Origin of the sequence: Tahibacter sp., from assembly GCF_032229445.1 — a bacterium.
Lineage (GTDB): Bacteria > Pseudomonadota > Gammaproteobacteria > Xanthomonadales > Rhodanobacteraceae > Tahibacter.
In genome coordinates this window covers 1-57,671 of record NZ_JAVTWC010000068.1, presented here as the reverse complement: position 1 = coordinate 57,671, position 57,671 = coordinate 1, and the positions used below count along the sequence as shown (strand labels likewise).

At 66.5% G+C, this 57,671-nt stretch carries 25 protein-coding genes (1 of these 25 running past the window's edge); 9 read left to right on the top strand and 16 right to left on the bottom strand.

Features of this window, described 5'->3' with window-relative positions; all coding sequences use genetic code 11:
* The 7 genes from RUU78_RS12955 to RUU78_RS12925 all read right to left on the bottom strand — a co-directional run.
* The coding region annotated (locus RUU78_RS12955; protein ID WP_313917224.1) for a PQQ-binding-like beta-propeller repeat protein crosses the window boundary (this coding region is incomplete at its 3' end): on the bottom strand, positions 1-2,494 show 2,494 of its 3,912 nt. Its footprint begins 1,418 nt before the window's first position.
* Positions 2,495-2,811: 317 nt separating this feature from the next.
* Complete coding sequence (locus tag RUU78_RS12950) at positions 2,812-4,281, bottom strand: hypothetical protein (protein WP_313917223.1); 1,470 nt, start codon at positions 4,279-4,281, stop codon at positions 2,812-2,814.
* Positions 4,282-4,285: 4 nt separating this feature from the next.
* On the bottom strand, positions 4,286-6,571 hold the full coding sequence (locus RUU78_RS12945; RefSeq protein ID WP_313917221.1) for a hypothetical protein: 2,286 nt from the start codon (positions 6,569-6,571) through the stop codon (positions 4,286-4,288).
* Between the two features lie 226 nt (positions 6,572-6,797).
* Positions 6,798-6,995, bottom strand: a complete 198-nt coding sequence (locus tag RUU78_RS12940; protein ID WP_313917219.1) for a hypothetical protein — start codon at positions 6,993-6,995, stop codon at positions 6,798-6,800.
* A gap of 60 nt (positions 6,996-7,055) precedes the next feature.
* The gene (locus RUU78_RS12935) at positions 7,056-7,388 is read right to left on the bottom strand and encodes a hypothetical protein (RefSeq protein WP_313917217.1); all 333 of its coding nucleotides are present in this window, start codon (positions 7,386-7,388) and stop codon (positions 7,056-7,058) included.
* Between the two features lie 230 nt (positions 7,389-7,618).
* Complete coding sequence (locus RUU78_RS12930) at positions 7,619-9,172, bottom strand: hypothetical protein (protein WP_313917215.1); 1,554 nt, start codon at positions 9,170-9,172, stop codon at positions 7,619-7,621.
* Between the two features lies 1 nt (position 9,173).
* On the bottom strand, positions 9,174-10,031 hold the full coding sequence (locus RUU78_RS12925; protein ID WP_313917213.1) for an ATP-binding cassette domain-containing protein: 858 nt from the start codon (positions 10,029-10,031) through the stop codon (positions 9,174-9,176).
* Between the two features lie 645 nt (positions 10,032-10,676).
* Here RUU78_RS12925 and RUU78_RS12920 point away from each other — a divergent pair.
* The 3 genes from RUU78_RS12920 to RUU78_RS12910 all read left to right on the top strand — a co-directional run bounded on the left by RUU78_RS12920 (position 10,677) and on the right by RUU78_RS12910 (position 13,365).
* Entirely contained in the window at positions 10,677-12,206 is a 1,530-nt protein-coding gene (locus RUU78_RS12920) for a cryptochrome/photolyase family protein (RefSeq protein WP_313917211.1), read from the top strand.
* Between the two features lie 26 nt (positions 12,207-12,232).
* Positions 12,233-12,436 carry a DUF2256 domain-containing protein gene (locus tag RUU78_RS25675; RefSeq protein ID WP_343232315.1) on the top strand — a complete coding sequence of 68 codons (204 nt, stop codon included), beginning with the start codon at positions 12,233-12,235 and terminating at the stop codon, positions 12,434-12,436.
* 404 nt (positions 12,437-12,840) lie between these two features.
* Complete coding sequence (locus RUU78_RS12910) at positions 12,841-13,365, top strand: hypothetical protein (RefSeq protein WP_313917209.1); 525 nt, start codon at positions 12,841-12,843, stop codon at positions 13,363-13,365.
* A gap of 432 nt (positions 13,366-13,797) precedes the next feature.
* Here the strand turns inward: RUU78_RS12910 and RUU78_RS12905 are convergent, their stop codons facing one another.
* From RUU78_RS12905 to RUU78_RS12890, 4 genes are all read right to left on the bottom strand, one after another.
* Positions 13,798-21,027 carry an Ig-like domain repeat protein gene (locus tag RUU78_RS12905; protein WP_313917207.1) on the bottom strand — a complete coding sequence of 2,410 codons (7,230 nt, stop codon included), beginning with the start codon at positions 21,025-21,027 and terminating at the stop codon, positions 13,798-13,800.
* Positions 21,024-21,608, bottom strand: a complete 585-nt coding sequence (locus tag RUU78_RS12900; RefSeq protein WP_313917205.1) for a hypothetical protein — start codon at positions 21,606-21,608, stop codon at positions 21,024-21,026. The genes RUU78_RS12905 and RUU78_RS12900 overlap by 4 nt, the downstream gene beginning before the upstream one ends.
* 397 nt (positions 21,609-22,005) lie before the next feature.
* Positions 22,006-24,693: a serine/threonine-protein kinase gene (locus RUU78_RS12895; RefSeq protein WP_313917204.1), complete on the bottom strand. Its 2,688-nt coding sequence runs from the start codon at positions 24,691-24,693 to the stop codon at positions 22,006-22,008.
* A gap of 3 nt (positions 24,694-24,696) precedes the next feature.
* Complete coding sequence (locus tag RUU78_RS12890; RefSeq protein WP_313917202.1) at positions 24,697-25,260, bottom strand: ECF-type sigma factor; 564 nt, start codon at positions 25,258-25,260, stop codon at positions 24,697-24,699.
* Between the two features lie 329 nt (positions 25,261-25,589).
* Here RUU78_RS12890 and RUU78_RS12885 point away from each other — a divergent pair, with 329 nt between their 5' ends.
* Entirely contained in the window at positions 25,590-25,892 is a 303-nt protein-coding gene (locus tag RUU78_RS12885) for a YciI family protein (RefSeq protein ID WP_313917200.1), read from the top strand.
* Between the two features lie 224 nt (positions 25,893-26,116).
* On the opposite strand, the gene RUU78_RS12880 is transcribed toward RUU78_RS12885, so the two are convergent.
* The gene (locus RUU78_RS12880; RefSeq protein ID WP_313917198.1) at positions 26,117-27,286 is read right to left on the bottom strand and encodes a hypothetical protein; all 1,170 of its coding nucleotides are present in this window, start codon (positions 27,284-27,286) and stop codon (positions 26,117-26,119) included.
* A gap of 291 nt (positions 27,287-27,577) precedes the next feature.
* On the opposite strand from RUU78_RS12880, the gene RUU78_RS12875 reads away from it, so the two are divergent.
* The 3 genes from RUU78_RS12875 to RUU78_RS12865 all read left to right on the top strand — a co-directional run bounded on the left by RUU78_RS12875 (position 27,578) and on the right by RUU78_RS12865 (position 38,268).
* Entirely contained in the window at positions 27,578-28,861 is a 1,284-nt protein-coding gene (locus RUU78_RS12875; RefSeq protein WP_313917196.1) for a serine hydrolase domain-containing protein, read from the top strand.
* 897 nt (positions 28,862-29,758) lie between these two features.
* Positions 29,759-37,279, top strand: a complete 7,521-nt coding sequence (locus RUU78_RS12870; protein WP_313917195.1) for a non-ribosomal peptide synthetase — start codon at positions 29,759-29,761, stop codon at positions 37,277-37,279.
* Positions 37,280-37,329: 50 nt separating this feature from the next.
* On the top strand, positions 37,330-38,268 hold the full coding sequence (locus tag RUU78_RS12865; protein WP_313917193.1) for a hypothetical protein: 939 nt from the start codon (positions 37,330-37,332) through the stop codon (positions 38,266-38,268).
* Here the strand turns inward: RUU78_RS12865 and RUU78_RS12860 are convergent.
* Positions 38,252-38,530 carry a hypothetical protein gene (locus tag RUU78_RS12860; protein ID WP_313917191.1) on the bottom strand — a complete coding sequence of 93 codons (279 nt, stop codon included), beginning with the start codon at positions 38,528-38,530 and terminating at the stop codon, positions 38,252-38,254. The two genes, RUU78_RS12865 and RUU78_RS12860, sit on opposite strands and share 17 nt — an antisense overlap.
* A 70-nt stretch (positions 38,531-38,600) precedes the next feature.
* On the opposite strand from RUU78_RS12860, the gene RUU78_RS12855 reads away from it, so the two are divergent.
* Positions 38,601-39,665 carry a GNAT family N-acetyltransferase gene (locus tag RUU78_RS12855; protein ID WP_313917189.1) on the top strand — a complete coding sequence of 355 codons (1,065 nt, stop codon included), beginning with the start codon at positions 38,601-38,603 and terminating at the stop codon, positions 39,663-39,665.
* A 329-nt stretch (positions 39,666-39,994) separates the two neighbouring features.
* Here RUU78_RS12855 and RUU78_RS12850 read toward each other — a convergent pair whose 3' ends face one another.
* The 3 genes from RUU78_RS12850 to RUU78_RS12840 all read right to left on the bottom strand — a co-directional run bounded on the left by RUU78_RS12850 (position 39,995) and on the right by RUU78_RS12840 (position 42,653).
* On the bottom strand, positions 39,995-41,353 hold the full coding sequence (locus RUU78_RS12850) for a hypothetical protein (RefSeq protein ID WP_313917187.1): 1,359 nt from the start codon (positions 41,351-41,353) through the stop codon (positions 39,995-39,997).
* Positions 41,354-41,429: 76 nt separating this feature from the next.
* Positions 41,430-41,705, bottom strand: a complete 276-nt coding sequence (locus RUU78_RS12845) for an acyl carrier protein (protein WP_313917185.1) — start codon at positions 41,703-41,705, stop codon at positions 41,430-41,432.
* Positions 41,706-42,455: 750 nt separating this feature from the next.
* Positions 42,456-42,653, bottom strand: a complete 198-nt coding sequence (locus tag RUU78_RS12840; RefSeq protein WP_313917183.1) for an MbtH family NRPS accessory protein — start codon at positions 42,651-42,653, stop codon at positions 42,456-42,458.
* A 516-nt stretch (positions 42,654-43,169) separates the two neighbouring features.
* On the opposite strand from RUU78_RS12840, the gene RUU78_RS12835 reads away from it, so the two are divergent.
* A partial coding sequence (locus RUU78_RS12835) for an SDR family NAD(P)-dependent oxidoreductase (protein WP_313917181.1) occupies positions 43,170-57,671 on the top strand: 14,502 nt, incomplete at its 3' end.

Sequence of the window (57,671 nt, the reverse complement as noted above, 5' to 3'; positions counted from 1 at the left end):
CCGGCCAATTGCGGGACAGTGCGCGAATCGCGTAGCTCCAGAGATTTTCGTTGACGGCACGCACATCGCCCTGGCCCCATGCCGTCAGCCGCGCCATCAGCCCATGCAGTTCCGCGGTTTCCAGCAGTTGCAGATGCTGCGCGAAGAAATCCCAGGTCTCCGCGCTCGGCGTGCCCATCGCCCAGCACTCGGACTGATCGTGTTGCAAAGCCGTCAGCAGATAGCCGGCCAGGAAATATTCCAGCAAGGACGTATGGGCAAAGCGGTAGCGGCGTTCACCTTCGCGCTGCACGAAAGTGGCCGTGCGCAAGTCCGCTTTCAGCGGCTCCAGATCTTTATTCCGGTAATGGCGGGACAGCGCGGAGTCCTGTTCCAGAGCCTCGGCAAACCAGTCGTCCAGCTCATCCACGCTCCAGCTTCTGGCGCTGCGTTTCCACAGCTGAGCCGCGAGAGCCTGCATCAGCGCGAGCTTGTGACGCGGTTCCAGGTTGTGCTTTCCGATATCGCGCGACAGCCAGCTTTCCGCAAAATTGCGATACAAGGTCACGCCGCTGATGCGCTCGCCGCGCAGCTGCGCCTGTTGCAGCCGCGGAATCTGCTCGCGGATCAGATTCAAGGTCATCGCACGCTGGCTGAGCTCGGTCAGGTTATGCACCGAGGCAATCATGGCCATGAGTGCCTCGATATCCTGGTCCGGTAGCGAGACTTCGAAATAGTGGCGGACCTGCTCCTCCGTCAGCGGCAGCAAGGTTGCGCCGGCGAAGCACTGCTCGCCCAGCCCTTCGCGGCCGAGGCCCAGCAAAACCTGGTTCTGCAAACGAGCGTCGCGGAAAAACTGGCTGCGGCAGCTGATCAATATCCGCCCCGGATGCGCGCCCGGAATGCGGTAGCGTCCGTCGCTGTGCTTTTCCGGCAGCGGCAGCACGCTCCACAGCGTGGTCATCAGCCGGTTCAACTGATCGGCATTGGTCAGATGCACGCCCACTTCGTCAAGCCCATCCCAGATCACCAGCGCGCCTTCGTCGCGCACTACACGCAATACATCGTCCGCCACCGGCGGCTCGCCGTCGCCGGTCCAGCCCTGGCGCAGCAGATGATTCAACAGCGCCCGCATATCGCTGCGGTAGGCGTGGATGTCGCTACCGACGCGGCGCAGATCGAGATAGATACACTGCGGCTTGGCGGGGTCAGCCTTCCACGCGCTGTTGCGGCGGATTGCCAATAGCTGGCACTGCGTGGTCTTGCCGGTGCCGGTTTCACCGAGCAGCGCGAAATACGGTGCGCCGTCCGCCTCGTCGAGCCAGTCGTCCAGCAACTGCGCGACCGGCTTGGCGTTGGTCCGGTCCGGCGCGGCGCTGTCGTCCTGGGTCTGGATCGGCGTCGGCGCGGCGTCGGCATCGGCTTTGGGGTCCTGCAGACGATCGTCGTAGCCCGCCAGATGCGTCAGCGGGGTGCGGCGCTTGGATTGAATATCAGACTCGTTTGTCTCTACCAGCTTTTTTTGTTTGCCAATTGGTTCGAGTCTTTCCCGCATCACAGGCAGGCGGCGGAGGATGCTTTTGTGAATCGCTTCCGCCAGTTCCGCGGCAAAATTTTCCTTCGATCGACAGTCTTGATACGACTGTGTTCGATTGCGGACCTTGTACGAGAACAGCTGACGTTCTTTCAGCTTTCCAACGGCTCCCCAACGAAGACTCTTGAGCTGTACACCCACCATCCAGCGATCATCGACGCCGGTCGCGTCGGCACGGTCGGGCAAGAAATATGGCAATTCGTTCTGAACGATGTAGTTCCGGTCGAGAAAGTGATGGGAGACAAATAGCAGACCAAGATCGGATTCCTGGATGGCCTGCTGGATTTGCGCATCCCAACCCGCACCGTCACAAATGATTCGATGGTCCTGCCAATGGCGTACCTCATAGCCGTGCTGGTTACCAAACCCGCGTAGAACCGGCATCAAATCCTTCATCAGCCTATCGACGAGGCATTCCTTTTCGGCGCCTTGATTGTCCGCATGGGCGTAGCTGACAAAGATCCGCACGGGCACTGGAGTATCTGGCTTCGGCTCCGCCTCCAGGGGCATCGCATCCTGCGCCGCCGTTTGCTGCGCCACCCGCCCGGTTTCCCGGCGCGTCTGCTCTGCGAGCAACTGACGGCCGTCGTCGGGGTTCGGGGCGTCGCCTTCCAGCCAGCAATGGCGTTGCGGGAGTGGTTCCTTGCCACCCAGATGAAGCAGCAGAACGGGCGGCTCGTCCTGCGGGGAGTTCAGTCGCGAAGCGAGCTTGCGGAAGTTCGCCTCGGCCGCGGTATCGGTTTTCCCGTAGAGGGCTTGCAAGGCATCGAGAGTATTGATCCGGCCGTCCGGCTGGATCAGGCTCGCCAGCTGCATGAGCCGCTGCTGATCGGTAGCCCCCAGGGGCTCGCCACCCTCGGCGGCACTCAATCGCCGGTAGGCCGCGACGACCTCTTTTTCGGTCTTGAACCGATACGGCATGCCCCACCTCCGCCCCTCGCTCGCGGCGACACTATCACGATCAATCACGATTGCCACTGTTGCGCTTGATCCGCTCAAGCACGTGTGCGCGGCCCTACGGCGAGCAGGCGCCAATGGCAGGGCTTGCCGTCTGCCAGCGCCGGTCCAACGACTCGGATGCCTGGAATCCACAAGCCGCGGAGGAACGCGACGCTCTGCACGGTCCGAGAGGCCGCCGTGGACCTGCTGGAGTGCCTCTCGGATTTGCAGCAGATTCCGGCGTCGTGACGCCAGGCTTGAATCGTCCGACCAGGCGTTCGCGGACGGCGAGGTGCGTACTACTCCTGAAACCCGTCCGCAAACAGGAAATCCGGCTCGACGTCGATGACGAGATCGAGATTCAGCACAGCGTTCGGATAGCCAGATTCGATGTTCAGCGTCGAAAAGCGCACCGTGTTGTCGCCGTTGACGAGTTCGGCGAGGGGGATTTCGATTGCGTGGTTGTAGCCGCCGGTCTGGCCGGGCGTGTCGAGCATCGCGACTTCGCCCGGCGTGAACGCGCGCACGTGTATCGGAGCGTCGTTGATCTGGTAGCGCAGACGTCCGGTGCCCAGCCGGATACCGTCGGTGCCGTAGCCCTGGTAGTAGCCGTTGAACACGAGTCGCGCGCGGGTCGCGTGCGCGAGCGAGACGCTGCTGAAGGTCAGCGGTGTGCTCAGCGTCGAGGCGCTGTTCGGAATCACGTAGCCGAGACTGTGCCCGTTGTGCACCGTCGTATGCGGCGTGCCCGGCGGATACTCGTCGGTGGTGGTGCGGGTCGACGGTATTCCGGCATCGGGAATCTCGTACTCGCGGGTCCCCCGGATTGGCGGTCCATCGAAACCGACATTGTCCCAGTACAGATTCCACGAACGCAGCGGTCGTGGCAGACCGCCGAACGCGATGCCGTATTTCCAGGTCGCGTGGTTGTGCCCGATCAGATGCACGTAGCTGCGTGAGTACGGCAGCGGCTGGGCGAAATTCACGACGCGGCGGCTGACCAGCGGCGCGAAGTTCACGCCGTCGTCCGACGGCGGCGAGGTCAGAACTTCGAGCTGCGTTGTCGACAGGCGCAGTTCGACCCGGCACATTCGGCCTTTCTGTACCGGGATAGTCGTCGCTGTGCCTGCGAACGTGGTCAGCGCGTAGTCGCGCACGTCGTAGACCTCGACGTTGTTGCTGACGAACACGAGCATCAGGCCGTTACGCGGATTCGGACCGCGGCCGTTCAGGTCCCAGGTCGGTGTCGGCGACGGATCCTCGCTGATCACGATGCTCATGTAGCCGAGCAGGAAGTTCGTCGTCAGATCGGTATCGAACACGATGCGCCCGCTGCGACCGGCGAAATCGAAGGGCTGGCGGATGCGGTACACATTGCTGCCGTAGTTCTGCGAGCCGACCGCGGTCAACAGGTAGCGGCTGTTGATGTGCGTCGATGGCTCGCAGACCAGCGTGTCGCGCGCCGCCGGCAGAAAACCGACGACGCCGCCGCGACAGGGTGGCGGTTCGTCCGGAATCATGCCGAACTCTGCTTCCCAGACCCAAAACGTGACGCCGTCGCCGGTCGACAGCGACGGTGCATAGCGCGTCGCACTGAAGCGCGTGCGACTCAACTCGTTGCCGCGTCCGCGATCGTCGAGCGATGCAGGCCCGCCTTCAAACGTTTCGCAGAACGCCGGCGTGGCGAGGCCGCAGCCGCCGGCGAGGGCAACGGCTGGTGCCGCGAGGGCGAGCAACAACAGTACGAACCACATTGCGACGATGCGCATGGCATCAATTCTGGATACGAATGGGGATCGGGTAGTACGCGCCCGACAGCGCCGCCGCGTCGAACTCGTGGACCTCGTCGCCGTAGCTCGGCACGCTCTTCAAGCCCGACGGCGTCGTCGCCTGCACGAACAGATCGTAGTCGCCATTCGGGAAGGCGGCCGAATTGAACTGCAGGCCGTAGCGCCCCTGCGGTGCCGGCACGTGACGCGCGGTCTCGAGCAGCGCGATGCGCGTGCCGGGCGCAGCACCGCCGCTGGCACGAATGAACACCTCGACCGTCGCGATGCCTGCGGTGCCACCGGCACTCCACACTTCGCCGCTGACCACCGGCATGTGCATCAGCTGCGGCGCCCATCCGGCCCAGCTCGCATTGCCGACTTCGACATTGAGCGGAACCATGCCGCCGACATTGATGCGCGTTGGTGGATTGGCGGTCAGATGCTGCGCCTCGCCGACATCGGTGTCGCCGATGCGCTGCAGTCGCGCCGGCGGACCGAGCCGCGGCAGTTCCGCGTGCAGCGGGAAATGATGCAGCGCCGACGGCGGCGTGTAGGCCGGTGCGCTGCCGGGCGGGTAGAGCACCTCGACGTGCGCGTTCAACAGACCCGCGTTGTCGACGAAGAACTGGAAGGTGTTGTTGCCGACCAGCAGCGGCGAACCGCCACCCTGGACCAGATTGCCGAGTCTGATGCGCGCGGTGTGCGGCATGCCCCACTGCACCAGCGAAGCAGCGTACGGCACGCTGTTGTTCACTGGCTGCGGTAGCGGAAACTGGCCCGCGCCGTTGACCCTGACGTAGTCGCCCGGCAATACGTTCAAGCCGGAATAGTCGCCCATTTGATACGTGTATACCAGCCACGCTTCGGCCGTCGCACCGGCCGCGGTCGGGCGCAGATCGTCGGGAATGTTGATCAGGAAGGTCGGGAACGTGTTGCTCCAGCGCTGCGACTTCTGGTAGTCCGTGCCTTGGATGCGTGTCACGTAGTTGTGGACTTCGCGCGAATCGACCACCGGCCCGTCGAAGCCGAAGTTGTCCCAGTGCACGAGGTAGTACGAAACCGCGTCCTTGGGCGTGTTGTAGCCGAAGCCGACCCAGAGCAGTTCGTAGTCGCCGGTCGAGAATGCGCCGGGCGCGAAACTCGCGCTGATGAGGCTCTTGCCGTCGACGAGGATCTGCACGCCATCGGTGCCGACGCGCACGTCGAAACTGCGCCGCACGTTCGAGACGACTTGCCGCCCGGTGTTCTCCATGTCGACCGTCGCCACCTGGTGCGAAGCGCCCTGCATGTCGATCAGGCTCACGCTCAATGTCTGGAACTGCGCGCGGATGCGCAGGATGCCGGCCGGCAGTCCGGTCGCGCCGTCTTCGTCGAAAAAGCTCGCGTGTGCGGTGGTGTCAGAGCTCACCGGGCTCAGGTCCAGATACCACACCGAGCGCGGACTCAACGGGCCGTCCATATCGAATACGACGCGCCGCCGCGTGTTGGTTTCGATGCGCATCTTCTTGCGAAAGCGTTGCGAGGTCTGCGATTTGTCGCCGGTATTGTCCACGCGCGTGCCGTTCAGGGTATGCGCGTGGTACTGGTCATTGATGAAGAACAGATTGAAGCGCGCGTCGGTCGAGGTCACCGTCGCGTTGTTCCAGAGTTTCTCGTCGGCCGCGCCGAGCGGCAGGTTGAAATCGTCGAACCACGTCAGGCTCGAGCGCAGTGCGTCGACGCGCGCGGGATCGCCGCCGTTGAAATTGATCTGCGTCGGCAGGCTCGTGACCGCGCCGAGTGCGTTGACGCGCTGCACCCGCACGACGTACGCCGCGTTGTTCGCCAGCGGCTGGAGCTGTACGCGGCGATTTCCGGTGACCAACCACCTGTAGCCCGGCGGCAGATCCGATGGCGCCGCAGCGAGCAGCGGCGCCGACCCGTGATCAGGGTTGAGGCACATGCCGCCGCTGTCGTTGCCGGACAAGGCGCGTGCGGCGTCGAGCGCGCTCGCGGTCTGTGGCCACCAGCTAACGAGGAAACCGGCATCGTCCTTCGGCGAGCCGCTCATGTTCCAGAACTGGCCCCACGGATTGTCCGCGTTGTAGTCCATCTCGAGCGTCGCCACGCGATCGTCGCGCAGCACGCGCACGACGGGTGCGGGGCCGGCGTCGAAGCCGTCGACGAACAGGAACTCGGCGCGCGCGAGCGCGGCGCCCAGCAGCAGGCCGCCGCACAGCGCGAGGCGCGCTGCTGCACGCAGCAAGAACGGTGCGGACATGCGCCGCGTGCCGACGATAAGTTCGCTCATGGCCGATCCTCCCACCGATGGACGCTGATCCTGGGCCTGTATGAGGGCCAGTTCTTCGAACTCGTACCCATTTTGCCTAGGGTTGCCGGCAGACAGGGGGTCGATCGCGCCTGTCGCGGGTCACGAATGGCCGGTCCCGTCATAGCGTTGAAGGAATTCCGGGTGGATTTCGCCTCGCTCGGACTGGCCGCGCAGTAATCGCTGTTCACCAGACCAGTGGCGCGGGCTACTGGCCGCGCCCTACAGCAGTGTCCTGCACGACCAACAAGGAACTCATCTTGGTCAGCAAGATGGTCGACAGGTACAGCGCCGCGACGAAGAGCAGCAGCCATAGCGCTCGCCGTCGGCCAGCGTCGGCATGCATGTACATGCCGACGAGCGCGATCACCGGCATGGACAGCCACACCGGATCGGCGGTTAGCATCGGCGCGGCGAAAACGACCACAGTCGCCAGAACGATGCGTTCGGGCCAGCGCTGCGCGAACTACGCGTTCGCGAACAGAAACGCGGCCGCAGCGGCGAGCGCGATCTGCGCCGCGACGAACGCACCGTAGAAAGCCGGGTCGCAGGCGTTGTACGGCGAGAGGTAGCCGAGCGGACCGTAGGTGAACGCGATGTCGCTGCCCCAGCGCAGGCCGTGCATGCTCGCCCAGCGCAGCACCATCGTCCACGAAGGATCGAGCTCGTCGCCGGCCACCGAACCGCCGAAGCGCACGCTGGCGATAAGGAACAGCAGACCAACGAGGGTCGTCGCGGCCAGGTCGAAGACGGTGACGGAACGGGTGCGTGGGGTGGGCTGCCTATCGTGGACCCTCATGCCGACGGCCCGGCGCGGGTGCCGCGACGACGTGCCCCGTGCGGAACGATCACGGCGTTACGCCACGCATTTGCCTGCCCTGCGAGGTATTGGTCAACGGCTGTGCGCCGGCATCGGGAACCATGCAGGCTCACTCCTGGGCCTGTCGACGAGGGCAGCGGGTTGTGGCGGGCACGGTAGTGTCGGTTGGCGGGCAAGTTCGCACTGTAAAGGGATTTTCTGATCGGCGATCACTGGCGCGCCAACCGTGGCCAGGCCCAGGCCAGCATCAGCCATGCCGGCAGCAACGCAAGTGCATGCCAAAGCATAGTGTCGTGCGGCGTTGTTTCCAGATCGAACAGCGGTACGCCCTGCAGCGCGGCATAGGCCGCGGTGATCAACACCAGCTCGAATGGCCGGGCGTGGCGGCAGAGTGCGCCCAGGCACAGGCCCCAGCTGGCGATCGATGCACTGACCGTGATCGCTGCCAGCGCCGCGACCGGAGCGGTCGCGAACAGGCGCACCGCACCCGGCAAGGTCAAGACCAGCAGCAGCGCAAAGCCGGCCGCGAAGCGCGCGACCAGCAGGCGCCGCAGGATGTCGGGCGCGGCGAACACGAGCCCGCCGGTGCCGTGTTCCTTCTCCTGGAGAATGCCGCGCGCGAGGATATCCAGCGGCAGTATCCACGCCAGCAGCATGCCGACCTGCATCGCAATTCCACGGGCAAACGCCTGCAGGCCGAACGCGACCAGGACCGCCAGCCACCACCAGACTCGGCGCCTGCGCAACGCCGATTTCAGTTCCGCCACCGCGAGTATGCCGACGCGTCCGCGGGCGAACAGATCGAGCAGCCGATCGAGCCAGCGCAGCCGCGAACCGGCGAGGGATCTCACCTTCGCCGACCCGCCGCCGCGCGCAGCGGCCCAGTCCAGCCACGGCGCGGCCGCCAGTACGCCAGCCAGCGCGAACAGCAACCACAGCCCACGGCCGAACACATCCATCGGCCGCACCGGCCACGATTTCCACTCGAACAGCACAGGTCCTTTCCTGACACCCGCATGACCGACGGAATAGCCGAAATCCCGCGGTTGGCCGGTCTGTTGCTCGCGCACCCGGTTGAAATCGCGACCAACCATGATCATGCCGTTGGGGTCGCTGACCCAGCCGTCGCGAACGAAGCGGCTATTGGCGTTTTCGAGTTGCGCGACCGATATCGACGTGATGGCGATCCACACGAAGAAGAAGAGCACGTTGCCCGCGGTGCGCCGCAGCCACGGCAGCAGATCGAACCAGATGGCGAACATCGCCGTGACGGCCAGCCCCGGCAGGTTCAGCAACAGCACCGGCTTGACGAGTTCCAGCGCGTCGATGGAACGGTCTTCCGCGCGGATCCATTGCGCGACCAGCGCCACGCCAAGCCCGGCCGCGACGACCACGCCGAAGACCACCATGTGGCTGGCCCATTTCGCCAGCAGGTAGCCACCGCGCGTCATCGGCGTGGCCACGAGGAGTTGCCAGACACGGGTATCGATATCGCGCACCAGCGTGCCGCGCACCAGATAAAACCCGCCGAGGCTGAACAAGGTATTGAACATCATTGCCACGACCATGCCGACCCACGCGCTCGAGTAGTACCCGCGTTCGCCGCCGTTCAGCGCGACGATCAGGTATCGGGCATCCACCGGCGGAAAGCACTGGCTGATGGCCAGGATCATCCCGACCAGGATTACCCAGAAGCGCGCGCTGCGCGTGCGTTCGCGCAGATCGGCCAGCACGATGGCGAGGAAACGCTGGAATGCGGCCATTTCAGTGGCGCTCTGCGTCGGTGCCGAGCAGCCAGGTATAGGCGTCTTCCAGCGCTGGCGTGACCGCTTGTGCATCGGCGTGTGGGGACCCGGCGCTGACCACGCGTACGCGGATGCCGTCCGGTCGGCGCAAAGAGGCGCATACGACGAATTTCGCGCGGGCGTCCGCTAGCTGGTCCGGCGCCAGTGTCCATTCCCAGACGTGACCGTTGGCCTGAGCGAGCAGTTGCTCGGGCGCACCGTGGAAACGCAAGCGCCCGCCCGACATCACCGCCAGCGCAGTCGCGCTGGCTTCCACGTCTGAAACGATGTGGGTGGAAAGAATGACCAGACGCTGGCCGGCCAGGTCGGTCAGCAAATGCCGGAAGCGCATGCGCTCTTCCGGGTCCAGCCCGACGGTCGGCTCGTCCACGATGAGCAAAGCAGGGTCGTTCAGCAGCGCCTGCGCGATGCCGACCCGCTGGCGCATGCCGCCGGAGAATTCGCCCAGGCGACGATCTGCCGCATCGTTGAGACCGACTAGGCTCAGGCAGCTATCGACACGCTCGCGTGCCAAGGCTCCTGACAGTCCCTTGACCGCGGCGAGGAAAGCGAGGAATTCGCGCGCGCTGAGCGCTGCGTAGACGCCAAAGTCCTGCGGCAGGTAGCCCAGCGCGGTGCGCAGTGAGTTCGGGTCGGCAGCGATATCGGCACCGTTCCAGGTGACCTTGCCTGCTGTCGGACGGGCCAACGTCGCCAGGATCCGCATCAGCGTGGACTTGCCGGCACCATTGGGACCGAGCAGGCCGAGGATTCCGGGCCCCAGTTTCAGACTGAGATCGGATACCGCCAGGTGCCCACCGGGGTACCGATAACTCACTGAATCCACTAGAAGTTCGCAATTCGCCACAGCCACGCTCCTCGAGGAAGGGCGCTCCGCGGAGTGCTGAAATCGTCCCTTGTGCTGGTAGTGTAGTGACCTATAACACCAGTTCACATAGGCCGTAGGGCATACAAGCCCCCTGTTCGCATCCGACAACGCGCACGACGTGCGGATCATCGACGTGTTGCTCCAGCTGAAGCAGGGAATTCAGGCGACGGATTGCTGCAGGAATCGCAGGCATCCGTTGTCGCGAACACCGTCCCGAGGGTGCTGCGGGACAAGCCTCGATCGGTTCGGTTACGCCGCGTGGCTGGGATGTTGATTCATTGAACAATCGAATCGCCCGGAGACGGGTCCTTGTCCGGCTAGCTTCCGGCCTGGACGTGACGAATCTTGCGAGGGCAGAAAGTAGACGTCTTCCGATGTTAGAGGCTAGACAATCGCGGGATCGCTCCGCTGAAATCAGCGGGTGATCGCTTGCCAACGCGTTCTGGACCAACCGGCCTCGCAGGGCTGGGTAGCTGCAAATGCCGCGCCGGGTGGCCGTCAGAAACTCACCGGGTGAAAGCATCGCCTCACGGACCGCCAGCGAACGTCGGCGCTGATACCGTACGCTGTTCCACGACTGAGGCTGGAGTCCCGATGAGGCGTGTTCGCAATCTGATCGTTGTGCTCGGCGATCAACTGACGCCGACGCTGTCCAGTCTTGCTGCCGCAGACCCGGCGCGCGACCGTGTTCTGATGGCTGAGCTTCAGGATGAAGCGACCTATGTGCCGCATCACAAGAAGAAGATCGCCTTTCTCTTTTCCGCCATGCGCCATTTTGCCGAGGAGTTGCGCGCGCTCGGGTGGTCAGTCGACTACGTGAAGCTTGGATCGCCGGAAAACCAGGCGAGCTTCACCGCGCAGCTCGCCCACGCCATCGCCGCGCACCGGCCGGAGCGGATTCTCGTGACCGACGCAGCCGAGTGGCGTGTGTCTCAGGAGATCGCGGCCTGGCAGGCGCTGTTTTCCATACCGGTCGACAGGTTTCCTGATGATCGCTTCGTGTGTTCGACGCCCGCGTTCAGAGCCTGGGCGAAGGGTCGAACCCAATTGCGCATGGAGTATTTCTATCGCGAGATGCGACGCCAGACCGGGTTGCTCATGGATGGCGATGCGCCGGTCGGCGGCAAGTGGAACTTCGACAGCGAAAACCGCAAGGCGGCGCCCGTCGACATCTTCATGCCCCGCCCGAGCGTCTTTGCCCCCGACGCCATCACCGCTGAGGTTCTGTCGCTGGTCCAAGCCCGGTTCGCCCATCACTTCGGGGATCTTGCGCCATTCTGGTTCGCCGTCACCCGCGCCGATGCCGAGGCGGCTTTCGCCGCCTTCGTCGATCGGGCGCTACCGCAGTTCGGCGACTATCAGGACGCGATGCTGACGAACGAGCCGTTTCTCTATCACGCCGTGATCTCGCAATACCTCAACTGCGGACTGCTGGATCCCTTGCGCGTGTGTCGACAGGTGGAGGCCGCCTATCGCTCCGGGAAGGTGCCGCTCAACGCTGCCGAAGGCTTCATTCGCCAGATCATCGGCTGGAGAGAATACGTCCGCGGGATCTACTGGCTGAAAATGCCCGGGTATGAGCGGAGCAATTTCTTCGGGCATACCCGCGAACTGCCGGGCTTCTACTGGACCGCCGACTCGGACATGGCCTGCATCGATGCGGCGGTCACGCAGACCAAAGAGCAGGCCTATGCCCACCACATCCAGCGCCTGATGATCACCGGCAACTTCGCGATGCTGGCAGGCGTGGATCCGCACGCGCTGCACGAGTGGTATCTGAGCGTCTATGCCGACGCCTATGAATGGGTGGAACTGCCCAACACCGTGGGGATGAGCCAGTTCGCGGATGGCGGTCTGCTGGCCTCCAAGCCCTATGCCGCGAGCGGCGCCTACATCAACCGCATGTCGAACTATTGTTCGTCGTGCGGCTATGACGTGAAGCAGAGGACCGGGCCGATGGCCTGCCCGTTCAACGCGCTCTACTGGGATTTCGTCGCCAGGAACCGCACGAAGATCGGCGGAAATCCGAGAATGGCGCAGACGGTGCGCACTTACGACAACTTTGCTCCGGATGAGCGACAGCGCATCGCCGAAAGCGCGGCAAACTTCCTCGCAAATCTGTGACGCAGAAGCGCTACACCAGGTCCACGCTGCCGGAAAAAGACTGCGCTGCCTGCGGCAGGCCATTCGCGTGGCGCAAGAAGTGGGCGCGCGATTGGGCAGACGTCAAAACCTGCTCGGAACGCTGCAAGGGCGTACTGCGCCGTCGCGAGCGCAAGGTTCGCGCCGCCGCGGACATTCAGTCTCGGCCGGGCTCCGGCAGCCCTGTCACGCCGGGACCGCGGCGCAGGTGAACCGCGCCGGGAATCTCTGCGGCTCCACGTTGAAGGCCGCACCGCCATCGCGGTCTCGTTGCGCATGGCGCAGAAGTCCGCTTCAGCGTCCGACTGTTCGTTCTGCTTCACGGCGCAGGATTGCAGTGTCACCGGCAACGTAGCGTGGTTGTACCCGTCGGCGGGGCAGGGCGGCAAAACGACTCGCTCGCCGCATTGCATCATCTGGCCCGGCGACAGGCTGACCGCCTGAAGGCGGTTTTTGGCGGGTCCAGCCCGACGTTGGCCGTTTCGTTGCCGTCCATGCTGCGCCCCCACTGTCACGCGATGCGGCGAGGAAACCGGCAACGCCCGGGCTTGGCGCGCGCGCCGCGACGCGTGAGAATCCGCACGCCGCGCCGACGCGGCCTACGAAGGACGAACCGATGCGTCGTGCTCTGATCCGTTCCGCTGCTGGCGTCGTGCTGGGCATGTTCGCGCTTGCCGGCTCCGCCGTTGGCGACGGCGCGACGTCCCGCCTCGAGCAGCTCATGGGGCCGAAATTCCGCGAGGCAGGACTCGATCGCGCCTCGCCCGCGGAGATCGCGGTCCTCGAGCAGTTCATGATCGAGCATGCGGGCGAGCTGCGCGCATTGACGCCGGCATCCGACACGAAGTCTGCTGCTGCAGTCGTCGCCGCGGAACCTGCGCGCGAGCGACATTCTGAGAACAAAAGTGCATCGAATGACGAACGCGTGTCGAGCCGCATCGCCGGTGCATTCAAGGGCTGGAGCCCCGGCACGACGCTGACCCTCGAGAACGGACAGCGATGGCGCGTTGCCGACAGCAGTTCGCTCGCAACGCGCGCGCTGGATCGTCCGGCTGTGACGATCGAGCCCGGATCGTTCGGCAGCTGGTGGCTGCGCGTCGAGGGCTACAACACCGCGGCGCGCGTGAAGCCGGCGAACTGAGCGCGCGAGTGCATCACGCCCGGTCACGCTCGCATGCCTGCGACCGGCAGCTATTGCGATTGTCGAGCAACGAACCGCGTCGCAGGTTGAGGCCGATGTTGCCCCGTAGAGATTCCACGAACGCAGCGGTCGTGGCAGTCGCTGAAGCCGATGCCGTATTTCCACGTTGCGTGGCTGTGCCCGACCCGGTGCAGGTAGCTGCTGCTTGAGGTGGGTCGAAGGATTGCAGATCAGCGTGTGGCGTGTCACCGACAGTTGCGGAGCTCGCACGACGATCCCGCCGCTTGCCTGTTTGATGCGTGTTCCGCGAGTGAAGCGGCAGCGTAGTGAGCGACTGGTGGAGGTCCCTACGAAAGCGCCTTGGTCGAGCGACTCGACATTGTCCCGGCGCGGAGCCAGTGCTCCGCGCCGGGACGCCGGGCGCCGCCCGCGTCACTCGATCGGGCAGTCGTCGGGATCGCCGGACGGGTTGAAGCCGTTGCGGAAGATCGCCTCGAGAAGTCCCAGCACGGTGACGTTGAACGCAGCGGCCTGGCTGGACTGATTGTTGGCGTCGCCGCCGTAGCTGGCGCCGAGCCCTAGCGCCGCCAGCGGTTGCTGGTGGGCCGAGAGCGTCGTCATGCAGGTGGCCGCGCCGTTGCTCAAGGGAACATTGGAGCACAGTGTCGTTTGTCCATCGACGAAGCCGACGCCGCCGGTCGCGTTCACTCCGCCTGTCAGCGCGGCCACCAGGGTGTAAGGCTGCCCCTCGACGAACGTACGCATGCAGTTGCTCGACAGCGCCAGCGTTGTGGCGGCCTTGGCGATGACCGCCGTGGCGCTGCTGCTGGCTGTGTAGTTCGTGCCGTCGCAACTGGCCGATACCTGCGTGCTGCCGGCGTTCGGTCCGACGCTCGACGGCACGACGGTGCAGCTTGGGCCCGGCTCGTCATGAAGCTGCGCGGTGATCGTCCTGGCGTTGCCGTCGTAGACGAAGTTCAGCGTGCCGAAGTCCACCGTGCTTTCGGCGCGGCCGACCGTGTGGTTCAGCGTGTTCGACGCGGGCTGCTGGCCTGCTGCATAGGTCGCATCGCCGCTGTATCGCGCGGTGATGACGTGATCACCGACGCTCAATGCGGAGGTGGTGCAGGTGGCCTCGATCGGCACCACTGTCGTCAGCGCGAGGTCGGCGCAACCGGCGATCGGCGCATCGCCATCCTTGAAGGTGATCGAGCCGGTCGGCGTCGCGCTCGCAGGCGCGACGGGCTCGAGGGTGACGGTGAAGGACAGTGGCTGGCCCCAGGTGCTCGGCTCGCTGCCGCCGGTCAAGGCCAGCGTGCTGCTGACCCGCGCTGGCGCTGGCGTTGCACTGAGCGCATTCGACGGCGCGCTCGTGGACGCGGCATTGCGGGCGGTGACGTGGCAGCTCACTTCGATGTCATTGGTCAGTCCCGGCACGCTCAGGGGCGAAGCCGCTCCGGTGGCTGACTGGGTACCGCATGTGGCCGTGTAGTCGAGGATCGCGCTGCCGCCGTTGCTGGCCGGCGCATCGAAGACGAGCGTGACACGCGCATCACCGGGCTGTGCGGCGGTCAGCAACGGCGCGCCGGGGGAGGCCGCGGGCGTCACTGGTACCGGTCCTGCGAGCGTGCTGATGCCGACCGCGTTGCGGGCGAGGAGGTTGCAGTTGACCGTCGTGCCGTTGGTCAGGCCGGTCACGACCAGCGGCGATGTGGTGCCGGTCCCGATCTTGTTCGAGCACAGCGCGCGGTATTCGATGATCGGGCTGCCGCCATCGTCCGCGGACGGCGTGAACGATACCGTCGCGCTGCCGTCGCCGGGCTGCACGCCGGTGATGGCCGGTGCGCCCGGCACGGTCGCCGGCGTCACGGCCAGCGCATTGGATGTAGCGCCCGCGCCGAACCCGTTGCGCGCCGTCACCGTGCAGGTCACTTCCGTGCCGTTGACCAGGCCGGTCACCGCAAGCGGCGAGGCTGTACCGACAGCCGACTGCGCGCCGCAGGTCGCGGTGTAGTCGAGCACCGCGCTGCCGCCGTCGTCGGCCGGCGCGCTGAACGTCAGCGTCGCGCGTGCGTTGCCCCGCGTCGCCTGTGTCAGCACGGGCGGGCCGGGTATGTCGCCGACCGCGTGCACTGCCGTACCGCTGGAGCCGGTGTTCGCCGCGTCGCCGGCGTAGCTCGCGGTGAGCGTCTTGTTGCCGCGCGCCGTTGAAACCAGTGAGCAGTTTCCAATCGATGGCGTTCCCTGCGTCAGCGCTGCCACGCACGACGACGTGCCGTCGGAGAGCGTGACCTGACCAGCCGGCTTCGGCGTGCCTTCGCCGGCAACCGCCACGTTCACCGTGTACGGCGTGTTCACGCGCGACGGGTCGGGCGTGTGTGCAGTGATGCTCGTGCTCGTGCCGGCCTGCGGTGTCGCCGCCACCGGATCGGAGGGCGGGCCGTCGCCGATGGTGTTGCGCACGACGACGGTGCAGTTCACCGCCACGCCGTTCTGCAGCCCGGTGACCGTGACCGGCAGGCTCGCGCCGGTCTGGCTGCGCGTGCCGCAGGTCGCGGTGTAGCCGGTGAAGGGCGAACCGATGTTGATGAAGCCGATCTGCAACGTGACGCTGCCGTTGCCGGGCACGGCCGAAATGATGGTCGGCTTGCCCGGCGCGACGGGATCCTGCACGCCGATCGGAAAGGGCGCAGAGGCGGCCGTGCCGTTCGTGTCGTCGCCGCCGTAGTACGCCGTGAGCGTCGCGTTGCCGCTGGATCCGGTGCCCAGGTCGCAGCTTCCGGTCGAGGGCGTGCCCGGCGTCAGCGTGGCGACACAGGTGGGGTAGGCGTCGGTGCCGTCGAACAGGCGCACGGAGCCCGTGGGCGGATTCGTGCCCGAGCCCGTCACGCTCACGTTGACGGTGTAGCCCTGTCCAACTATCGGCTGCTCGGGCGAGGTCGACACGATGCTGAGCGTGCTTGCGGCGAACGCCCCCGGATACTGATTGAGGAACACGTTGGACACGAGCGGTGAATCGAGCGCCGCGAGATTGCCGGCATCGGAAACGAATACGGCCATTCCGTTGTCGCCGAGCGCATGCGTACCGGCGCTGCTGGCGGCATCGGCGGCGATGCCGGCCGCCGTTTGCGACATTCGCACGATCGATCCGTCGGTCCGATCCTTCACGTAGTAGGCGGGCGCGTTGTTGCCGTCCGTCACGAGGTTGCCCTGCGCGCAGATGAAACTGACGAAGCGCGCGCCGGCACTGAACGACGGCGAGGCGCACTCGCCGCCCGCGCCTTGCGCGCCGGATGCGCTGGTATTGACCCGCTCGATCGCGCCGGTCTGCACGTCCTTGACGAAGATGTCGGCGACGCCGTTGTCGTCGCCCGGCACGAGGTTGGTCGCCCACGATACGAAGGCGACATAGCGCCCGTCGGCGCTTACCGATGGCCGGTCGCTGTTGCCGTTGGCTGCCACGCCGCTGGCGTCGGCGCTGACGAGTTGCATCGGCTGCGGAACATTGAAGTACTCGCGCATGTTCCGCGCGAACACGTTGCGCACGCCCGCGTTGCCGCTGGCGCCGAGGTTGGTGGCGTCCGAGGCGAACGCGAGGATGCGGCCGTCGTCGGAGATCGATGGCTGCAGGCTGTTGCCGTTGGCGGATACCGTCAGCAGGTTGCCGGTACTGATGTTGCCATTGTTGTCGCGCCGGTAGACGAGGATGTCGGTATACCCGTTGCGGTCGCCGACGGCGCCGCCGTCGGGCGAAGCGAACGCGATGATCCGGCCGTTGCGGCTGACCGCGACGGGCGCCTGCGCGTCGGCCGTGGACTGCACGCCGTAGAACAGGTTCACGCGATCGACGGCGCCGTCGGCCAGATGCTTGCGGAACAGGTCGATCTTGCCGTTCGTGTCGCCTGCGACGAGATTGTTCGCGGCGGAAAGGAAGTACACGTCGCCGGCGCTTTCGGCGAGCGCCGGTGCGAAGCTGATGTCGTTGCCGGGCGTGCCGTCGGCGGCCGTGCTGATGCGAGTATTCGCGCCGCTGTCGGTGCGGTAGACAAACACGTCGCGCGTCGCGTTGGCGTCGCCGTCGATCAGGCGCGTGCTCCAGGAGTCGTAGAAGACAAGGGTGCCGTCGCGCGAGATCGCGGCGTTGTCGCTGTCGCCGTCGTTGCGCAGACCGAAGTACGCGCCGCTCGCGCGCTGCGTAAGGTTGAGCGTGCGATCGCGCACGACGATGTCGGCGGCGCCATTGTTATCGGGCGGCGCGATCGTCGACGACACCGACTGGTAGGCGACGTAACGCCCGTCGGCGCTGATGGAAGGCCACATGCGCGGCTCCCACGAGACCCCGTCCTCGGTCGCGGCGACGCCGTTCGGCCTCATGTGCTGGTTCACCAGCGCACCGGTCTGGCGGTCCTTGACGAACACGGCGACGTAACCCGCCGACACGCCGGCCTGGAACGCGGCGTAGCGTCCGTCGGCGCTGAGCGCGGGCGTCATGGAGTTGTTGAATCGGCTGTCAGTGGCGATGAGTTCAATCGCGCCGGTCATCGTGTCCTTGACGAAAACGCGGTCGCCGGTCCAGCCCAGGGAGGGCAGGTTGGTCGAGGAGCACCCGAACGCGACGAAGCGGCCGTCGGCGCTGATGGCCGGATAGTCGTTGCAGGAGCCGCTGGCCTGCGTGCCGGTGGCCGTTGCGCTGGCCAGGTAGGAGCCGCGCGTGAGGCGATCCTTGACGAAAACGCGGTTGCTCGTCGAGCCCGGCGTGAAATTCGGAACGAGATTGCCGGCCGTCGAGTTGTAGACGACGTGGCGGCCGTTCGCGCTGATCGCCGGAAACGAGCTGTTGTTGTCGCCCGGCTGGTCGGCGCCGTTGCTGCTCACGAGATCCAGCGCGCCGGTGGCGAGATCCTTGACGTAGACGTCGAAGCGGCCGTTGCTGTCGCCCGCTGTCAGCGCGCGATAGGTGGAGAAGGCCACATAGCGTCCGTCTGCGCTAAGGGACGAACGGATCGTCGTGTTGGCGTACTCGGGGCTGGTCGGCGCGCTGCCGTCGGCGAGTGTGGTCGCGCGCACGATGTTGCCGCTGTAGAGATCCTTGACGAAGACGTCCTTGTCGCCGGTGTCGCCGGGAAAGAAGTTGCTCGCCTCGGACTGGAACGACACGTAGCGGCCATCGGCGCTGATCGACGGCAGGCGGCTCGGGCCGTTGCCGGGCGTGCCGTCGGCGGTGACGCTGGCGCGGCGCAGCGCGCCGGTGAGCTGGTCGCGCACGAACACGTCCTCGAAGCCGTTCATGTCGTCGTTGACGAGATCGGTGGCGTTCGACGAGAACACCAGGAAGCGACCGTCCGCGGAGAGGCCCTGGTTCGATCCGGTCGATGCCGCGTTGCTTTCCGGATAGCCGGTGCGTGACTGCGACACCCAGCGCGGATACGGCGCCGTCGGCGACACCGTCTGCGTCACCGCGGCGGTGGTCATGGCCGGATAGTTTGCGTCGCCGCTCCAGGTGGCGACGAGTTGGCGCGGTCCGACGCCGCTGCCGCGCCATAGGCAATGGCTGGCTGGCAACACGATTTGGCAGGTGTCGGTGCCGTCGCTGACGATGATGGTTCCCGTCGGCGCGGGTGTGCCGCCGAAGGGCGCCACCTCCAGCGCCACCACCACGCTCGCCGTTTGCCCGAGCGGCATGTTGGCCGGGTTGTTCGCGACGATGGCGAAGTTGCGCACCTCGTGCGCGAGCGGCGCCGAACTGCTGCCCGCCCACAGTCCCTGATCGGAGAAGGATGCAATCAATGGGTGCGTGCCGGCGCGGTTCGACGCGAGCTGGCACGACGCGGTTTCGTTCGGCGTGCCCGCCAGTGTGGCCGTGCAGCGCGTGGTGAGCGGGTCGTTGTCGGCGCCGTCGCGCACGGTCACCGTGCCGTGCGGAAATCCGCCCTGACTCGGCGTTTCGCGCACCTGCACCTGCACCGAGTACGGCTCGAACGGCTTGGTCAGCGACGGCATCTGCGAGACGATGCTGGTCGACGTTGCGCGGCCGGCGAGCACGGTATGCGTCACGCTGGTGTTCGCGGGGGCAACGGCGCTGTCGCCGCTATAGCAAAGTTGCATCGTGTGCGTACCGGCGCTGTTGAAGCCGATCGAGCAGGCGTGCGCCGGTAGTACCGCGGTGCATTGATGCGCCGGATCGATGGGCGGGGACGCGCAATCCACGGATTCCTTCACCACGACATTGCCGGTGGCCTGCACGGGGGGAGCGTTGTCCGATGGCGCCAGCGTCCAGTCGAACGTCACCTCGACGCCGCGGGCAGAGGGAGAAGGTGTGTGTGTCACATTCGAGAACGCAACCACGCCGGTCGATTCGTGTGTGGCCGTTGCCGTGTTGCCGTCCCAGCCGCCCCAGCCGATGTAGTCGGCCGTCAGCGTCTTGTGGCCCGCCGTGAACGGCGTCAGCGTGCAACTGCCGGTGCCGGCGGATGCCGGTGCGAGTTCGATGGAGCACGTCGCGGTCTGCGGACCGTCGCGATCGCCGTCGCGCACGACGACGGTGCCGCGCGGTGTGCCGCTCATGAGGTTGTAGCCGGCCTTGCCCACCGTCACCTGCACCGCGTAGGGCGCTACGCCGACGCTGGTGGCGGGCGTGGCCGGATCGATCTGCATGACCGTGTTCGCACCCGGCGTGAAGTACCAGTTCACGGCCGGGTTGAAGCGCATGCGCGTCGGATAGATCAGCCGCCAGTGATTGGGTGCCAGCGGCGTGAGGCCGACGAAGGTGCTGGCGAAGACCACCTCGTCGACGAAGCGCACCACCATCGAGCACTCGCCACCCTGAGGGTCGTTGTAGTAACCGGCGAAGACGGCTTTGCTGCGATAGTCGTCGGCCGTGCCGGCGACGCCGTCGATGCCGGCACGCGCAAGCCGCAGCATCGCCAGATCGTCGTTGTGCAGATGACGTCCGACGCGACCCTGCACGTAGCCCTGCACCGCTACCGCCTTGCTGTTCGGATGGCCGAGCGCGGCCATGACGTCGGCGTTGCCGTTGGCGGCGAAGTGTTGCCCCGATGGAAGGTAGTCGAGCGTGCGCGCCATCGTGGTGGTGTCCACCACCGCGGGCAGTACGGCGGGATCGTTCGACCCGCGCGGATACCACAGCAAGCTCACGTCGTCGCCGCGTAGGTCGTCGGCAGAGCCGGCAATGCCGTCGACGTCGCCGAGGTGGTCGAGCACGCCGTTCGCGCCGTGCCCGCTGCGCGAGTCGTAGTAGCCGTACATGCCGTCGCCCGCAGGGTTGTTGGCCTGGTTGGGATGGTCCAGGCCATTCGCGTGCATGAATTCGTGCAGCAGCACGGTTTCGAAGTCGACCTGGTCCTGCGGCGCGCTGGTATCGGCGCCGGCGGCGAAGGTGTTGTTCGGCAGCGAGCGGAAGCGGTTGTAGGTGGCGATAACGTTGCGCACCGCCGGTTCCGCGGCGGTGGCGAGCGCGGGGTTGACCGAGTTGTCGATGCAGACGCGGATCGCCGACAGCTCGCCGCCGGTTCCGTAGTAGTTCTGGTGCGCGACGCGATCGGGCTCGTCCTGATCCACGGTCACGAAGCCGCCGGCAACGCCCGACTGCGGCAGCACGGTGACGGCGAACGCGACGAAGGCTGTGAGGTGCAGACGCTTCATGGCCTGCCCTCCGCACCGACGCGCTTGCCGGGGCGCGAGGCGAGGGCGCGCAAGGCGCCGATCGCCGCGGCGACGCGGTTTACCTCGGTGGCGTTGGGCTGGCGTGCCGCCGCCTGCAGCGGATTGCGCGCGACCAGCTGATGCGACTTGCCCCCGTCGTGCCATTGCAACGTGAACACGTCGGCATCGGGATCGGCGAACACGAGCGCACCCGTCGACGTTTCTTTCCACAGGCCGCTTGTCTGCGCGGCGAGGCTCTTCCGGTCGAGGCTGCCGAGGTCGCCGGGCGCGACTGCCGTTTGCAGTGCAGCCCATTCCTGCGCACCGAGGCGAAGTTCGTAGTCGCCCGCATCGCGCAGGAACCACGGCCGATGCACGGCGACGCAGCCGTCCGCATGCGCGCGGACTTCGATGCGGCTTTCCTTGCCCTCGCGCATCACGCCGCTGTCGATGGACAGTTCGAACTTCACCGGCGGCGAATCTGCACAGGCGACGGTCGCGGCCGAAGCGACGAGCGGCAGCGCCAGGGCGACGGCAGCGACAGCGCATCGGCACCACGGGACAGTCGGGTGGCTGGACATGAAAGACTCCGGATTTGCTGCGGAAAGGCAGCGTCAGCGCGTCTTTCGTTTTTCGGAGGCCTCAGGGATCATCCGGATCGGAATATTTCCGTCTGTCGCCACACCAGGCTCAACCCCCGATGCCGGTGCGAAGATGACCTCCGCACGACAGGTGTAGCGGCCCGTCGTGCCGGCGCCGCCCGGTGTCATTACCGTCATGTCCACCCTGCCGGCGCTACCCGGCGTCGCCACGAGGCTGGTAGCCCTCGTCACCGCGACGCTCGTCGTCGCATTCCCGCCGAACGCTACCGCCCTCGCGCCGTCGATGAAGCCGGTGCCTGCGACGGTGACCCGGGCGCGCTACGCCGTTGTCGCTACGCTCCTCGTCAGGACGACGGCGCAAGGCTTTGAACAGCCTTCAAGGAATGGGCTTCAACACGTCGCGAACACGAACGAGCAACGGCGATTCCGGCACCAGCCTGCCTTCGACGCCCGACAAAATGCCCGCAGCCAGTTTCGCCGCTTCGTCCCGGCGCCCCTGTGCCTGCAGCCATTCCGCGCGTGGCAAGCGCGCAAGCGCGATCCTCGGGTCGACCGGCGCATAGGTGCTGGCCGCCAAGGTCTCCACCGTTTCCATCGCCCCCGTGTCGCCATCGCGTGCGAGACGCAACAGGGCTTGCGCTTCCGCCAGACGAAAGGCCGACAGGGTATTAAAGCTGTCACGGTAACGAGCTGCTTCCACCAACAGGCCCTGCGCCTCGTCGAAACGCCGGCACGTTGTTGCCCAGCGCGCACGCATCACGCGAGTGTCGTTCAGATCGATATCATGCGGCGGCTTCTTCGCGGCATATCCGGCGAGTGCCTGCGCCAACGCCGCACCGGTCTCCTCGTCGCAACCCTTCCAGATCTGCAGCGTGCCCTGGTTGAACAGCATGAGCAGCGTGTTGTCGGCGTCGACGCCCCAGGCTTTCGTGGCGTCCACCACATTGCTGCGCGTCAAGGTTTCGGTGCGGACGAGATCGCCGGCGGCGGAAGCGACGAGTGCGAGATTGTTGTGCCAGATGATGAGCGCAGCGTCGGTCGCCGGAAATCGGCGCTCGGCGATCGCGAAAATCTCGTCGTACAGTGGCAGCGCTTCGAGCGGACGCCCGGACTTTTCGAGCATCGTCGCGTACTGGGCCAGGCACCAGGCCCCGGCCCTGCTGTCCAGAAGTCCCGCGCCCTTGCGCAGTTCCCGTGCGTGCCGGAACATCGGTTCGGCTTCGTCGAAGCGGCGCGCCAGCGTCATGATATTGGCCAGCGCTTCCAATCCCGATATCGAATCCTCGTCCGCTTCGCCGAGCAACTTGACCTGCAAGGCATTGGCTTCCCGCCGCAGCGCGATGGCCCGGTCGTAGTTCCTGCGACGGCGTTCGTTCCAGCTGTGTGAGCCCAAGGCCTCGATCAATTGCCGGCTGTCGGGCTTGAGCTGGCGCGTCAGCGCGACCACCTGCTCGAACACGGGCGCCGCTTCGTCGGGCTTTGCGTCGGCGAGCACCGCGGCGGCGGTGTTGACGAGTTCCAGCCGCAGCGGCGAATCGACAGCGGCATTGCTGTCGATCAGCCGCATCGCCTCGCGCACGTCGCCGGTCGAGGTATCACCGGCGTCGTATTTCATGTGCGCGCCGCTGCGACCGATCAGCATCTCTGCCAGCACCAGAGGCCGGTTCTGCGCGCGCTCCATCGTGATGGCCTTGTCGTACAGGGCCATCGCGTGATCGCGCTGTCCGATCACCAGCAGCACCTTGGCCAGCGCCGCCGACATCTGCGCCTGGACCGGCGGATCGTCTTTCAGATCGCGTTCGATCCGCGCCAATGCCTGATCGAGCAGGGTAGTGGTCGAGACCGTTCCGCTGCCGGTATCGGGGTTGGCACCTTCGAACACCGAGGTCAGGAACGCGGCGGTTTTGCGCGCCGCATCTTCCGAGGCGCGCGCTTCCAACTCGGCCTGGCGCGCGCGGTCGCGTTCGGCCATCAGCTGCCCGGTGAAAGCCGCCGACAAGGCCACGACGCCCGCCAGGATGGTGAGCGCCAATCCGTTGCGCCGCACGAAGCGCGATGCGCGGTATGCCGCCGTAGCGGGCAGGGCGCGCACGGGCCGATGTGCGCGCAGGCGGGCGAGGTCGTCGCATAGCGCGTCGACCGAGGCGTAGCGCGCGGCGGGTTGCTCGCGCGTGGCCATCGCGATGATGGCGCTGAGCTCGCGGCCGGGTTCGATGTCCGCCGCCCGGAGCATGTCGCCCAGCACGACGCCAAGGCTGTAGATGTCGCTGGCGACGCCGACGTGTTCGCCGCGTCGCTGCTCGGGACTGGCATAGCCCGGCGTGTAGCCGGACGACGTCGGGATCGACGCCGCCGCCTCGCCGTCGACGATGCGATCGGCCAGTTGCGCGATGCCGAAGTCGAGCAGCATCGGCTGGCCCTGTGCATTCACCAGGATGTTGGACGGTTTCAGGTCGCAGTGAACCACCAGTCGCTGGTGCGCGTGGCTGACGGCGGCGCAGGTGCGCACGAACAGGTCGAGGATCGCGGCACGGCCGGGTTTCTCCTCGCGGCAATAGCTGTCGGTGCGGGACCCGTCGACGTATTCCATCACCAGAAACGGTCGGCCCTGTGCGGTCGTACCGCCATCGAGCAGGCGGGCAATGTTCGGGTGAGTGAGATCGGCGAGCAGCTGTCGCTCGCGCGCGAAGCGGGTAATGGCTTCGTCGCGCGCCAGGCCATTGATGAATTTCAGCGCGGCTGTCTGCGAGTAGCTGCCGTCGCCGCGTTCGACGCGATAGACACGGCCCATGCCGCCGCGGCCGATTTCCTCGACGATGCGCCAGGCGCCGAACACCTCGCCGGGTTCGGGGTGCGGCGTGACGGCTTCTGGCAGCAAGGTATCGCGTGGGAAGCTGAGCGCCTGCGTGTGGTCGCGATCGCTGGCGGCGCACAATTGCAGGACTTCGGCGGCGAGTTCGGCGTCGGCACCATGGCGTTGCAGCACGCCGGCGCGGGCGTCCGCGCCGAGATCGACTACCGCTTCATAAAGGGTGCGCAGTTGCGCGTAGCGCTTGGCATCCATGGCTCAGGTTTCTTCTCCGATCGCCTTCAACAGCCACGAGCGCGCAAAGCGCAGGTCGCGCTTCACGGTCGGCACCGAGACGTTCAGCAGCGTGGCGATTTGCTCCTGTTCCATGCCGCCGAAATAGGTGAGGTGCATGACCTGGCCGCAGCGCGGGTCGAAGCGTTCCAGCTGCGTCAGCGCCTGCTCCAGCGAAAGCAGGTCGAAGGCCGCATCGGCGGCGTCGACGGAATCGAGGCGCGACAGGCTCATGCGGACGCGATTGCCGCCGCGCTTGTCCGTGGCGCGCGCACGTGCGTGGTCGACCAGGATGGCGCGCATCGCCAGCGACAAGGTGGCGAGGAAATGCGAGCGATTGGCGAAATCCATCGGCACTGGCAGCAGGCCGAGCACGGCCTCGTGCACGAGTTCGGTCGGCGAAAGCGTGGCGGATTGGCCGTGCCGGCCGATACGCTGCGCTGCGATCCGCCGCAATTCGGCATAGACCTGTTCAATGGCCGCCGTCAGCGCGCGCCCGTCGCCGTTTCGCCACGCGTGCAGCAGGCGGGTGAGATCGGAATCTGGCACGAACGATGGAACCGATGGCCCGACGCGCATCGCAACGAACTCCGGATAGGCCCGCCATTATGACGGTGCTTGCTGGCTGGTCGTCCAGTATTCGGACGAAAGCGGCAAGAGGCGTCGAAACCCATCGCATCGGCCGATCCCGGCCAGCACATGTCATACAGCACGCCGCGTTCCACTTGCCGAACGGTGTCGTGTTCTCGGGAAGTCCGGAGGATCACCGTGGCAGAATGCGGCCCTGTGGCACCTGGCCCCAAGACCGCGGGCAGGGCAGAGCATTGAAGGGGGGAGCAGCGATGCCGAGATACCTGATCTCGTTTGACGACGGATCGATGACGTTTCCCGAAGAGGATCTACCCGCTGTGGCCGAGGCGTCGCACGCCGTCGTGCGCGAAGCCAGAGAGGCCGGCGTCTGGATCTTCGGCGGCGGCATCCTGAGCCAGCAGGCGAGCATCGTCGCCGCCGATGGCTCGGTATGCGACGGCCCTTATCCGGAGACCAAGGCGGTCATCGGCGGCTTTTCGATCATCGAGGTGGCATCCCGGGACGAGGCGCTGGCGTGGGCGGCAAAGATCGCCTCATCCTGTCGTTGTGCCCAGGAAGTGCGCGAGATCATGTACGACCCGGAGTCCTGATTGCGGTTGCGCAGACCGCAAGCTTTCCGTCGCGCTTTTTATACAGTTTGCGAAGCGGGGCGTCTCGGCCAGGCGAATGAAGGCGGGAGGCGCGAGCACTTCGTCGGAGCAGCGTCTTTGTTGAACGGCGGGATGCGGCATGCCGGGAGATTGGCGCGAGCCTCACCCGGCAGTGCGCGACGACGGCAGACGCCGTCGTCGCGTTCTACAGAACGTCTACGATGCTACTTTGCCGTCGGACCCATGAAGCGGCCTTGCGAGTCGACTGTGCGCGGTGCGCCCCGATCGACCTGCTGCTGCAGCGCGCGCTCGTCGGCGTAATCGTCGAAGGTGGGCACCGCAGCGGTGCAGCTCGAGGGTGTTCGGTCGGCATCACCGAGTTCGCCATGCACGTCGTAGAGGCGCACGCGATCGTTGAGCGTCGCGGCCAGCCAGTTGCCGTCGCGCGACAATGTCAGCCGGCCGGCACCGAGCGCGCCGTTTCCCGTCCATCCGAACGGGTAAGGGTCGATGGTCGCTATCCGCGCCAGCGTCTGGGCGTCATACAGCACAATCCCTTGCTGCGTGGGGGTCGCGGTGAAGGCATAGCTCGCCGTGACGATGCGGCTATCGTCGGGCGCGAACGCGGCGGCCACCGGACCATGATTGGCATACGCACCGATCGTTCCGGTTTGCGACAGATTCGTGCCCTGGCGCTGGTAGAGAAACGCGCCGGCGTAGGTCGGCACGATCAGACGGCTTCCGTCGCTGTTCGCGGCGATCTCGAACACGAACCAGTTCGTGTTGGCCGATGCGCCGACGTTGCCGCTGGCCGCCTCCAGCACGTGCACGGGGCCGCTGCTGATGTTCGACTCGGCCAGCGCAGTAGTCTGCCCGTTGGCGCTGGCTGCGAGCATCGTGTTCTGCCGCACTGAGCGCACCTGTGTCAGCGCGCCAGTCGCAACGGCGTAGCGTCTCAGCGGCGTCCAGCCAGAACCACCGTAGGTGCCGCTGATGAGCAGGCTCGAATTGCCCTCCCAGGACACCATGTAGCTACCGCTTTCGCCGAACTCGGCGGGATAGGAAACGATGCGAGGCGCGCGCTGGCCGAACTTGTCGAACAGGAACACACGGACGTTTCCGTTGACGACACCGCCATTTGCAACGGCCACATAGCGTCCGTCCGGGGACGCATCCACCCCGTATAGCTGCTGACCCAGCGCCAGCGGCGGATACTGGGTGCAACGGGAGAGATCGTAGCGATGCAGCTGGGCTCCGCTGGTGACGTAGAGCAGATTGCCGTCGAACGCATGGTCCTTGGCGTTGGTGATGAAAAGATCCACATACGTCGCGGCATTGACAGAGCCGATACCCGTGGCTGCAACAGCCACGCACAGCGCGATCAGTTTCTTCATGCGGTTTTCCTTCCGTCGGACGTGATTGAGTGCTTGCACGAGAACGCGGGAACTCGTCTCATCGAGCCGGTCAATGATGACGGGGAGCTGTAGCAAATCGTGCGACTGCCGGCCGATACGAGCACGAAATCACGGGTCGGCCGAATGCCGCTCAAGTTCGGTTGGCGTCACTTGTCGCTGCCGGTCCGACATCCGGATGCGGCGCTTGCCCGAGCACACGCGTGCATTGGCGTCGGTACGGTCGCTGATATAGGCTCGCGCCCCCACTTCGGTCCATTCCAGGCAATTTCCATGCAGGATTCGGGTGATATCAGGTTGCAGCGCGCGATGGCTGCGGTGAGGGACGAGCAGACCTTGCGCGGTCGCCTCGAGGAGATCGTCCGGCGCAAGGGGCTGCAGGAGGTGTGCGTCGGCGTGGCCGTCGACGGTCGCGAGCTGACCCTTTCGGCAGGCGCCGCCGAGGGTGGCGGCGTCGACGCGACGGCGGCGAGCGACGTTCCGGTTGCCGCGGGATGCCTCGCCAAGTCGTTGACGGCGACCCTGGTGGACGAAGCGGTCACCGCGGGACGCGTCGGCTGGACCGATGCCGTCGCTGACATGCTGGCCCGCGACACGCACAGTCGTCGACATCTTGCCGGAATCACCGTGCGTCATCTGCTCGATCACGCGCACGGGCTCGATGCGTCGACGGTCCATGGCGTGCCGAGAACAGACGACGGTTTCATCGACGTCGAGCGACTCTGCGGTGCGCTCGGCCCGCAGGCGTTGTTCACGCCGGGGCGGATGTACAGCTACAGCCACGTCGGCGCGTGGCTGGCCGGCGCGGTACTCGAGAGCGTCGGCGGCGTGCGCTACGTGACGCAGCTGCGCGAGCGGCAACTGATCTGTGACGCGAGCTACGACGAATCCGGCGCGATCTGTCCCGCGACCGGCGCGGCCCTGACGCTGACCCTCGCGCAATGGCTCGGGTTCGCGCAGCGCTGTCTTTCGCAACTCCAGCCTCGGCAGGACGGTAGCCGCGACGTCATGGCGTTGCCTGGCTGGCATCCGACCGAGCGTTCGATCTGGCGCGGCTGGAAGTGCTATGGCGACGGCTGGCTCGGGCATAACGCCAACCTTTCCGATCGTTCCGCGATGCTGCGCATCAACCCGGGCGAGCAGCTGGCGATCGTCGTCTCGGCGAGCGAGGCGAATGGCGCGGTTTTCGCCGCCTCGGGCGTGTTCGGCGATTTGCTGCCGGAGTTCCGCAACCTGCGGCCGCCACGGCTGCTGAAAGCTGACGAGGTGGCCGGCCTGTCCGTACATGATCATGTTGGACGCTACGTCCAGGCGCGGACCGCGGTCGACGTGACGCTGGACGCTCAGGGCGTCCTGCAACTGCAGGTCGGCGAGCGCGACCAGGAGACCGGGCCGGCGAGCCGGCTGCGCGCGGCGGACCGCGGCGTGTTTGTCGCCGAGTCGCGCGGCAATCCCGAATTCCAGTTCGTACAGTTCATCGCGCATGATGCGTCGTCCGGGTCCGCGTACCTGTGGAACGGCCGGCAGATATGGAGGCGGGAATCCGCTGTGCGCTGACGCATTCCGTTGGCAGAGATTCTGTAGGAGTCCGAGGAAGGCGCGCCCGCCTACGGTGGTGCCTTAGGGAATGCTGCACGGTGCGCATGCCGCCTTCACGTAGACCGTCATGGTCTGCTCGAGCCCGGTGCACCGACGTCTCGAACGACGCTGGAGTGACCTGGCAATGCGGCGTGTAGTGAAGCGTCGATTGTCCGGTGCCACCGATGCCGGTGATGACGAAGTGGCGCGCGTCGCTCACCGGTAGATTTCGTAGCGTTTGTGAGGGATACGACCGGCCCGCAGTCCTCACACCCCTTCTACTGCCTAGTGCGGCCGCCGATACGGTCGCCCCGGCGCGCGCCGCTCCGTCGTGCCGCCTCGACGTGGTGTCTGCTACGCCTTCGCCGTCGCTGAGGTCCGCGGCGCGCATCAGGACGGCGTCTCGGCGGCCTTGCTGCGAACGGGTGTGAGACAGGCGAGCCCGGGGATTCTGCGCTGACCGGCGTGCCGGGTCTCGGCATGTCCGGTGGAGCGTGCAACCCGTGGTGCGGCCTGCGAACAATCCGCGCACCTGAGAAGAGCATGACGACATTCGCGCCCTGTCTCCCCGCGCTGCTGGCTCGCCGCGCGACCGTTTGGTTGACACAGGTGCGCCGCATTGATAATTGTCGACGTCTGACGGGAGGCAGGGCCGAGGGGGCATCTGCAGCAGGGGCTCGTCGCACGCGAAGTGGGCGCGGAGCAGTGGGGATCGCGCGAGCTGGAGCCGGAACGGCGCGCTGCGTTTCCGCCGACGGGGGAGCTTTCTCCGCGGTGTCCGCCGATCAGTCAATCATCGACCGGCAGACACCATCGATCGGGCTACCCTGAGTGGATACTGCGACACCGGACTTGCCGCTGCTTCCGAACTTTCCCGTGCGCGGACCGCGCCTTGTTCGCGCGGCCTCGCCGCTGCATCGTTCGCCCGGCGGGATCTCCGCCGCCGCGCTGGCGGCGTTCGAACATCTGTGCCGGTCGGACGACGCCGACGTGTTCGCCGGACTTCACGCCGCGTTCGTGCTGCTGCTGGCGCGGTGTAGCGGCGAGCGGGACATTGCCGTCTGCACGCCGATCATCGGCACGGCGGTCAACTGGATCTTGCACAGCGATCTCGCGCGCGCGCCGACGTTCCGTTCGCTGCTCGCTCAGAGCCGCGACACCGTTCGGGACGCGCAGACGCGTTCTTCCGTCCGGTTCGCAGGCGTGGAAGCGCTGTCGCAGCCGGGTAGTGACGATCGCCATACGCTGCTCTTCCAGCTCGATCTCGTGCAGCGGGAAATCCGCCAGACAGGTGGCGGCGCCGACATTGTTGGCGACTTTGCGTTGTGCGCATCGCGGACCGCGGACGGGTTGTCTCTGGAGTGGGTCTACGCGAGCGATCTCCTCGAGGCCTCGACGATCGCGCGGATGGCGCGGCGCCTGGAAGTTCTCATCGACGCGGCGACGGCCGACCCCGACGGCGACCCGTGGCGCCTGCCGCTGCTCGACGCCGCCGAACGGCAGCAGGTGCTGTACGGCTTCAATGACACGGCAGCGCCGTTCCGGTCGCGCACGCTGAATGAGCTTTTCGCCGAGCAGGTCGCGCGAACGCCGGATGCGATCGCACTGGTTTCTCGCGATGCACAGCTCAGTTTCGCCGAGCTCGATCGGCGGGCGAACCGGCTCGCCCATTACCTGCGCGCACAAGGCGTGCGCGCACAGAGCCTGGTCGCGGTGTGCCTGGAGCGCTCCTCGTACCTGGTCGTCGGCCTGCTGGCGATTCACAAGGCCGGCGGCGCCTACGTGCCTCTGGACCCGCAATACCCGAGCGAGCGACTCGATTTCATGGTCGCCGACAGCGGTGCGGCCTGGGTCCTCGCGCAGTCGGGGACGCTGGCCCATCTGAATGCACACGCCGCGCGGATCACGCTCGACGATCCCGATTTCCAGCGTCTGGTGATGTCGTTTCCGGACGAAGCGCCGCCGCCATTGCCGGGGCACGCCGCCGATGCGCTCGCCTACATCATCTACACATCCGGCTCGACGGGCCGGCCGAAAGGCGTCTGCATCGAGCATCGTCAAGCCGCGGCGCTGATCGGCTGGGCGCAGAGCGTCTACGACGCCGACGCGCTGTCCGGCGTACTCGCGGCGACATCGATCTGCTTCGACTTGTCCGTGTTCGAGCTGTTCGTGCCGCTGTGCAGTGGTGGACGCATCGTGCTGGTCGAGAATCCACTGGATTTCGAGGGGATAGCGAACGCACCGGAACTGCGCCTCATCAACACCGTGCCGTCCGCCGTAAAGGCGCTGCTCGAGGAAAACGCGATTCCCTCGAGCGTGCGAATCGTCAACCTCGCGGGAGAACCGTTGCCCGAGGCGCTCGTCAAGGAAATCTACCTGCGTACGCCGGCCGAGGCGGTGTACAACCTTTACGGCCCATCCGAGGACACGACGTATTCCACCGTCGCCCTGATCGGGCGCGACAAACCGGGCGCGCCGTCGATCGGCAAGGCCGTATCGAACGGGCAGGTGTACGTACTCGACCGGTTCCTCGAGCCGGCTCCGGTCGGTGTCGTCGGCGAAGTCTATTGCGGCGGCGCAGGCGTCACGCGCGGATACTGGAATCGTCCGGATCTCACGGCAGAGCGTTTCATCGCCGATCCGTTCCTGGACGTTCCCGGAGCGCGGCTCTACAGGACGGGCGATCTTGCACGCTGGACGGAAGAAGGTGAGCTGGAGTTCCTCGGCCGTGCCGATTTCCAGGTCAAGGTGCGCGGGCTGCGCATCGAACTCGGCGAGATCCAGGCGCGTCTGCTCGACATGGACCTCCTCGAGGAGGCCGTCGTCACGGTGCGCGACGACGGGCGCGGCGACAAGCAGCTGCTGGCGTACGTGGTTCCCTTCGATGCGACGATGCCGCAGTCGGAGTTGTTCAGCGCCTGCCGAAGCCATCTCGCCGAGCAACTGCCGGACTACATGATCCCGTCCGTCTTCGTGGCGCTCAAGGCGCTGCCGCTGACACCCAACGGCAAGATCGACCGCGCGGCACTGCCGCCGCCGCCGGAAAATCCCGCACCCGACTATGTGGCGCCCGAGTCCGACCTCGATGTGCGTCTCGCGCGGCTGTGGCAGGACGTGCTGCAACTGCCGACGGCGGTCAGCATGAAGGCGAATTTCTTCGACCTGGGGGGGCATTCGATTCTGGCGATGCGACTGCTCGGCCGCGTGCGCCAGGAACTCGACATCGTGGTGCATCCGAAGAACCTGTTCTCCGGAGCGACGCTCGAAGACTTTTCCCGGCTGGTGGCGCAAGGCGGTGAACGCGCGCCACCGCCGCTTCGTCGTGCGACCGACCGCGTCGACGTGCCCGTGTCCTTCGTTCAGCAGGGGATATGGCTCATCGACGAGCTGGACGGCAGCACCGCGCAGTATCACGTGCAGCTGAGATTCCTGCTGGAGGGCGAACTCGATCTACGCGCGCTGCGCGGCGCGATCGACGCCGTCGTGCGACGTCACGAAAGTCTGCGCACCGTTGTCGTGCTGCGTGACGAACAGCCGGAGCTGCGCGTACTGGATACGGTCGACGTTCCGTTCCTCGAGATCGATCTCTGCGGACAGTCGCGCGCCGCGCAGGCAGCCGAGATGGAGCGGATCGTGCGCGGCGATGCGCTCGCGCCGTTCGCGCTCGACCGCGATTCGATGCTGCGCGCGACGCTGGTGCGGGTGGAAGTCTCGCGCTACGAGCTGCTGCTGACGACCCACCACATCGCGACCGACGGATGGTCGCTCGACGTGTTCGTCGCGGAACTGGGCGCCCAGTACGGCGCGCAGCTCGGCGGGCATGAAGCCGCGTTGCCGCCGCTTCCGTTGGAGTACACCGACTTCGCCATCTGGCAGCGTGCGTGGCTGAAGAGCGAGGTACTCGAAGAAGAATCGCGCTACTGGATGCGCCAGCTGGCCGACCTTCCTCTCGTGCACCAGCTGCCGCTGGACCGGCCTCGCGGCGCACAACAGGATCTGGCCGGCGCCGTACTGCGCACGAGAGTGCCCGCGGCCGTGATGCGGGCGTTGAAGGATTTGTGCCGCGACGAGCGGGCGACGCTCTACATGGGCCTGCACGCCGCGTTCTCGGTGCTGATGTCGCGCTACAGCGGCGAAGAGGACATCGTCGTCGGGTCGCCTGTCGCCAATCGCGCACAGCCTGAGCTCGCGACACTGATCGGGCTTTTCACCAATACCGTTGTCCTGCGCAGCCGGGTGTCGGAGGCATCGACATTCCTCGATCTGCTGAGGCAGAGCCGCCAGGTCGTGCTGGATGCCTACGCGCACCAGCATGTGCCGTTCAACTATGTCGTGCAGCGGCTGCAGCCCGAGCGGGTCCTGAGCCATACGCCGCTGTTCCAGGTGATGCTGTCGCTGCAGGACACCGGCCGCACGCCACTCGACCTGCCTGGCGTCGCCGTGACCGCGCGCCCGATGCATGTCGAGCTCGCGCTCGTCGAACTCATGCTCGAGGTGACGGAGAACGCCGATGGTCTGCAGCTCGACTGGATCTACCGGCGCGAGCTGTTCGACGCATCGACGATCGAGCGCATGGCGCGGCACTTCGACAACCTCGTCCGGGCCGCAGTCGCGCAGCCGGGGCGGGACGTGCGCAAGCTGCCGCTGCTCGACCCGGCCGAGCGCGGGCCGCTCGACGATGTGCGCGCGTATGTGCTGAACGACGAGCTCGAGCCCCAGCCGGCCGGCGTGACCGGCGAGTTGCACATTGCTGCGATGCACGGACATCCGGGCGCCGGGCCGTCGAGTGACGACCATTACGTCCGCGACCCGTTCAGCACCGATCCGGCAGCCCGGTTGTACCGGACCGGAAATCTTGTGCGCCGGCTCGCGAATGGCAGCCTTGAGTTCGTCGGCCGGCGCGACGGCGGGAGCGCGCCGCGCGCGACGCGCGCCGAGCAGGTCGAGACGACGTCGGGGGACACGACGGCACGGCGTGCGACCGCCGCACCGCAGACCGCCGCAGAGAAGGTTCTGCACGAGATCTGGGCGCGGCTGCTGCAGCAGGACACCGTCGACATCGACCTGAACTTCTTCGCTGCCGGCGGCAACTCGCTGCTCATGATGCGGATGATCCATGGCGTCCGCGAACGCATCGGTGCGCGCATCAACATCAAGGACGTCTTCCAGCATCCGACCATCCGCCGCCTCGCGACAGCGCTGGACGGGCGGACCGACGTCGACGACCGGCTGCCGAACCGGCTGCGCGAGGGGCACGAGAGCAATAAGTCGGCGCTTTCGCTGAGCCAGTTCCGCATCTGGTACGTCGAACAGATTCGCGCGAGCAACGAGCACAACATCCCGTTCACCGTCGCGCTGCGTGGCACTATCGACGCGGCGCTTCTCGAGCGCGCGCTGAACGGCATCGTCGCGCGCCACGACATGCTGCGCACGGGCTTCCTGCTCGACGGCGACGCTCCGGTGCAGCTCACGCACTCGTCGCTCGCGTTGGCACTGGAGTACCGCGACCTCGCCGCGCTGCCGCCGGCCGACATCGCGACGACCGCGCAGGTGCTCGCCGTGGGTCACGCGACGCGCCGGTTCGACATCCGGCGGCCGCCGCTGATCGCCGCGATGCTGATCCGGGTGGCGGCTGCCGAATACCGCCTGCATCTGAACTTCCATCATCTGATCTTCGACGGCTGGTCGTTCGCGATCTTCTTCGACGAGCTGATCGCGGCCTACGAGGCGCTGGTGGGCGGTACGGAGCCGGATTTGCCTGCGCTTTCCCACGGCTACCTCGATTTCGTGCGCTGGCAGCGGCGTTGGCTGCAGAGCGAAGAGGCGCAGGCGCAGGCGGCGTTCTGGCGCGACTATCTGCAAGGTTGTCCGGAACATCTGACGCTGGCGCGCAAAGGCGCATGGCCGGTCGACGACGACGACGCGCCGTCACGGGTGTCCGCCCGCCTGGACGCGGCGACGCGTGAACGCCTGCTGCAGTTGGCGCGCGACCGGCAAGGCACGTCGTTCAGCGTGCTCTACAGCGCGTTCGCCCTGCTGCTCGGGCGCCTCGCCGGTCAGCACGACCTGGCCATCGGCATTCCGGTCAGCGGACGCCACGTGCGCGCTGCGCACGGCGTGATCGGCAACTTCCTCAACAACGTCCCGGTGCGGTCGCGCTGGCAACCGCAACAGGCGTTCGGCGACTATCTCGCCGGAGAAATCCGCAATCTCGAACAGGTGCTCTCGAACCAGGACTATCCGTTCGAGAAGATCCTCGAGCTGGCACCGCACATGCGGAACACTGACACCACGCCGGTGTTCCAGGTGTTCTTCAACATGCCGAGCCTGCCGCGCAGTGCCGATCCGAAACGCTTCGACGCGGCGCTGGAAGCGTCGACCGAGATCGAGCCGAAGTTCGACCTGACCATGTACGTGCAGGACGACGGCGCAGGCATCACGCTCACCTGCCACTACAAGCGCGAGACGTTCTCGTCCGCGGCCGTCGCCCATCTGTTGCAGCAGTACGTGTTCCTGCTCGAACAGGTGGCGACCGACGCTCAGCAGCCGTGCGGCGCGTATTCGCTGCGCCCCGATACGCCGGAAGAGGGCGGCGGATATCCCGAACCGCAGCGCTACTGGCTCGGTCCAGTACACGAGATCTTCCGCCGGCATGCGCTCGAACGTCCACATGCAACCGCGATCGTCGAGCATGCGCAACAGTGGAGCTACGGCGAACTGCTCGCCGCCTCGTCCGCCCTGGCGCAGTCGCTGCGGCAGGAGGGCGTCGGGCAGGGCCACGTCGTGGCCATCGTCGCTGCGCGCCGCGCCTGTCTCGTCGTAGGCGTCATGGCGGCCCTGCAGACCGGCGCCGCGTTCTCGCTGCTCGATCCGGAATATCCGGTCGAGCGCGTGTGCCTGCTGGTCGACATCATAAAGCCCGCGTGCGTGCTCTTTGCTGGCGAGCGCTCGCTGTTTCCGTCGACGCTGAGCGGGCGACTGGAGGCCGCGGCGGTGTGCCGGTATCTGCCGGTGGCCAAGGACGCGCACGATACTAGCGGGCACGAAGGCTTCGTGCCGGCGAGCGTGGAGCCACAGCAACTCGCGTGCGTGACGTTCACCTCAGGGACGACCGGCGTTCCCAAAGCCGTCGCCGGCACGCACATCGGCATTGCCGGCTATCTCGCGTGGGTGCCGGACTGGCTGCAACTGTCGCAGGAGGATCGCTTCAGCCTGTTGTCGGGCCTGGGCCACGATCCACTCCAGCGCGACATGTTCACGTCGCTGTGCATCGGCGCGACGCTGGTCGTTCCGGAGCCGGAAGTCATCGTGCCGCAGCGCCTCGCGCAATGGCTGACACACAATGCGATCACCTTCGTGCACCTGACGCCGGCAATGGCCGAGATCCTGTGCACGACCGACGCAACGCGTTTTCCGAGCCTGCGCGTGGCATTCGTTACGGGCGACAAACTCGGTGACGCGACCGTCGCGAAGCTTCGGGGCTTCAACAGCGCGCTGCGCGTGCTCAACTCGTACGGCACCACGGAAACGCAGCGCGGCACGACGTATTTCGAGGCGTCCGGCGCGCGCCACCAGAGCGGTCTCGTGCCGGCCGGCGAGGCATCGCCGGATACGGTCATCCGCGTGCTCAACGCGATGGGGACGCCCTGCGGACTTTCCGAAGTCGGTGATCTCTTCGTGGAGAGTCATGCACTGTCGCGTGGTTATCTCAACGATGCGCAACTCACAGCCGAGGTCTTCAGCGAACTCGGCGACGGGCTCAGGCGCTATCGCACCGGCGATGTCGGCTGCCGCTTGCCGGACGGCACGATCCTGCTGCTCGGACGCAAGGACAATCAGGTCAAGGTACGTGGATTCCGCGTCGAGATCGGCGAAATCGAGGCGCACGCGCGCAGCCTGGGCGCGGTGCGGGACGCGGCCGTGGTTCCTGTGCGGCGTCAGGGCGACGAGTCGGCACTCGTGGCCTACGTGGTGCCGGCCGGCGGCACGGACGACGAGCGCAGCTTGCGCGCGGAGGTGCTCGCGCACCTCGGCGCAAGCCTGCCGCCGTACATGGTGCCGGCGGCCGTCGTGGTCCTGTCGCGCCTGCCGCTGACGCCGAACGGAAAGCTTGACCGACGTGCGCTGCCCGAGCCTGCGTGGGACGACGCCGTGGGATCCGTGGCGCCGCGCGACGACCTGGAGGCTGCAGTGGCGTCGATCTGGGCCCAGGTGCTGGGTCTCGAGCGCGTCGGCGTTGAAGACAATTTCTTCGCGCTCGGCGGCCACTCCATGCTGATGGTGCTTCTGCTCGTCCGGATCCAGGAGCGCTTCGGGTCGGACACCGACGTCGGCCGCATCCTGTCGTGCAGCACGGTCGCTGAGCAGGCGCGCGTATTGTCGGAGTCCGGTGCATGAATCGGGGCGCGCCGGCGGCGAGCCGAAACAGGCCGAGGAGATACTGATCCATGCCCCACGCATTCGGCATCCTCGCACCGAGCTATGTGCTCGGCGAGGAGGAACTGAAGGTCGATTCACTCGCCAGCCGCAAGTCCGTGCTGGAACGCTACAAGATGCCGGACCGGCACGAGCTATGGGGCTGGGACTGCTACCGCAAGACGCATCGCAGCCGCACCGAACTCGCCCATGAAAGCGTGAACGCTACGCTGGCGCGCGGCGGAGTCCCCGCGTCGGACATCGATGCGCTGATCGTCTGCTGCGGCGACGGTTTGAACTACTACGCGCAGAACCGGTTCGTCAGCGAGTTGTCGGAGCGCCTCGATCTGCGCTGCGATTTCGTCACCTGGATCGGCGGCGCGGGGTGCGCATCGCCGTTCTCGGCGGTGAAGATCGCGCGGTCGCTGGTGCGGGGCGATGCCTACCGCAATGTTCTCGTCATCACGGTAGACAAGGTGGACGACGACGCGGCGCGCTTTCAGCGCTACGGCGTGTTCAGCGACGGTGCGTGCAGCTTCGTCGCGCGCGGCACGGATGACGCCGTCGATTTCGCTGTAGTCGGCGCCGAGGTTTCGACGTCGCTGTCGTCGCTGCGCAACGGCGGCCAGGACCTCGCACAGAAATGCCAGCTGATCCAGACGGTGTTCAAGCGCCTCGCCGGTGCAGAGACGTTTCCGTTCGCCGGCAGCGCATTCTTCGGCAGCAACGTCTTCATTCCGATCCAGCAGCTGGAGCTGTCGGTCATGCCTGTCAAGGGCCTGGTCGCGTACCGGCGCAACACCGCGCGCTACGGACACTGTTCCGGCGGCGACCCGTTCATCAACCTGGTCGACTTCTACTCCGACGCAGACGCCAGCTCACCGACGACGTCCGTCATGGCCTCGAGCGCGTACGGGCACTTTGGCGCGATCCTGCTGGAGCAGGTACGCAGAATCAGCCCTGGGGCGTGAGCCGTGACGACAGCGCGGCCTGCAGCACGACGGCCACATCGGCGATCGAACGACACTGGAACACCTCGATGATCTCGTCCGGATCGAGCGCAACGTCGAGCGCCTCCTGGACGTTCGAGAGCGCCATGACGAGTCCGAGCGAATCGACGAGCTGCAATACTTCGGTCTCGCGGGTCGCCGTCGCCGCGTCGGCGGATACCGCCGACAATGCGTCGATGACAATGCGTTCCAGGGCTTCGATGTCGGCGGACGGCGGGTTCATCGGCGCAGCGTAGCATGACCGTCCGCCGATCCGGTCGGCCGGATTTCCTTGTTTGTGTATGGAGAATGCGATGAATGCCGTCGACCCCCGGACTCCGCTGCAGATCGTCGTGACGTCGGATGCGGGCGAGATCGACATCGACGCACTCGTCGCGCTCAGCGACAACGCATGGCGCCGCAATTACGACGGCAAGGTGCGCGTCGTGTACGACGCCGACTACTACGAGTGGCTGCTCGGCGGCAGCGACTGGTTCGCCGCACTCGCGCTCACCGGTGACGGCAAGCCGGTTGGTTTCATCGTCTCGCTGCTGCGTACATTGAACTGCGGCGGCGAGCGGTTTCCCGCCGCGTACACGACGGCCTGGGCCGTCGATCCGGCATATCGCCGCACCGGCGTTTCGCTGCGCCTGTGGCAGGCCAATCGCGAGACGATCCGGGAGCGCGGATATTTTGGCGTCGCCGCGGCGCACGGCGGATATTCCGGGACGCGCGCAGGCGTCGTCTTTCGCGAGCCGGCGGAACGGCGCGGCGTGGCTACCGTGCTGCAGAGCGGAGCGATCTGGAGCCGGGCGCTGACGGGCAGGGCACCGCCACCGGCGCAGCACGCGCCGATGGGAATGCGGCGACTTTGCTTCGTCGACGGCCCTTACGAGATCGAAGACCAGGACGCCCCGGTCGATCGTGCAACGTTCGAGCAGCTGGTCGCGTCGAACGCCCGGCTGGCGTTTGCGCCGTCGCAGAATTTCGCGCAGATCTATTTCAACAGCGAGCTGACACGTTCCGGCACCATGTGGCTCGAGCCCACTCGCGGCATGCGCTGTGCGGTGGGTTTCTCGATATTCATGCTCGCGCTCGACGAAGCGGAAATCGGCCTGGTCGGGCGCATCCAGTTCTTCCTGTCGTTCGGCTGCGACGACGAGCGCAAGGAGATCGCGCTCGAAGCGATGTCCGGCTTCCTGCACCGCGCCGGCTGCTCGTCCGTTTCGCTGGTCGATCAGCATCAGATCGCGCATGCGACGCTCGAACGCTGCGGTTTCGTCAGGACGCCGGACGAGGTGACGTTCAGTCTCTGGTCGCGTGAACCGCTGGCCGCCCCCTTCGACGATCTGTCGCCCTGCTCGCTCGATTGGCTGTAGAGGCTCGGTTTGCCGATGGCCTGCAACGGCTGAATCGTTTTCGCTTTTGCCCCCGAGTCGAGGGGTGAAGAGTGATCGCTCAGAACCACCGGTTCTGATCGCTCTGAACGCCCAACGGGCCGGGTGAAGTGTGATCGTTCAGAACCACCGGTTCTGATCAGTCTGAACGCGCAACGGGCCGGGTGAAGAGTGATCGTTCAGAACCACCGGTTCTGATCGCTCTGAACGCCCAACGGGCCGGACCGGCCACGGGGGAGCGTTTGGCGGGGTCGTGGAGATTGGCTGCACGGCCCAGGGGCGGTACTCCGGGAACCTTGTTCAGAGCTTCCCTAAACCTCGAACACGAGGCCGGTCATCGCCCCGCGCGCCGAGTTGATCGGGCCTTCATGCTCATCGGGGAGAATTCGCAGGTAAGTGCCGCCGAAGACGTCGCCGAAGCAGAATCCGCCCCAGATGGCCTTGCACGGTGCGTATCCTTCGTCGCCCCACTGATAGGCGAAGGTGCGCGGCTTGAAGAATTCCTGCGCGATCCAATCGCCTTCGTCGAGCGCCATGCGGATGGCTTCCTGCCACTGCGCTGCTGACGTGCTTTCGCCCATGAAAACCTGATCGCCGCCGTATCCGTGACTCTTCTTGAGTACGAGTTCGCGCTGGTTGGAACGCAGCAGGTCGGGCAATCGGCCACGGTGTTCGCGGAAGACGACCTCGCTATCCACAACTTCGCGCGTCCACGGAATGTAGCGGCGAATGGACTCCCTGTCGTCTTCGTCGTAGAGATCGGAATCGAGTGCCTGCGACAGGAGCGCCAGGTTACGCTTGCTGCCGAAATAGCCCGAGACCGGCGTGTTGAAATAGCTGATACGCCCGCGTTTGAAGGCGAGGACGAAACGCGCGGGGTAGAACTTGTAGCGCAGGTATTCCCAGACGGCGTGCAGTCGCACGTCGCCACAGTACAGGTCGCCGTCGCGCTCCCGGATATCGCGCGCGCCGCACCGCACGAGCGTGCCGCGCGCGCCGCCGCCGACGTTGGCCAACGCCTCGTGAAATACCGCTTGCGGAAGATCGTTGCAGCCGGCGAAGGCCGGCTGGTCGCCGTCGGAGACGACGGCGACGTTGACCGTGTCGGAAGCGATGCCGGCATCGAGTGTTGCGCGGATGACGTGCTCGAAAAGCGTGAGCATGCAGCGCTGCGGTCTGGGCTGGATGCCGGTTGCCGCGACGAAGCGCGAATACGCGTGGGAGTGCTGGTAGATGTCCAGCATGAACTCGGTTTCGATGCCGCCCAGGCTACCGAACGGATTGATCTCGACGCACTTGAAACCGGACTCGCTGTCGATGAGGTCCGCGCGCCCGATCGCGATGTCCAGTCCGTGCGGTGGCGTGAGCAGCATCGACGCGAGTTGGGGCGGCTTGATCTGGTAGTAGTCGGTGATCTTCGCGACGTCGTCGCCGAAGATCGTGCCCGGGATCGAGCGCATCAGCCTGAACATGGAAGTCGTCGCGCGCGCGATCTCCTGCTGCTGTGCCGACGAGATGAAGGTGGGCCAGCATTGCACAGGATAGTCGGTGTGGAATCCGGTCACGTCCACTGGCCGCGCGGCATCCGGGTTGCGATCGACAAATTCGAGGAAGCGCGCCCCTGTCGGCGACATTTGCGCCGCGCGATCTTTGAAGTGGCTTGGAATCATGGATCCTTCCGATTTGGAATCATGGGTCCTTCCGATCAGGCGGGATGACGAGCGGCGGGCGGGGCGGGCGTCCGCGTCAACCCTGCTTTGCCGCCCGGTAGTCTGTGATTCCGGTCTCGATGGCGCGGACAAGGTCTACGACCAGCATCGACTGGTACATTTCGAGGATGTGCTCCGGGGAGAACTCCACGTCGTACTCGGATTCGGCGCGCGCGACCACGGCGGTCAGGCCGAGCGAATCGAAACCGATATCGCCGAGATCCGTATCCGGCCCGATAGTGTCGCGCTCGAGGTCGTACCCGGACTGCAGCGCCTCGAGCACCAGCGTTTGCACGGCGGCGGTCAGATCCATGAGCTAGTTCCTGTATGTTTTGTCGTCAGAGATTGTCCGCGCAGCACACGCAGCGCTGGCGCGTCGGAATTCACGGCGGCGAACTTCTCCGCCTGGGTGGCGCAGAACGTGACCGCGGTCGATACGCAGCGAGTGGGGCATGCAAGGGTTTGCGATTGAGGTGCGCCTTTCGAGCGTGCGCGTCGCAGTTGCGCAACTCGTCGCCGGCCAATACCGCGACCCGTAGGCCCAGGCCGAAGGGTTCCTTGAAACACCTCTGCTGTACGAAGCGGTCGCGCAGCGTGCGCCGTCTGAGGGCGCTGTCCTGATGAGGGCGTCGTGAGCGGGGCGCCGAGCACCTTCATCGCCGGCCCGTGCAGCGGCGCCGCAGCATGCGGTCGCGCAGCGCGCTGCGGTTGGTGACTTACGGAGAAAACGAAATCCCGATGGTTGCCCAGCAACGTGCTCAGCTGATCGACGCGGGGGCTCTGCAGTGCAGTGCGTCGGGTAGGGATGCGCAACGTAGGAAGTACCCGGCATACCGACCGGCCACGCCGTGGCTGGTTGGCTCGACAGGTCCGGAGAATACGGCTGAGCATAGGCCCCCGATCCTTGCGTGTGGCTATTCCCTCGTCGGCCGCAGGCCCGAATGGCATCGGGCAGGTCCGCATGTCGCCGCAGTTGCCTTGGACAGAGCGGTCGCATTTGCGGACACGATCTGATCATCGCATCGGAAGGATGTCAACGACGCGTTCGGGATGTCGCGGCGTACTACTCGGTGCGCAGGCTCAGGGGACGCATGTCGGTCCACGTGGCGTTGACGTAGGCGAGGCAGGCTTCCTTGTTTCCGGTCGTGCCGGTTTGTCGCCATCCCGGTGCTGGGGCTTTTTCCAGCGGCCACAATGAATACTGCTCTTCGTGGTTGACCAGCACCTGATACTGTCGGTCTGCCTCGTTTTCCGCGCTCACTGAGTATCCCCCCGTTGGATTACATCGCTTCCTCGGCGACGCTTTTCTCGGGCTGGTCCGTTGCCTGCAGGAACCGGCGCCCGATGTTGTCACTATTGCGCGTTGCCACTATCGTTGAACAGTGACGCATGATGATAGCGGCTGCATTGTTAGGAGTATATAAGTAACTATCCCGGCGCGAACCGTCGCAGTCCGCTGCTCGAAGCCGGTGTGACTGCAGCGCGTGGGAGACGGCAGTGGCGCTCGCATGCGCGCCACTAATCGCGCATCATGAACGGCGGTAGGGGGCAAGTCTCGCTGCACGACGACAATCAGGGGTTTATCGCCCGCGGTCACGGGGGCTGGGTCGTCGTCGCCGGTTAGAGGCTTCGGACATGCGGTAACGCCGTCGGCGCGCTCGGGAACGTCGCAGTCGGAAGATCAGGATCGACGCCGTCATGGCGCTTCGATCGCGGATCTGCCCCGTTCACAAAGCGCACCGAACAGGCATGGCTCTGCGGATGGAGACGGCAGCTAATGGTCGATGAAGTGGGCGGCAGCGCGGGTGATGGGGATAAGCTCGAGGGTTTGCTGGCGGATCTGTTGCGTGCGCAGCTGCAAGAGCTCGGTCTGTTCGTCGATGAAGTGCTCGACCGGGCAGGCGTCGAGCGGTGGAAGCGATCCATCGGCCTATCCGCGATGTACGGGCGGTGGCTCGAGGAGACACTGCGCCAGCTGTCGGTATTCGGTCACCTGGAGGCTTCCGCTCGCGGCTACCGGATCGTGCGCGAGTGGAGTCCGCAGGATTCTCTCGATGCGTGGGCCCGTTGGGAGTCGGCGGCAGGCGTTGACACCGGCGGCGGTTCGTTCGAATTGCTCGACGCGGCGTTGCGCGCGCTACCGGACGTCCTGACCGATCGCCGACGCGCCACGGAGATCCTGTTTGCGGGCGCTTCCACGTCGCGTGTCGCCGGCATGTACGAGAGCAATCCGGTCGCGGATCATTTCAACGACGTGCTCGCCGACAGTCTCGTGGCTTATGTCGAGGAACGCGTGCGCCAGGATCCGCGGGCGCAACTGCGCATCCTCGAAATCGGCGCGGGCACCGGCGCGACCACGGCCGCCGTGCTGCGCAGGCTCGACGCCTGTCGCGGCGCCGTCGCCGATTATTGTTTCAGTGATATTTCCGCCGCGTTTCTGATCGACGCGCGCGAGCGTCTCGCGCCTGAGTACCCATTCCTGACGTTCCGCATCTTCGACGTCGAGCAGCCGCTCGCGGTGGCCGAGATCGACGCCGGCAGTTTCGACATCGTCGTGGCCGCCAATGTGCTGCATGCGACGCGCAATATCCGCCGGACCCTGCGCAATGCGAAGGCTGCGTTGCGACGCAACGGCTGGCTTTTCCTCAATGAGCTCTGCCGCAGCGGGCTCGTCATGCACCTGACGTTCGGCCTGCTGGAAGGGTGGTGGCTGTTCGAGGACGACGCGATGCGGATTCCCGGCGCACCGCTGCTGTCGCCGTCCGGCTGGCAGCGGGTGTTGCGCGCGGAAGGATTTCAACAGGTCCTGCTCCCCGCAGAGGAAGCGCAGGCGCTCGGCCCGCAAATCATCATCGGCGAGAGCGACGGCGTCATCCGCAAGGAGTCGGCGCCGGCACGTCCGCGTCGAGCGGCCGCGCGACAGCCGCGCGACACCGCGCCGCCACCGCCCGCGACATCGGCCGTCGCGGGCGCTTCCTCGCTGCCGGCGGGCGCGGTGAGCGACGCCGTGCTGCTCGACGCCGTGAAAGAGATCGTGCGCGAGAGCCTGGCGGAAGCCGTGAAGATCGAAGAACGGCTGATCGAGGACGATCGCGACTTCCCGACCTACGGCGTCGACTCGATCATCGCGATCAGCCTCATCAACAAGGTGAGCGCGAAATACGGCATTACCCTGCCGGCGACCGCGGTGTTCGACTACAGCAACGTCGCCGATCTCGCCGCACACGTACTGCAGCGGCATCGCGACGCAGTGATCGCCAGGCATGCGGGAAGCGGGGCGCACGCGCCGGCGGCGAATTCGCCTGCACCGCCCGCCGGCAGCGTTTCGTCGCACGCGACGGCATCGGTGAGTGATGCCGTGCTGCTCGATGCCGTGAAAGAAAGCGTGCGCGAGAGCCTCGCGGAGGCCGTGAAGATCGAAGAGCGGCTGATCGACGACGATCGCGACTTTCCGACCTACGGCGTCGATTCGATCATCGCGATCAGTCTCATCAATAAAGTGAGTGCGAAGTACGGCATCACCCTGCCGGCAACCGCCGTGTTCGACTACAGCAGTGTCGCCGATCTCGCCGCACACGTCCTGCAGCGGCATCGCGACGCGGTGACCGCAAGGCATGCGGCTGGCGAGACACGCTCGCCTGCGGCGAATCCGAGGACGACCGGGGCCGGCGTGCCGGCACCGGCACGTCCGCGAACCGGAGTGCCGACGCGGCCCGTCCCTGCATCGCTGTCTGTGCCGGCGCGGGCACCGACACCAGCACAGTCACCGGCACCGGCACATACGCACCTGCAGGCGGTCGTCGCGGGACAGGGCTATCGCGCCATCGTCAGCCGCCCCGGTACGGTCGAACAGCTGGCCATCGTGGAAACCGCGCCGCAACCGCTCGCGCCGCACGAAGTGCGCGTCGCCACCGCGGCGTTCTCGCTGAATTTCGGCGACCTGCTGTGCGTCAGGGGTCTGTATCCGACGATGCCGCCCTATCCGTTCACCCCCGGTGTGGAGGCGTCGGGTGTCGTGGTCGAGACCGGCACCGCGGTGAAGAGCGTCCGCGTCGGCGATGCGGTCGTCGCGATGACGGGGCTCGCGTTCGGTGCTCACGCGACCATGCTGGTCTGTCATGAAGCACAGCTGTGGCGCAAGCCGGCGAACCTCACATTTGAGGATGCCTGTGCGCTGCCCGCCGTCGCGATCACGATGATCGACGTGTTCCGCCGCGTCGGGCTCAAGCGCGGCGAACGCATCCTGATCCAGACCGCGACCGGAGGAACGGGTCTCATCGCCGTGCAGCTTGCGCAACATTGCGGCGCCGAGATCTACGCGACGGCGGGCTCGTCGGCGAAGCTCGACTACCTCGCGAAGCTCGGCGTGCCGTTCCGTATCAACTACCGCGAGCAGGATTTCGAAAGCGAGATCGATCGCCTCACGCGGGGACGCGGCGTTGATGTCGTCATCAACACGCTCGCCGGAGACGCGCTGCAGAAGGGGCTGAACTGTCTCGGCGCCGGTGGTCGCTATGTCGAAATTGCGATGACGGGCCTGAAGTCGGCGAAGTCGATCAACCTTTCGGTGCTCGACAGCAACCAGACGTTTCACAGCGTCGATCTCGGCAAGCTCGGCTTGCATGAGCCGGAGCTGGTGCGCGGGCATCTGCAGGAACTCGACACGCTGGTACGGCAGAACGTCATTCGCGCCACCGTCACCGACGTGCTGCCGTTCGACCGGCTGCAGGATGCGTATCGCCGGCTCGAGTACCGCGAGAACATCGGCAAGGTCGTCGTGGCGATTCCGGCCGCGTACCGCTACCAGCATCCCGGCGGCCTCGCGACCGCCGCCGCGCCGGTGCGCGAATCGAGCAGCGATGCGATCGCGATCATCGGCATGAGCGGCGCATTCCCGCGCTCGGCGGATCTCGACACGCTGTGGCAGCACCTCGAACGGGGCGACAACCTCGTCGAGGAAGTATCGCGCTGGGACCTCGACCACTTTGCGCCGCCGACGGCCGGTCAAGGCGAGGTCTGCCGTCACGGCGGATTCCTGCACGACATCGACCGCTTCGATGCGCTGTTCTTCAATATCTCCGCGACTGAAGCGACCTACATGGATCCGCAGCAGCGGTTGTTCCTGACGCATGCGTGGCAGGCGCTGGAGAGTGCGGGCTACGTCGGCGAGAGCATGGACGGCAGTCGCTGCGGGGTCTACGTCGGTTGCGCGCAGGGCGACTACGCCGGCCTGTTCGCCGGCAAGTCGCCGCCGCAGGCGTTCTGGGGCAACGCCACGTCGGTGATTCCCGCGCGGATTGCGTATTACCTCAATCTGCAGGGGCCGGCGATCGCGATCGACACGGCCTGCTCGAGCTCATTGACCGCGATCCATCTGGCTTGCCAGGGACTCTGGCGTGACGAGATGGAGCTCGCGCTCGCCGGCGGCGTGTTCGTGCAATCGACGCCCGCGTTCTATCTGCAGGCCCGGGGCGCATCGATGCTGTCGCCGTCGGGCGCCTGTCATGCCTTCGACAGCCGCGCCGATGGCTTCGTGCCGGGCGAGGGCGTCGGCGTCGTGGTGCTCAAGCGGCTCGACAACGCGTTGGCGGCCGGCGACTACGTGCACGGCGTGATACTCGGCAGCGGCATCAACCAGGACGGCACCACGCAGGGCATCACGGCGCCGAGTGTGGTTTCGCAGGAGCGCCTGGAGCGGCAGGTCTACGACACGTTCGGTATTCATCCGGAGCAGATCCAGTTCGTCGAAGCGCACGGCACCGGTACGCGCCTGGGCGACCCGGTCGAATTCCAGGCGCTCACGAGCGCGTTCCGCAAGGACACCGACAAGCGCGGCTACTGCGCGATCGGCTCCATCAAGACCGCGATCGGCCATACCGCGTCGGCTGCCGGGGTTGCCGGCGTGCTGAAGATCCTGCTGTCGCTCCGGCATCGCAAGATTCCCGCGTCCCTGCATTTCGAGACCGGCAATCCGCACATTGATTTCGAAAACAGCCCGTTCTACGTCAACACCGTCCTGCGCGACTGGGTGGTTGCCGACGGGCAGCGGCGCTGCGCCGCGGTCAGCTCGTTCGGCATCAGCGGCACCAACGCACACACTGTGATCGGCGAGGCCCCGCCGTCGACGCGCCGGCATGCCGAGCGGCCGGCCTATCTGATCGTGCTGTCGGCGCGCACCGCCGATCAGCTACGCAGCCAGGTCGAGCGTCTCGCGGCCCACTGCGACGTCGCCGCCGGAAGCTCCGCCGACATCGGCAACATCAGCTTCACGTTGCTGCTGGGGCGCAAGCACCTGCGGCACCGCATCACCTGCATCGTGCGCACGCGCGATGAACTCGTCGTGCTGCTGCGCCGCTGGCTCGAGAAGGGCCGGAGCGCGCAGGTCTATACGGGCGAGATCCGCGCTGGCGAGCTTCGCGAGCAGGCGTCGATCCGGCGCCACGGCAACGACTGCATAGAGCACTATCGCAACGAGAGCGCCGGCGGACCGGCGGTCGAGCATCTGGCGACCGTCGCCGACCTGTTCCTGCAGGGCTATGCCCTCGACTACCAGCGCCTGTTCGACGACGACGGTTACTGCCGCGTACCGTTGCCGACCTATGCATTTGCGGACGACCGCTATTGGGTCGACATGAGCGCCTGGACGGATCCGGCGCATGGACCTGACGGTCCCGCCGTCGCCGTACCGGCAGCCGCACGGCCCGCCGAACAGACGCTGCTGCTGGCGCCGACGTGGAGGGGGGCACCCGCCGCGGGCACGGAGGCCGCTTTCGGCGAGCATCACGTGGTCTACTGCGGCGAGTCCATTTCTTCTGATGTATACAAAAAATCTTCTGCGCGGCTGCGCGATGTTGCTGCAGTGCATTGCGAACTGTGGGCTGACGCAGTCACCGGTCCCGAATCGTACGAGCGCTGCGGCTGGCGCCTCGTGCAGTACATCCAGGCGATCCTGGCCGCCAAGCCGCGTTTGCCAATGCTGTTGCAGATCGTCGTTGCGCGCGGCGCCGAAGGCGAACTGCTGAGCGGATTCGTCCCGCTGCTGAAGACCGCTCAGGCGGAAGCGCCCCAGCTGCGCTGCCAGCTGGTCGAGATCGAGCCCGACGCCGACGAGGCCGAGTGGGCGAGCCGGCTGCTCGAAAACCGCATCGCCGCCGACGTCCACGTCCGCTACGGGCATGGCGGGCGCCAGATCCCGGTCATGGAGCCGATCGATAGCGCTGCGCAGCAGCCGCCCTGGAAAACGGGCGGCGTGTATCTGATCACCGGCGGACTCGGCGGCCTGGGTCGCATACTCGCCGAGGAGATCATCCGGCGCGTGCCCGATGCGCAGTTGATTCTGGTCGGCCGTTCCGAGCCCGGCGCCGAGCAGGCGCGATGGCTGGAGGAGCGGGCGCTCGGCGATCGTCCGGTCGACTATCGGACCGTCGACGTCTCGCAGCGCGACGAGGTCGACGCGCTCGTGCGCTACATCGAAGATCGCTACGGCGTGCTCGACGGCGTCGTCCACGCGGCAGGCGTGATTCGTGACAGCATGATCGTCAGGAAGACGCAGGCGGAGTTCGCCGCCGTGATGGCCACCAAGGTTCACGGCCTCTCGCATCTCGATGCGGCGATCGGATCGCGGCCGCTGGACTTCTTCATCATTTTCTCCTCGACCTCGGCGGCGTTCGGCAATGTCGGCCAGGCCGACTACGCGGCGGCGAATGGCTATGCGGAGCAGTTCGCGCGGCGTCGGCATGCGCAGGTCGCGCGAGGCGAGCGACAGGGGCGAACGGTGGCGATCGGCTGGCCGTTGTGGGCGCACGGCGGCATGCAGATCCCGGCGGCGTTGCGCGACCAGTTGCGCGACCGGCAGGGGCTGGTTCCGTTCGAGAATGCCGACGGACTGGCGGCGATGTATGCGGCCTGCGCGTCGGATCATCCGCAGTTGCTCGCGCTGCGCACCACGGCCGCGGCGCAGCCTGCGTCCCGGCCTGACGTCTTGCGTGTGGCCGTGGACGAGCCGTTGCACGCGGCGTCCGGCGTGTCGCACGCCGACATCGTGGCGGGCACACGCCAGCGGTTGCAGGCCGTCTTCTCCGAAGTGACGCAGCTGCGCACCGCGCAGATCGATGTCGCCGAGCCGCTGGAAAGCTACGGCATCGACTCGCTGATGATCACGCAGCTCAACACGAAGCTCGCGGATGTCTTCGGCGAGCTGTCCAAGACGCTGTTCTACGAATACACGACGCTGGCCGAGCTCGGCGAATACCTCGTGGGCGAGCATCGGGCCGCCTGCGAGCGCTGGATCGGTCTGCGCGAAACACCGGCACCGGCCGCTGTGGCAGCGGCGCCGGTCACGCCCGCGCCGGCGATCGCACGCAGCGAACTGTCGGCGCCACGGCAGAGTGCCGTCCGGACAGACCCACCGTCGACGCGCTCGATCGCGATCATCGGCCTGGCCGGCCGCTACCCGCAGGCCCGCGACGTCGACAGCTACTGGGACAACCTGCGCGACGGCCGCGACTGCATCGGCGATATCCCCGCCGGGCGCTGGTCCCTCGAGGGATTCTACGAACCGGACATGGAGCGTGCGATCGCTGCCGGCCGAAGCTATAGCCGCTCGGGCGGTTTCCTCGACGGCCACACTGAATTCGATGCGCTGTTCTTCAACATCTCGCCGCGCGAGGCGACGAACCTCGATCCGCAGGAAAAGCTCTTCCTGGAAGCCTGCTGGGCGGCGATGGAAGATGCCGGCTATACGCGAGAGCGCTTTGCGAGTCGCCACCAGCGTCGCGTCGGCGTGTTCGCCGGCATCACCAAGACCGGCTTCGACCTCTACGGCCCGGAGCTGCAGCGGCGCGGCGAGCCGGTAGTGCCGCATACGTCGTTCGGCTCGCTGGCCAATCGCGTCTCGTACGTGATGAACCTGTCGGGCCCGAGCATGCCGATCGACACGATGTGTTCGGCGTCGCTGACGGCGATCCACGAAGCCTGCGAACACCTGTTGCGCGACGAGTGTGAACTGGCGTTCGCCGGCGGCGTGAACCTGTACCTGCATCCGTCTAACTATCAGATGATGTGTGCGCATCGCATGCTGTCGGTCGAAGGGCGCTGTCACACCTTCGGCGCCGGCGGCGACGGCTTCGTGCCGGGCGAGGGCGTCGGCGCAGTGCTGCTCAAGCCATTGGCGCAAGCACTGGCGGACCGGGATCCGATCCACGGCGTGATCCGTGCGACCGGCATCAATCACGGCGGCAAGACCAATGGCTACACGGTTCCCAATCCGGTCGCGCAGCGTGAGCTGATTGCGTCGACGCTGGCCAGGGCCGGCGTCGACGCGCGCACGGTGAGCTATATCGAGGCGCACGGCACCGGCACGGTGCTCGGCGATCCGATCGAGATCACGGGACTCACCCAGGCCTTCGCGCGGCACACGGCCGATACGCAGTTCTGCGCGATCGGCTCGGTCAAGTCGAACATCGGCCATGCCGAAGCTGCGGCCGGTATTGCCGGGCTGACCAAGGTACTGCTGCAGCTCAGGCACCGGCAGCTGGTACCGAGCCTGCATGCGGAAACGCTCAATCCGAACATCGACTTCACTACGACGCCGTTCGTGGTGCAGCGCACGCTGACCGACTGGCGCCGGCCGCAGGTGACGCTAGCCGGGGTGACGCGCGAATACCCGCGCATCGCCGGCCTCTCGTCCTTCGGCGCCGGCGGCGCGAACGCGCACGCAATCATTGAGGAATACATCGCGCCGGACGAGCCGCCGTTCGTGCTCGCGGGACCGGCCGTGATCGTGCTGTCGGCGCGCAGCGAAGAGCGGCTCAAGGCCTATGCCCGGCAGCTGGCCGGGGCGATCGCGCGGCGCGCGCTCACCGATGCGGACCTGGCGCAGCTGGCCTACACGCTGCAGATCGGGCGCGAGCCGCTGGAGCATCGTCTGGCGTTCACGGCGACGGCGATGCATGCCGTGAGCGAACGGCTGCAGCGCTTTGCCGACGGCGTCGAGAACATCGACGGCCTGCACCGCGGCGAGGTCAAGCGCAACAAGGAAGCCCTGTCGGTCTTCACCGAGGACGACGAACTGCACGAGGCCGTGGCCAAGTGGCTCGACCGCGGCAAGTACAGCAAGGTGCTCGGGCTCTGGGTCAAGGGACTCGCGGTCGACTGGACGCGGCTCTATCCGCACGGCACGCCTCGCGTCATCGCGCTGCCGACGTATCCGTTCGCGCGCGACACGTACTGGTTGCCGCTCGGTGAACCCGAGCGGTCGCCGCGTGTCGATACGGCGTCCGCACGCGGCGCGTTGCATCCGCTGCTGCACGAGAACGCGTCGGATTTCACGGGTACGCGCTTCGTCTCGCGGTTTGCCGGCACGGAATTCTTTCTCGACGATCACAAGATCGGCGTGGCGAGGGTGTTGCCGGCCGTCGCGTACCTCGAGATGGTCCGTGCGGCCACCGAGCGCGCGGCGAACCTTCCGGCGCTGCGCGAGACCGAGCCCGACGGACAGTCGCTGTCCGTCGTCATCCGCGACGTCGCCTGGGTGCGGCCGCTGGTCGTCGATGTGGCCACCAATGTCGAAGTCTGCCTGACACTCGATGAAGCACAGGAAATCGGGTTCGAGGTGTATTCCGACGCGAGCGGCGAGCGCCTGCTGCATTCCCGCGGTCGCGCGCTCGTCGTGCGTGACGCGGCGATCGACCGGCTCGACATCGCCACGCTGAGTGCCGATTGCGACCGTCGCGTCGAAGGCTCGGATTGCTATGCGATGTTCGCCGCTGCGGGCCTGAACTACGGTCCTGCCTATCGGGCCCTCGAATGGGTCGCTCACGGTACACACGACGGCGAGGACTTCGTGCTGGCCAGACTCGCCCGTTCTGCCGACGGCGACGCCGCGTTCGAGCTGCATCCGGGGCTGATGGACGGCGCACTGCAGGCGACGACGGGTTTCGATCTTGCGACGGGCGCAGCCACGACGGGCGGCGCACGCCTTCCGTTCGCACTCGAGGAGATCCGGATTCGCGCACGGACGCCGGACAGCGGGTTCGTCCGCGTCCGACGCAGCGGCGATGCGCGAGCCAATACCACCGCGAAGTTCGACCTCGACATCTGCGACGAGAGCGGACTCGTCTGCGTGACGCTGCGCGGCTTCACGGCACGGCAGCTCGATGCCTCGGCCAGCGCCGTGTCGCAGAACGCCGGCGCAACCACCGACGAATTCCGCACCGCGCTGCTGACGCCGCGCTGGGACGCCGTGCACTCGCCGTTCGAGGTATCCGCAGCGGACTCGCCCGAACACGTGCTGATCGTCGGCGGCACCGCGCAACAGCACGACGTGCTGCGCGAACGCTATCCCGACGCTGCACTGTTGGCCGCGAGCCGCGAGGATACGGTCGATCCGCTCGCGCGGCGGTTGGCCGCAATCGGCCCGGTCGGTCACCTCGTCTGGATTCTGCCGTCGTCGCCGGTCGACTGGCGCAGCGACGAGCTCATCCAGGCGCAGCACGACGGCTTGCGCCTGGGTTTCCGGCTCATCAAGGCGCTCTTGCAGCTCGGCTACGGCTCGCAGCCGCTGCGCTGGACTGTCGTGACGCGGCAGACGCAAGCCGTCGTCGACGGCGACCGCGTCGAGCCCGTGCATGCCGGCGTGCACGGACTCGTCGGCTCGCTCGCCAAGGAATATCCGCTGTGGCCGGTGCGGCTCGGCGACCTGCCGTCCGACGGCGAGCAGGGGCTGCGCGAACTGCTGCGGTTGCCCGCGCTCGAGGGCGGCGACCCGTGGGCGTACCGGCGCGGTGAATGGTTCCGTCAGCGTCTGCTGCAGGTCGATGCCGGACCGGCATCCGCATCGCCTTACCGCAACGGTGGCGTCTATGTCGTTATCGGCGGTGCCGGCGGGCTCGGCGAGGTATTCAGCGAATACCTGGTGACCCGGCACGGCGCGAAGATGATCTGGATCGGCCGGCGTCCGGCGGATGCCGGGATCGAGCGCAAGCTCGATCGCCTGGCCACGCTCGGACCGCGACCACTCTACATCGCCGCGGACGCGACAGATCGCCAGGCACTCGACGCGGCGCATCGCGAGATCGTTGATCGCTACGGCCGCGTGAACGGCGTGGTCCACGCTGCGCTCGTGCTGCGCGACAAGAGCATTCTGAACATGGACGAAGCGACGTTCATGGAGAGCCTCGCCGCCAAGGTCGACGTCAGCGTGCGTCTGGCCCAGGTATTCGGCCGCCAGGCCCTCGATTTCGTGCTGTTCTTCTCGTCGCTGCAGAGTTTCAGCAAGGCGGCCGGCCAGAGCAACTATGCCGCGGGCTGCGCGTTCAAGGACGCGTTCGCGGCCTCGGCCGCGCAGCCGTGGCGATGTCCGGTCAAGGTGATGAACTGGGGCTACTGGGGCGGGGTCGGCTCAGTCGCGACGGAGTTCTATCAGGAACGCATGGCGCAGGTCGGCGTCGGCTCGATCCAGCCGGACGAGGCGATGGCGGCTCTCGACGGCCTGTTGGCCGGACGTCTGCCGCAGCTCGCCATCATCAAGACCACCTCGTGGGGTCCGCTCAGCGAACTGGTTGCGCCCCAGGCGCTGCGTGTGCTGACCGCGGCGGAAACGCCGCGCAGCGATGGGGACGACGACGCAACCGGCGCCGCGTTCGTCGATGTGCCGGCGGAATCGGACCGTCAGCTCGCGCAACTGCTGCTCGAGCAGCTCAAGACCCTCGGGCTCGTGGACGACGACGGCATGTTGCCGGGCCTGCACGAGCTCGCGGCGTGGAAGCGCGACGTCGGACTGCTGCCCGTCTATGACCGTTGGCTCGACTGCAGCCTTGCCGTGCTGCGTGGGCACGGCCTGCCGGCTGACGATGCGGCTTCGCCGTGGCAGCGCTGGAACGACGAGCGCAGCGCCCAGGCTGCGGCGGGCACGCCGACGGCGCACGTCGACCTGCTGGAATCCATGCTGCGGGCGCTGCCGGCGATACTCACCGGCGCCACGCGCGCGACCGACGTGCTGTTCCCGAAGTCGTCGATGGATGCGGTCGAGGGCGTGTATCGCGGCAACGTACTGGCCGATCACTTCAACACCGTGCTCGTCGAGCGCCTGACGGATGACGTTCAGCGCCGCCTGCGGCTGGCGCCGGGCAGGCGCCTGCGCATACTCGAGATCGGTGCCGGCACCGGTGGAACGAGCGCGCTGGCGCTCGAGGCGCTGCGCCCGTGGGCGGCGTCGATCGACGAATACGCGTACACCGATATTTCGAAGTCGTTCCTGATGCGCGCCGAGGAGCGCTTCGGGCGCGACCATCCGTTCCTGCGCTGTGCGCTGTTCGATGCGGAGCGGCCGCTTGCGCCCCAGGGGCTCGAGTCTGGTGCGTACGATGTGGTCATCGCCACCAACGTCCTGCACGCGACGCGCGACATCCGCGAGGCGCTGCGCAATGCCAAGGCGGCGCTCGCTGACGGCGGCCTGCTGCTGCTCAACGAAATCAACCGGTTCAGTCTCGTGGCGCACCTGACCTTCGGTCTCACCGAAGGCTGGTGGCTGTTCCAGGACGAGGCGTTGCGCATTCCGGGTTCGCCGGCGATGCGCGCCGAAGCCTGGCGCGACGTGATGCGCGACGAAGGATTCCGCGGGATCGGTTTTCCCGCCGCCGACCGGCACGCGATGGGCCAGCAGGTCATTGCGGCCTACAGCGACGGCATCGTGCGCCAGCGCATCGAGACGCCGCGCGCGCGCGGCGCAGAAAAGCGCGTCGCGCGTCCGGTGGCATTGCCCGTCGAACGTGTGACACGCAGCACTGCCGTCGTATCGTCGCCGGCCGTCGCTCACCGTGTCGACGCCACGGCAGCGGCCGACTACATCAGGAACGTCATCGCTGAAACCGTCGCCGGCGCATTGAAAGTTGCTGTCGAACTCGTTGATTTCGACGATTCGTTCGCCGACTACGGCCTCGATTCGATCCTCGGCGTGCAGACCGTGCAGGTCATTGCGCAGCGCCTCGGCATCGCGCTCGGGACAACGAGCCTGTTCGATCACAGCACAGTGAACAAGCTGGCCGCGCATATTCTGGCCGAGCATGCGGAGGCGCTGGCGGCCACGTCGCCGGCGGCGACGACGGATCCGTCCGCTTCCGAAAGGACCGTGCCGCAGGCAGTGGCTGCCAGCGTGGTCCCGATCGGCCGGCCGCGTCCGGCGAGCGCAGTGGCCGTGAAGTCGACACCGGCGGTGATTTCCGTCGAACGGCACGACGACGCGGGCGTCGGCAGCGAAGCATCGATGCGCCCGGAACCGGTCGCGATCGTCGGCATGAGTGCGCGTTATCCCCATTGCCACGATGTGGAACAGTTGTGGCAGCACCTGATCGATGGCGACGATCTGCTCGATGCGCCGCCGTCTGGCCAGGGGCTGCGCCGCGGCGTGGTGTCGGGCATCGATCAGTTCGACGCCCTGTTCTTCAACATCTCGGGCGTCGAGGCGACCTACATGGACCCGCAGCAGCGGTTGTTCCTGGAGGAGTCGTGGAAGGCGCTCGAGGATGCCGGCTATGTCGGCGACGCGATCGAGGGCAGCCGCTGCGGCGTCTACCTCGGCTGCACCAACGGCGATTACGGCGCGCTGATGCAGGGCAGCGTTCCGCCCCAGGCCTTCTGGGGCAATGCCGGTTCGATTACGCCGGCCCGCATTGCGTATTTCCTGGATTTGCACGGACCAGCGCTGGCGATCGACACGGCCTGTTCGAGTTCGCTGGTCGCGATCCATGTTGCCTGCCAGGGGCTGTGGACGCGTGAGGTGGGTCTCGCACTCGCCGGTGGCGTGTTCATCCAGTCGAGTCCGGCGTTCCAGATGTCGGCGGGCAACGCCGGGATGCTGTCGCCGAACGGGCGCTGCTACACCTTCGACGATCGCGCGGACGGTTTCGTGGCGAGCGAAGGCGTAGGCGTGGTCGTGCTCAAGCGCCTGAGCGATGCGCTCGCGGCGCACGATCAGGTGCATGGAGTGATACGCGGCTCGGGCATCAACCAGGACGGGGCCACGAACGGGATCATTGCGCCGAGTGCGCTGTCCCAGGAACGGCTGGAGTGCCAGGTCTACGAGACCTTCGGCATCGATCCGTCGCAGATCTCGCTGGTCGAGGCGCACGGGACGGGGACCAAGCTCGGCGACCCGATCGAGTTCCAGGCGCTGACCAAGGCGTTTCGCCGCTACACCAGCGAGCGGCAGTTCTGCGCGATCGGTTCGGTGAAGACGAACCTGGGCCATGCGGCCGTCGCGGCCGGTGTGGCCGGCGTGATCAAGGTGCTGCTGTCGCTGCGGCACGGGCAGATACCGGCGTCGCTGCACTTTGCGACGGGCAACAGCCATATCGATTTTGCCGGCAGTCCGTTCTACGTGAATACGGCACTGCGGCCGTGGCCGGCGCAGCCGGCGCGGCGGCGTCTGGCGGCGGTGAGTTCATTCGGTTTCAGCGGTACCAACGCGCATCTCGTGATCGAGGAAGCGCCAGCGCGCGAGCGGGCGCGTGAGGAACGGGCGGAGTATCTGATCGTGCTGTCGGCGCGAACGGCCGAGCAGTTGCGTAGTCAGGTCGAGCGTTTGCTCGCGCATGGCGAACGCCATCCGGACGTGGCGCTGGGGGACATCGCCTATACGCTGCTGGCGGGACGCAAGCATTTTTCGCATCGTCTGGCCTGCATGGTGCGGGATACGGCGGCGCTGACGGCGGCGCTGACGCGCTGGCTCGCGGGTACGACGGGCGAGTCGATCTGCGTGGGCGAACTCAAGGACAAAGGCAGTCGCGAACGCGCGGCGCTGAAGGAATACGGTCAGTCCTGCCTGGCGGCGTGCGTGCAGGGTGGACTGACGGCAACCGAGTATCGGCAGAAGCTTGCGGTGCTGGCGGACCTGTATGTGCAGGGTTACGCACTGGATTTCGCGGCATTGCTGGGCGAGGGCGGCTATGGCCGCGTGTCGTTGCCGACCTATCCGTTCGCGCGGCAGCGCTATTGGGTGGAGGCCAGGGCGGCGGTGCCGGCAGAGCCTGCCGTGCCGATGAGCGTTTCCATTCCGGTCGCCCCCGCTGTGGCGGCCGAACCGGTAGCGGTTTCGAGCGACGATCTCGCCGGTGCAATGACCCTGGTGCCACTCTGGGAACTGTTGCCGGCGGCTGAGCTGGCCTTGACGACGGTGATATCCGGCCTACGCCTCATCGTCCACGACGACGTGGCCGCGCATGGCGAGCTCCAGTCGCAGTATCCCGACGCGATCCTGATCGATGCGAACGAGGCGACGGTG

What these genes read in the sequence shown, in the direction of transcription:
- RUU78_RS12950 (WP_313917223.1), bottom strand. Translation starts at nt 4,281, where the DNA reads ATGCGCATCGTCGCAATGTGGTTCGTACTGTTGTTGCTCGCCCTCGCG.
- RUU78_RS12945 (WP_313917221.1), bottom strand. Translation starts at nt 6,571, where the DNA reads ATGAGCGAACTTATCGTCGGCACGCGGCGCATGTCCGCACCGTTCTTG.
- RUU78_RS12940 (WP_313917219.1), bottom strand. Translation starts at nt 6,995, where the DNA reads ATGCTAACCGCCGATCCGGTGTGGCTGTCCATGCCGGTGATCGCGCTC.
- RUU78_RS12935 (WP_313917217.1), bottom strand. Translation starts at nt 7,388, where the DNA reads ATGAGGGTCCACGATAGGCAGCCCACCCCACGCACCCGTTCCGTCACC.
- RUU78_RS12930 (WP_313917215.1), bottom strand. Translation starts at nt 9,172, where the DNA reads ATGGCCGCATTCCAGCGTTTCCTCGCCATCGTGCTGGCCGATCTGCGC.
- RUU78_RS12920 (WP_313917211.1), top strand. Translation starts at nt 10,677, where the DNA reads ATGAGGCGTGTTCGCAATCTGATCGTTGTGCTCGGCGATCAACTGACG.
- RUU78_RS12910 (WP_313917209.1), top strand. Translation starts at nt 12,841, where the DNA reads ATGCGTCGTGCTCTGATCCGTTCCGCTGCTGGCGTCGTGCTGGGCATG.
- RUU78_RS12905 (WP_313917207.1), bottom strand. Translation starts at nt 21,027, where the DNA reads ATGAAGCGTCTGCACCTCACAGCCTTCGTCGCGTTCGCCGTCACCGTG.
- RUU78_RS12900 (WP_313917205.1), bottom strand. Translation starts at nt 21,608, where the DNA reads ATGTCCAGCCACCCGACTGTCCCGTGGTGCCGATGCGCTGTCGCTGCC.
- RUU78_RS12895 (WP_313917204.1), bottom strand. Translation starts at nt 24,693, where the DNA reads ATGGATGCCAAGCGCTACGCGCAACTGCGCACCCTTTATGAAGCGGTA.
- RUU78_RS12885 (WP_313917200.1), top strand. Translation starts at nt 25,590, where the DNA reads ATGACGTTTCCCGAAGAGGATCTACCCGCTGTGGCCGAGGCGTCGCAC.
- RUU78_RS12880 (WP_313917198.1), bottom strand. Translation starts at nt 27,286, where the DNA reads ATGAAGAAACTGATCGCGCTGTGCGTGGCTGTTGCAGCCACGGGTATC.
- RUU78_RS12875 (WP_313917196.1), top strand. Translation starts at nt 27,578, where the DNA reads ATGCAGGATTCGGGTGATATCAGGTTGCAGCGCGCGATGGCTGCGGTG.
- RUU78_RS12865 (WP_313917193.1), top strand. Translation starts at nt 37,330, where the DNA reads ATGCCCCACGCATTCGGCATCCTCGCACCGAGCTATGTGCTCGGCGAG.
- RUU78_RS12860 (WP_313917191.1), bottom strand. Translation starts at nt 38,530, where the DNA reads ATGAACCCGCCGTCCGCCGACATCGAAGCCCTGGAACGCATTGTCATC.
- RUU78_RS12855 (WP_313917189.1), top strand. Translation starts at nt 38,601, where the DNA reads ATGAATGCCGTCGACCCCCGGACTCCGCTGCAGATCGTCGTGACGTCG.
- RUU78_RS12850 (WP_313917187.1), bottom strand. Translation starts at nt 41,353, where the DNA reads ATGATTCCAAGCCACTTCAAAGATCGCGCGGCGCAAATGTCGCCGACA.
- RUU78_RS12845 (WP_313917185.1), bottom strand. Translation starts at nt 41,705, where the DNA reads ATGGATCTGACCGCCGCCGTGCAAACGCTGGTGCTCGAGGCGCTGCAG.